Source organism: Psychrobacter piscatorii (assembly GCF_001444505.1).
Classification (GTDB): Bacteria; Pseudomonadota; Gammaproteobacteria; order Pseudomonadales; family Moraxellaceae; genus Psychrobacter; species Psychrobacter piscatorii_B.
On the sequence record NZ_LNDJ01000129.1, the window covers coordinates 1 to 57,671 of the forward strand.

The following is a 57,671-nucleotide window of genomic DNA, read 5'->3' on the forward strand; positions in this document are numbered from 1 at the left end:
TATATAGATTTACACTTGGCTGTCAAACGCTATTTTTCAATTTTTTAAATATTTTTCAATTTTATATCAAAATTTTTAGCAAGCATATGTTTTTATTGATTTTATATTTTCATAAAAAATCATTTTTTTAGACTCGATACTTACTTATTGGTTAATGCTTGCTCAATGTCTTCTTTGATGGCATCTGGCTTGGTCGTTGGCGCATAACGATCGATGACCTGCCCTTTGCTATCGATTAAAAACTTGGTGAAATTCCATTTGATGCCATCTGTCAGTAGGCCGCCTTTTTGGTCTTTAAGCCAGTCATAGATAGGATGAGCGTCTGCGCCATTGACATCAATTTTCGCCATCATAGGAAAGCTGACACCATAGTTTTTTTGACAAAACGCGCCGATCTCATCATTGCTACCGGGATCTTGGCTGCCAAATTGATTACAAGGAAAGCCGATAACGACTAGCCCTTGATCTTTGTATTGTTGATATAACGATTCTAACCCTTCGAACTGCGGAGTGAATCCACATTTGCTTGCCGTATTAACGATTAGCAATACTTTATCTTTATACTCGGAAAACGCTTGCGAGCTGCCGTCCATACGCTCAGCGGTGAAGTCATAAATAGTACTCATCATCTATCCTTAAATTGAGAATTTTATTATTTTGATTATTTGTTTCAATAACGCCGTTTTCTTTATCACATGAATATTAGAAACCCTTGAAAAGGAAGCACTCTGTACTTCCCCTCTCACACTTCTAAAATCAGATAAAGGACTTACTTCTCAGATTTATCTAAATCAATAGATACTGAGTTGATACAATAGCGCATACCTGTCGTCTCACGTGGACCATCAGGGAACACGTGCCCTAAATGTGCACCGCAGTTGCTACAGGTCACTTCGGTACGAATCATACCCAATGAGTTGTCAACATGCTCGTCTATCGCGCTGTTATCAATCCCTTGATCGAAACTTGGCCAACCACAACCCGCATCAAACTTGTTGCTTGAATCAAACAAACTGGCACCGCAGCCTTTACAGCGATAAACACCATCATCAGTTGCATCGTTATAAACACCTGTAAATGGACGCTCTGTACCCTTCTCACGCATCACATGATACTCGTCAGCGCTCAAACGCTCTTTCCAATCAGCTTCGGTCAATTGGCTAATTTCTTCTTTACTTAATTGATTGTCTTGCATAATTTTCCCTTATTCGATTATTTATTATCTAATCTCTATCACTATTTTATCGCCATATTATTATAAAAACGATGGGTTATATGTGAAGATTCACGACTCACTATTCAAGGCATGTTCAAAAAGAGGACTGCCAATGCTATGTGATTTTCAGTGCTTTGAGCAGCACCCTTCGAATAAAATACAGTCAATAATATTCACTTATCTATAGATATGAGCATCAAGGGGAAAAGACACAATATTGCAAGTTATTCTTGCATTTTATAAAAAGCGTTTCTATCTCTTGCAATATCTTTTGTAATGCAATAATATCTTGCACTGGTAAGTTATGAAAACAATATTCAATTTTGTATCATCTATACACGTTCACTGATTGATAAAGGCTCAAATAACAATGTCCGATAGCAATAGTAAAAGCACGCAAGCAGAGCGGCTAGTACAGCTACGCCGAGACAAAGGATTTACCGCAGAGCAGCTAGCACAAGCAATGACAGCCGCTGGTGCAAAGGTCAGTCGCGGAGCTATCTCCAACTGGGAGCGCGGCACTAACGGTATCGTCTCATCGAAGCTACCGACACTGGCTCGTATTTTAGGCTGTAGCGAAGGCTATCTCTTGCGCGGTGATCTTCAAAGTGAAGATACTAGTATGCTTTTATCCGAAGACAACTATTTATCTCAAAGTATGGATTTAGAGACAGCTCACGCTTCAACTAGCCCATCAGACAATGGGGCAGCTAAGACTCAGCTTGAGACTTTTCCCGACACCGATAAACATTCACAAACCTACCCGACAAAGGGTCACGCTATGAACACCATAAAAAAATCCAATAAATTACAAAACGTCTGCTACGACATTCGCGGCCCCCTACTCCAAACTGCCAATAAAATGGAAGCAGAGGGTAAGCGCATACTGAAGCTAAATGTAGGCAATCCAGCGCCGTTTGGTTTAGAAGCGCCACATGAAATCTTGCGTGACGTGGCGATGAATTTATCTGAGGCAACGGGTTATTCGGACTCACAAGGGATTTTTTCGGCGCGCAAAGCCATTTTGCAATATTACCAGTCTAAAGGCCTCTTATCAGCAGTTGATGTACGTGACGTCTATCTGGGTAATGGTGTGTCTGAGTTGATTGTGATGACCATGCAAGCGCTAATGAACGATGGCGATGAAGTCCTGATTCCGATGCCAGATTACCCACTTTGGACAGCAGCGGCTAACCTCGCTGGCGGCACCGCTGTGCATTATCGCTGTAATGAAGCAGACAACTGGCATCCTGATGTTGAGGATATTAAATCTAAAATCACTAGCAAAACAAAGGGCATCGTGGTTATCAACCCCAATAACCCGACAGGCTCCCTTTATAGCGATGAGTTATTAAAGCAAATTATCGAAGTCGCGAAAGAGCACAACTTAATCATCATGGCGGACGAGATTTACGATCGTATTCTCTATGATAATAATGTACATACACCGATGAGCACCTTGACCGATGAAGTACTGGTACTGTCGTATAATGGGTTATCAAAATCGCACCGTATTGCCGGATTTCGCTCAGGCTGGATGATGGTGTCTGGACGCAAACAGCACGCGACTGACTTTATTGAAGGCTTGGATATGCTGGCATCCATGCGCCTTTGCTCGAATGTTCAAGGACAGTATGCCATCCAAACAGCGATGGGCGGTCATCAGAGTATGCAAGACTTGACCTCCGAAACAGGTCGCCTATATAAACAGCGCGAAATGGCGGTTTCACGTCTCAATGCGATTAAAGGCATTTCTTGTACCATGCCGCAAGGTGCGTTTTACTGTTTTCCAAAAATGGATCCAGAGGTTTACCCTATCACGGATGATATGGACTTTATGATGGACTTACTCGTCGAAGAAAACGTGTTGATGGTGCAAGGCACAGGCTTCAACTGGGACAAACCCGATCATTTTCGTTTGGTCTTTTTGCCTAACTTGCTTGATTTAGAAAATGCGATGGATAGATTGGACCGATTTTTTGCAAAAAAACGCCAGCAGTTTGGCACTGAGTAAATATTCATATGACATTAAAAAACGCTTATCGGCATCATGCTGATAAGCGTTTTTTATGGCTCTAGAATAAGCTTTAGTGCAGAGCTCTAGCGCCTTAAGATTAAAAAATATTGCTCAATACAATATAGCTGATTGCTGATAGACCAGCAGCAACTGGCAAGGTGATGACCCATGCCAAACCGATTGGTTTCATGAGCGCCCAATTGGTATCTTTATTGACCATACCAATACCCAGTACAGCCCCAACCAAGGTATGCGTGCTTGATACAGGAAGACCCATCGTTGATGCGCCCATAACGACAGCAGCAGCGGCCAGCTCAGCTGAGAATCCAGAAGCTGGATGCATCTTCGCTAGATTGGTACCGACAGTTTGAATGACTTCTTTACCGATAAACCAAAGACCAACAATCAGTGCCACACCAAAAGTCAGCATAACAGCAGGTGGTACAGCCGCTTCGGTCGAGATGCTATTGGTACGAATGACATCCATAATCGCAGCAAAAGGACCAACCGCGTTGGCAATATCGTTTGAGCCGTGACTAAAAGCAAATGCTGACGCGGTAAAGACCTGCATCCAGCTAAACATAATAAAGGTGGCTTTGGTCAGATCCTCTTTGTGCTTGCCGCGGATACTCTTAGTATAAATATAAGTCGCAAGCCATACTAACGCTGCTATCATCCCCATGATTAAAAAGCCTTGCAGCGTCGTCATACCATTATTGACGTTTTTCAAACCTTTAAAGATAACCAAGGAGGCCATAACTGCACCGCCCGCAGCCGCAATAATAGGCACCCATTGCTTCAATGCTTTTAAGGTATCGAGGTTGCTGCGCTCGTTTTCAAGCTTATAAAGTTCTTTGTAATAATCCGTCTCTAAATCTTCAACCAAGCAATCATCATCTTTATAGATTTCTTGATCTCGTAGCATCGCTGACGTATAAGCCAACTGCTCTGACTCGGTTAGACCATCCAAAAACTCTTTATGGTTTTGCTTTAATACTTTTTTATTGGCTTTTAGCTCACCAATATGCGCTTCTGTTCTATCATTATATTCAATGATATTTTTCTTGATTTGGCCATATAGTAGATAAGACAAAACGCCGCCTAGTAACGGTGATAGAACCCAAGAGATAGCGATAGTGCCAATCTTGCCCCAATTTACCGTTGATAACGCCATTTCAGTACCACCTAACGTGATACCCAATACGATGGAGCTACCCACCACGCCGCCAATAATCGCATGGGTGGTCGACACTGGCAGACCTTTTTTGGTAGCAAATAACAACCAAAACGCAGCAGCAAACAACGCTGAGAGCATGACATAAATAAACTGGTTGGGCTCGACTGAGAGGCCATCTAAATCGACAATACCGCTTCGGATGGTATCGGTTACTTCACCACCTGCCAGTACGGCACCCGACACCTCAAATATCGCTGCGATACCCAATGCTTGCGGGATAGTCAGCGTTCCTGCACCCACTGAAGTACCAAAGGAGTTGGCGACATCGTTACCACCGATATTAAATGCCATAAAGACACCAAACGCGGTCGCTACAATAAATAGCGTCGTTTGCTGACGCATGGTGTAATCTAAACCCCACCACAAAAAGTAGATGGTCATCGCAATCAATAAAATGGCAAAAAATAGATTTACTTTCATAGAGCCGACTGATTGTGTTGGCCCTGTAGAACTGTTGCTAATACCCATACGTTAATACGTCCTGCGTAAGCTGATTGAAATTATATGCGATTAGTAACATTGCGCAGCCATACATGTGAGTTTTAAAACCACACACTAAAGTAGCATGATGATACATGCGCAACGTGCTTTTTAAACAATGAATACTAAACAATAATGTTTAGCGGATTTTGCTGCCGTACCTTAGAATCATTCATCTATGCTTGATTCAGGGTGCTGATACGCTTCTCTGTAAAAACGCATCACATATCAAAAAGCCGCAAGGTATATTGCCCAATCATTTGATTACAGCATCTTGCGGCTTATCTTTCTGGTGATGTTACGGTCTTTATCAGTACATTTTTTATCAATACAGTGTTTATCAATACAGTGTTTATCAATACAGTGTTTATCAATACTTAGATACGGCGATAATGTCTTTTAAATATCTGTACCCATCATAAGATATGCATCTGTCAGCACATTTTATGACAGGGTAAAGACAATTGCGGCCCTATTATATTAAATATAATCACATAATGCATAATGATATTGCAAGATTTGTAACTGTGAGCGTGTCCACAGAATTCATCCTTTATCAATGACAGATTAGATTTCGTATGTTTCCCTAAGCAAAATTGGGAAAAAATGGTTTTTCAAAAGTACAAGCAACCTGTAAATCTTAGTTATTTTGTGATAGCTATTTGCCATCAGATGCTTCCGATAACTGCTGTATCGCATGATCTAAGACGTCTAAACGCGCTTGTCGCTTTTCATTGGTCGCGATAATACACCATGGCGCTGTTTTTGTATCGGTGCGTGCCAGCATATCTGCTGCAGATTGCACGTAATCTGACCATTTATCACGATTGCGCCAATCATCATCAGTGAGTTTGAATTGCTTGTGCGGTGTATCTTGACGGGCTTCGAAGCGTTTTAGCTGCTCTTTTTTATCAATAGCTAACCAATATTTGATGACCAGTGTCCCAGCCTCCACTAAGTCTGATTCAAAACGATTGATTTCATCATAGGCACGCTGCCACTCCTCATCGGTGGCAAACCCTTCAATACGTTCAACCAGCACGCGCCCATACCAAGTGCGATCGAAGATAGCGATACGGCTAACATGATTCGTTTGCTCATTAGGTAATTTCGTCCAAAAGCGCCATAAATAAGGGTGTTGAGTCTCGTATAACATCGGTGCGCCGATATTGTAAATTTGATATTCACGTGGATCGAGTGCGGCAACTAGCCTTTTGATTGCGCCTCCTTTCCCAGCCGCATCCATGCCCTCAAAGGCAAAGACAACATGACGACCTTGACGCGCCCGTAGTAATTCAGCGAGACGTGTTTGCTTCTTTGCCAAAGCATCATTATATTCAGACTTACTAATCTTTGAATCATCAATATTGGTCAAGCTTTTCGGTATCTTTACCGGTTCAAACGGCGCCTGTTCAACTTTTGGTTTGGATTTTTTTGTCTTGGACGATGATTTTTTTTCTGTAGATTCAGTTGTACTGGTACGACTACTAACGAGCGCCATTTGCATCGCATGTAAGACTTCATGACAAAAATCATCAGCCGCTGCCGATTTATCATCACCATCGATGATGATCCAGTCATCTTGTTGCCGTAAGAGAGTGGCTGCAACCTCATTAAATTTTTCGATCACTGTTTTGCTGTTCCAGTCAATTTGATACAAAAACTGCGGATCAGCCTCACTATCTTGTAGACGGCTATGCAGTGTTTCCATATCCACATGGAACCAGCATTTCAGTAGCCTAGTGTGATTGGCTATAAGATCCTGCTCAAATGCTTTGAGCTCAGCTAACTGCTGCTGTAAATAGGCTTGCCATTTCGCAATAGGAAGCGCATTTTTATCGATATGCTTTTGATTTTTCGATTGCTTCTTTTTATCTTCATTATTTGATGTTGCTATGCGCATGACGTTGTATAACAAGTCAGCATACCAATTACCAAAATAAACCATCACATCGCCATGGCGCGGCATCGCGCCGGTATGAACTTGCCAAATAGGCTGATAGCTTAGCGGCGCATGGCCGACGGTTGCCTCAACTTTAAGCAATCTTGGATCGACCCATTGCCTCAATTGCTTAACAGCGGTACCCTTGCCTGCCTGCTCCATCCCATTAACGAGTACCAACAGCCCCGTTGGTTTATTGAGCGTTGGCGGTTTCTGTTGCCGGGTGGCTCTTAGCGCATACTGCGCCGTAACCAAGGCGAGCCTAAGGGCGTCCTTGTCCATAGAAAACTGACTCAAAGGATTGGGCGTTAGGCGCTCCTCGACGACTTGCTCACTAAACTGCGAACTGACCGCTTGTGGTGCCTCTGGTTCAGTAGTATCATTTTTTTGGGACATGATTGGACTCACTTTTATTGTTATTGAATGATATTGTTATTACACTGCTTTGCCATTGAACAATATTAGATACTCTCGCTCGGCAGACTCTTTTTGATACTGCGTTTTATGCTAGAGTAATTTCATAAAGCTATTTCATCATAGCATTGCGCCAATCGAGTAAATAATATTGCTATGTAACAGTTTGGCATTTGTATTCTCATTTATTTTCTTTTATGGTGAACACAATTTTTAATACTTGCTAAAATAGCTATTCAAAAGCCTATGCGGTTAAACAACCACAATAACGCTGCCTCAAATTTTCAATATTATCTATTTTTATTATAGGATTTACTGCCATGACCGCTCTAGCCGACTTGCAACAGCATTTGACACGTTTTTGGGCTCTGCCTCACCATGAAAATGACGTATTGAGAGCCAAGCTCAACGAAGTACAAACATGGCAACAAGTACGTATCCGTCACACCCATCGTGCACTATTTGAACAACCCAAAAACCAGCTAATGGCAGATTATTTTTTAACGAAGTTATATGGTGGTGATGAGTTCGAGATACTAGCAAAACAACTGGCCCGTATCCTGCCAAAAGCCAAAAAACTAGAACGTCTTGCCAAAGAGTCTGCATTAGAAGCTGGTAGCATGGGTATTCAAGCAGCAATTTTGGCCATTGAGCTGGATCTACATTTGGCTGAGTGGCTACTCGATCAAAACTTACCAGTGAACGCAGACAATATGCTAGCTGCCTACCGTGCGGTTGATGAGGAAGCTGAACGCCGAGTACAGATTGCCAACCTAAAAGACGTTTGTTACCGCACTGACAAACACTTAAATACTTTTATGCTCAAAAAGGCCTTTGCATTGGCAAAAGGTGCTGCTTATCGCAGCAATTACCAGCCACTTTATGATTTCATCGACGCAGGCTTCAAAGCTATGAAACCTTTAAGTAGCGTAAGCAGTTTTATTGAACCGTTTTGTGAACGTGAACTGCTAATTGTTGATGAAGTACATAATGGCGGTAAGCCAGTAGGGTTTGGTGTATCATAGAATCAATACGCTAAATAGCTAATTAATTCTTGGCATATCTCAGGCTGTACATAGCCTAATAAAAACAAACCTTAGGATAATGTGATGACCGACACATCAAGTAATAACAACGCTCATTTGCAGAACAAATTGGTAAAAGACAGTATCGATCACAACCAAGATATCAGCGCGCAAATATTACGCGCGCAGACAGCTGCATCTAATAAAGATAACAGCAATAATGACTTTACTAAAGTTCAAGACCTACCAACTGGAACGCCACAAGGCCAACAAACGACTATGCCAAATACCGAAAAACCAACCAGCACAGATACTTCAGTACGCACAGAAAGGCAAGCGCTTTTCAATCAGCGTGATGATATCAATAACCCACATACGCCTGAAACTGATGGCAATGAGCAAACCCACTTTGGCTATAAGACAGTCAACAAAGCCGAAAAACAAGCACGTGTGGCTGATGTATTCACCTCTGTCGCCAAAAAATACGACATCATGAATGATCTCATGTCATTTGGTATTCATCGTCTATGGAAGCGCTACGCCATTAGCCTATCAGGGGTTCGTGCCGGTCAGCATGTACTCGATATCGCGGGCGGTACAGGCGACTTAGCCAAAGTATTCAGCCGTGAAGTCGGTAGAAATGGCCATGTTGTATTATCTGATATCAATGCTGCCATGCTAGAAGTGGGCCGCGAGCGCTTAATCAATGCCGGCTGCAATAACGTTGATTTTGTATTGGCAAATGCTGAAACCTTGGCACCATTTGATGACAACAGCTTTGATTTGGTCACCATCAGCTTTGGTTTACGTAATGTCACCGACAAAGATGCAGCGCTGCGTGCGATGTACCGTGTCCTAAAGCCGGGTGGTCGCTTATTGATTTTAGAATTCTCAAAGCCCGTGTTTGAGCCATTATCTAAAGCATATGACTTGTATTCATTCACAGCGCTGCCAATGATGGGCAAACTGATTGCTAATGATTCTGAAAGCTATCAATACTTGGCGGAATCAATCCGTATGCACCCTGATCAGCAAACACTCAAACAGATGATGCAACAAGCAGGATTTGAGAACTGTGATTATCATAACCTGACTGCTGGCATTGTCGCTGTACATCGTGGTTTTAAAGCTTAAAATCAAAGTACAATTAGCAACACCATATTGAACCAAACATACTATGCGCTGACTCAAAGGCGCTCAATTAATGATGCGAGAGCCTTATGCTGACTGTTTTACTATTGGCTGGTGCCGAGAAGCTGATTAACATTGCTATTGCGAGTGACGAGATTACCAAGGCAGGGTTAGCGCCGCTTGCTGGTAAAGTACTGCGTCTCAACATGGGCATGCCTGACATTCATTTGGACGTGTTGTTCACTCATGAACGGTTGCGTTTTGAGCCAGTCACGACAGACAGTGTATTTGAGCCAAGTGGTCAGATGAATGAGCGCCAAAAAGCCAGTATGGAGCGTGCCCGTTTTGGTCATAGCCGTCCGGACTGTACCATCACAGTCGATAATCCAGCGCAGCTACTCAATCTGATGCGCGGCGCGGAGGGTAACTTACCAATCGCGGGCGATTACAAAGTACTGATGCAGCTCAAACAGCTAGTTGCTGGCTTCGATCCTGATTTGGCTGGGCAGCTTGAGCCATTAATCGGCAAACCAATGGCCAGTCAATTACATCTTCTTATCTCTCAGCTTAAAGGTAGCTGGCGTCATAGTGCCAAACGTGCATTTGATGATGTCAGCGATTGGGCCAATGATGTGGCAGGCAATAGCGCGCCTGACCCTATTGATGTCGCTGAAGTCAACGATCTCAAACAGCAGATTCTAAAGTTGCGTGCTGATATTGAACGTGAAGAGGCCAAGCTTGCGGCTATCAAAGAAGAGCAAGCACGTTTCCTCAATAACTCGTTTCACCAGTAGTTTGTTTTATTAGTAGCTCGTCTTATCAATGATGAGCACACGCTATTACTGATAGCATTGTCTATAATGACGCATAGCGCCTACCCTATTTTCGTTTTTGTCCAGAGTACCCAATCCCATGCTATTATCTCACCGCGCCCGTCTACTAGAGCTTTGGCGTATCGCCGCAACTTATCGCCTTGATACCCATTTATCTGTCGAAGAAGCGCCGCAACTGCAACCTTTAGCACGCTTAATTCGTACGCATCCAGCAGCATGGGGTAAAAAGCATCAGCCAAATGGAATCAAGTACGCGCTTGAAGAGATGGGTACACTGTTTCTCAAATTGGGTCAATTACTCTCAACGCGTCGCGACTTGGTACCGCCTGAGATCATCGCTCAGTTAGTACAGCTACAGGATAAAGTTAAACCTTTCGACGCTGATATTGCTGTCGCTCAAATTGAGCATCCAAAACATGGCCTCGGTCAGTCCATCGATATATTGTTTGCACGATTTGATATTAAACCACTAGCGGCAGCCTCTATCGCCCAAGTCCATACTGCAGCTCTGCATGATGGGCGTGAAGTGGTGGTTAAAGTCGTGCGTCCTGATATTCGTACTGTGATTGTCTCTGATTTTGAATTATTGCGAGAACTGGCAAGTTGGGCATCGGCTCGTATCGAAGCGGCGCGTGCCGTCCATATTATAGATATTGTCGAAGACTATCGACAAGTAATGCTCAATGAGCTGGATTTGACCCTTGAGGCGGACAACACTACCCAGATGCGCAATAACTTTTTGGGTTCAGCATTGATGTATGTGCCTGAAGTATATGATGCTGCCAAAAACGTGATGGTCATGGAGCGTATCCAAGGCGTTCCCATCTCACAAGTTGAGGTGTTTGATCAGTTGGGTTATGACCGTGCCGCGCTTGCAGAAAAAGGCTTGACGATATTTTTCACCCAAGTCTTCCGTGATAACTTTTTTCATGCTGATATGCATCCGGGCAATGTGTTTGTTGAGACGCCACCTGTCAAAACATTACATGCAGATATGGCAGCGGTTGATTTGGGTCATCAGCCACGCTATATCGGGCTTGATTGTGCCATCATGGGTACCCTGTCAAAAGATGATCAGCTTATCGTGGCACGTATGTTACTTGCAGTCATGAATAACAACTTTACCGCGGTCGTCGACATCGTTAGCCGTGCAGGTTGGATACCACCAAATGCTGATAAACATGCGCTGATGCGTGATATGAAGCGTACCGTAGGCCCCATGCTACAAAAATCAATCAACGATATCGATTTTGCTGGTGTGCTGATGCAGATTTTAGACATTGCTCGTCGCCATCATATGAGTATCCCACCGCAGCTGATGCTATTACTCAAAACCTTGGTACATGTAGAAGGGCTCGGTCGTGACCTCTATCCTGATCTTGATATCTGGTCACTTGCCAAACCAATCTTGAGTAGCTGGATTAAAGAGCAGTTAGACCCGATGCGTAACTTACAACAGCTGCGCCAACAGTTACCTGAGCTACTCTTGTCTACTACCGACATTCCAAAGCTACTGGATCAAGGGCTACAAAGCCTTGCCTCACAAGGCTCACGGCAAGACAGCCAACTGCGTGAAATACAACAAATACGCGCCGATATGCTCAACGACCGTCGCCGCGACTGGTTGGCATTGGCAGGATTCGGAATCAATATTGGCATTGCGACTCAAGTAGGCTGGTTTGCACCTTTCTTTTATTTGTTAGCTATTGTGGTGGTCATTTGGCGTATCCTAGCTTAATTACAATAGGAAAAATTCCTGTCAATGACACATATTAAATAGATATTGAATATGCTTTAATGCTAAATAGTCGCATTATCTATAGGATTCATCATGTCATCACTACCATTGTCACAGACTCATAATACTATCAAGCCAGACCATAGCTTGGCTATTACAGCCTTACAGGAACGTTTTGGCAAACAACTGAGTGTGAATTCGACAGTGCGTGAGCAGCATGGCCATACAATGACGTGGCTCACCAATCAGCCACCAGATGCAGTATTAACGGTACAGGACAAACAGGAAGTAGCAGCGGCGGTCGAGATTTGTAATCAGTATGAGATGCCAGTGATTGCTTTTGGTATCGGTTCATCTTTGGAAGGCCAGCTCAATGCACCTTATGGTGGGTTATGCATCGACATGCACGCAATGAATGCCATTTTGCAGGTTCATAATGAAGATTTGACCGTTACCGTTCAGCCTGGCGTGACGCGTGAGCAACTAAACCATTATCTGCGCGATGCAGGGCTGTTTTTTCCGATAGATCCCGGCGCCAATGCCAGTATCGGTGGTATGGTCGCCACTCGTGCGTCGGGCACCAATGCGGTACGCTACGGTACCATGAAAGATGTGGTACTCGCACTAGAAGTCGTGACCGCAAGTGGCGATATCGTAAGAACAGGCACACGAGCCAAAAAATCTGCCGCAGGCTATGATCTAACACGCTTGATGATCGGCTCGGAAGGGACACTGGGAATTGTCACTGAGATCACGCTGAAACTGTTTGGTATTAGCGAATGCATAGGTAGTGGCATTTGTCATTTTTCGAGCATCGAAGATGCTTGTCAAGCAGTGATGCTGACTATTCAGATGTGCTTACCTATTGCTCGTATTGAACTACTTGACGCGATGCAAATAAAAGCATGCAATCAATATGACAACCTCAGTCTAACTGAGACACCAACGTTATTTGTCGAATTCCATGGCACAGAAGCAGGTGTTGCTGAGCAAGCCAAGCTCTTTACCGATATCATCGAAGAATTTGGTGGTCGCGATTTTGCTTGGGATACCAATGAGGCTGAGCGCAAGCGCCTCTGGCAAGCGAGGCACAATGCGTATCATGCCAGTTCTGCCCTGAGGCCTGAAGCCAGCGCGTTATCGACTGATGCCTGCGTGCCTATCTCACGTCTAGCTGAGTGCGTCAGTGAGACGGCAAAAGATATCGAAGCATCGGGGATGATTGGACCGATTGTCGGTCACGTTGGCGATGGAAACTTTCATGTTCTGTTGCTGGTCGATACTAAAAATCTTGAAGAAGTCGCTACCGCTGAGGCAATTATCGGACGCCTAGCTACTCGCGCTATTGAGATGGATGGTACCTGTACGGGTGAACATGGTATTGGACAAGGGAAACAGAAATACATGCATCAAGAGCATGGTAACGCCCTAATCCTTATGCAAGCTGTCAAGTCAGCCCTTGATCCCAAGAATATATTGAACCCGGGGAAAATATGGCCTGAAGCGCTATCTATTTCTTAATAATCTGATAAAAATCAAAACACACATAGAGTCAAAGCAATAACCAAAAAAAAGCGCCTACTTTCAATCAAAAATAGGCGCTTTTTTAATATTTATCTTTATAGCATTTGATCAATTGCCATCTGTGTTAGCACCCGTCCACGAGCAGTACGCAATACATACCCTTGTTGAATAAGGTAAGGCTCAATCACGTCCTCAAGCGTACCTCTATCCTCAGCCATTGCCGCTGCCACGGCTTCGACCCCAGCAGGACCACCATCAAAGCGCTCGTGTAATATCTCTATATAGCGTCTATCCAGATGATCGAGTCCTCGTCTGTCCACTGCTAACATATCTAGCGCACTACCTGCAATCGCACCATTGATACTACCATCGCCTTTTACCTCAGCATAATCACGCACACGGCGTAGCAACCGGTTGGCAATCCTTGGTGTACCACGAGCGCGGCGAGCAATCTCTATAGCGCCATCCTCACTCATTGGTACACGCATCAAGCGTGCTGCTCGGCTCACAATTGTTGTGAGATCCGCAATATTATAGAACTCTAAACGCTGGACGATACCAAAACGATCACGCAGCGGTGAGGTCAATAGCCCTGCTCTGGTAGTTGCTGCCACCAATGTAAACGGTGGCAGGTCAAGTTTAATAGAACGTGCGGCAGGCCCTTCACCAATCATAATATCCAGCTGAAAATCTTCCATCGCTGGATAGAGTATCTCTTCAATGACCGAGCTCAAACGGTGGATCTCATCAATAAATAATACATCACCCGCTTCCAGATTGGTCAGCATAGCAGCCAAATCCCCTGGGCGCTCAAGTACAGGGCCTGAAGTAGAGCGCAGATTACCACCCATCTCGCGCGCAATAATATTGGCAAGGGTCGTTTTACCCAGCCCTGGTGGACCAAATATCAGCGTATGATCTAAGGCTTCATCACGGCCACGAGCCGCACCGATGAACACCTCCATTTGCTCACGCACCACTGGCTGACCAATATACTCAGCCAATAATGCTGGTCGGATATTGGCGTCAGGAGCGTCGTTCGCGCCTTCTAGCGGATTAATTAAACGATCTTGCATCATAGAATTTATCATTATATTAAAAAATTAGGTAATAAATAGCATAACCAAACGCTGCGTATAAGTCATGCAAAACCTCATTAAACAAGTGCTAAAACGAAAATAAGCGACACTCAATGTCGCTTATCTGTTAAATGCACTATTTTGTTATTATCGATAGATGACTTTGGAACGTGCTCTTAGAAACCAGACAACTGCTGTAAGGTCGCTTTTAACAAGCCCTGAGTATCTACAAAGGTGTCACCCTTACTTTTAGCCGCTTTGATGGCTAGCTGAGCTTCTTTTTCTTTGTAGCCCAAGCTAATTAGCGCCCCTTCTACTTCAGCAATGATACTGCCGTCTTGAGAAACAGCGGTTTGCTGAGGCATGAGCTCAAACGAACCGTTGTCCATTTCGATATTTTTTAACTTGTCTTTTAGCTCGATAAGTAAACGTTGCGCCGTTTTTTTACCAATACCGGGGATACGAGTTAGTGCCGTTTCCGACTCTTGCTCAACATGCATTTTTAGCTCAGCCGCTGACATTGCAGACAGCATTGCCAATGCCATTTTTGCCCCAACGCCATTGATCTTGATCAGTTGGCGAAAGACATCACGCTCTTTACGATCAATAAAACCATAAAGCAGCTGGGCATCTTCACGAACATGAAAATGCGTCCAAATACTCGCCTGCTCGTTAAGGTGCAATTGACAAAATGACGGCAATGGCAGCTCGATATCATAACCCACACCAGCGGTTGTCATGATACAAGCCGTTGGCGCCATTAAGTATTGCACCTGTCCGGTAATCAATCCAATCATCACTCACCTCTGTTGATTATTATAAAGTTAAGTCCGCTGCCATTCATTATGCAAGAACACCTTTCACTAGCATGGTCTATTGCTTATATACGCCTAGCCTTATTGGTAAAAATCGACCATGCCTTCGAGGCTAATTGGACGGATTTTATGCGCTTGACCAGCGGAACCAAACGCTTCAAAACGATTGGTGCAGATGTCTGACATCGCGACCATAGACGCTTTGAAGTATTTACGTGGATCGAATTCGCTTGGATTATTTGCCAAGAACTCACGGATAGCGCCTGTTGATGCTAGACGCAAATCAGTATCGATATTTACTTTACGCACACCATGCTTGATCGCTTCTACGATCTGCTCAACCGGTACACCATACGTTTCGCCAATATCACCGCCGTTTTCATTGATGATTTTTAGCCATTCTTGCGGCACTGATGAAGAGCCATGCATGACAAGATGCGTGTTAGGAATACGGGCATGAATCTCTTTTACACGCTCAATCGACAAAATATCGCCTGTCGGTGGACGCGTGAATTTGTAAGCACCGTGACTCGTACCGATAGCAATCGCTAGCGCGTCAACATTGGTGTCTTTTACAAATTGCTCAGCTTCATCAGCACTGGTCAAAAGCTGCTCGTGATCTAATACGCCTTCTGCGCCAGAGCCATCTTCTTCGCCTGCCATACCGGTCTCAAGGCTACCTAGGCAACCGATTTCGCCTTCTACAGAGACACCGCACGCATGTGCCATTTTGACCACTTCACGAGTGACGCTGGCATTGTAATCATAATCCATTGGCGTTTTGCCATCTTCACCGAGCGAGCCGTCCATCATAACTGATGAGAAACCAAGCTGAATCGAGCGCTGGCAGATAGATGGTGACATACCGTGATCTTGATGCATCACCACTGGAATGTGTGGCCATTCTTCGATAGCAGCAATAATCAAATGACGCAAAAATGCCGACCCTGCATAGTTACGTGCGCCCGCACTGGCTTGAACAATAACAGGTGAATCACAAGCATCCGCAGCCATCATGATTGCGCGCATTTGCTCTAAGTTATTGACGTTAAAGGCAGGAACACCGTAGTTGTGTTCAGCGGCATGATCTAGAAGTTGACGTAAGGAGATTAGGGCCATAAGATGCTCTCTGATTGGATTTTGAGTAGTATTTTAAATGCAGCTTTGTAACAATCATTCCGCTATCTGCTCGACCATACTGACTGTATATATATCAGTCAAAGTCTGACTCATTTGGGATATGATTATCACGCGGTGATTATAGCAAAAATTGTGCTGTCTTCGTAGCAGTTGCCTGACTATTTGTCAGTCTAATCAGTCTCTTTCTCTCATTGGTGTCTACGACAACTGAACCATTTTATCTATCATACTCATAGCACAGAACGCAAAAAGCCTTGGCAATCACCAAGGCTTTTCTAGTATTTCGAGGCTTATAGAGCAATGACTATGATAATGGATGACTTATAATAGTATCCAAAAAGTCAGTCATTTAATTGCTTAGTACTGTTGCTCTGCATCAACTGCAACATCGTTAGCACCATCAGCAACAGCATTGGCACCGTCAGCAACTGCTTCAGCAGTATTTTCAACTGCTGTGTTAGTACCTTCAGCGATAGCATCACCAGTGTTCTCTAGAGCGTCTGTTGCAGCTGCACCAGCAGTGTCTGCACTTTCAGCAACTTCAGCACCAGCGTTTTGAGCAGCAGCTTCAGCTTCAGCAGCAGCAGCGTCTGTTTCGGCAGCAGCGGCATCAGCGTTTGCAGCAGCATCATCGCCAGCTGATTCAACAGCAGCTTCAGTGTTCTCTTCTGTTTGTTGGCTACATGCAGTAACTGCAAAGGTACCAGCAAGTATGCTAGCAAGTAACAAATGACGTTTTAACATAATAAACCTCTCGTAAATAATGCATGTCAAGATACATGGTCGCGCTATTTTATAGAGTACGAATGAGACATGCAATAATAATTTTCAGTGTAGAAACAAATAATTACTGCTTAATAATCAATGACTATCAATTTTAGCTATACCAATATAAATAAGCCAAATGAAAGTCAAAATATTATTTTCACAGACTACCTTAGATGTTTACTATTAGTTGTACGTCTAGTGTTACGAAAATACTGAGTAACGTTAATTAGTTAAGCGTTAATTTGCAACGCAGCAACTGCTGGAAGCACTTTACCTTCTACAAATTCTAAAAATGCACCGCCGCCCGTTGACATATAACTGACGCCATCAGCGACTTGATATTTATCAATAGCCGCCAAGGTATCACCGCCACCCGCAATTGAAAAACCGTCACTGTCTCTTACAGCTGTTGCTAGTATTTGCGTCCCTTGACCAAAAGCATCAACTTCAAAAACACCGACTGGGCCATTCCACAAGATGGTTTTTGCATTGATAATAGCATCGGCAAGTTCCTTCGCGCTTTCTGGCGCGATATCCAATATCATGTCGTTATCACCAATAGCATCAACAGACTTGATTGTCGCAACTGCCTTTTGCAATGAACCAGTAAAGTCAGCAAAATCGATGTCGTCTTTATCAGCAACAACCACATACTCAGGTAGTAGTATCTCAGTCTTGGTCATGATATCGCGCGCAGTATCGATCAAGTCTGCTTCGTATAGCGACGCGCCCACACTATGCCCCTGCGCCGCTAAGAAAGTATTGGCAATACCGCCACCAACGATAATCTGTGTACAGACTTCAGCTAAGCTATGTAGCACTTCTAACTTGGTAGACACTTTTGAGCCGCCAACGATGGCAAGCATAGGCTGAGCTGGTGTTTCAAGCGCCAGGCTCAAGGCATCAAGCTCAGCTGCCAACAAAGGCCCTGCACAAACAGTTTTTTCTGCTTGACGCATCGCTTGCGTCACGCCTTCTGTTGATGCTTGCGCACGGTGCGCGGTACCAAAGGCATCCATAACAAAGACATCACATAAATCCGCGTACTTCTTCGCTAACGTCGCATCGTTTTTCTTTTCACCATCGTTAAAACGTACATTTTCTAGTAGTACGACTTCGCCAGGTTTTACAGCAGCGCCTTGAGTCAGGTAATCATTATTCAGGCGCACTGGTGACGCTAATTGCGAGCCCAATTTGTCTGTCAAATAATCAGCAACTGGTGCCAATGAATAAATAGACTCAGGATTGCCTTCTGTTGGGCGTCCCAGATGTGAACAAACAATAACAGCAGCACCCTTCTCTAGCGCCATCTCAATAGTAGGTAGACTTGCTTGTAAGCGAGCATCACTTGTGACTTTACCGTCTTTAATAGGGACATTTAAATCTTCTCGGATCAATACCACTTTATCGGTTAAGTTCAGCTCGCTCATACGCAAAAAATTCATTACCTGCTCCTATGCATCAATATATCTATTAATTTACGATTACTATCATGATTGATATGACTGATAATTTTTTAACTATCATTTACTATATCTGCTCTAACAATGAGCCTTATTAGACTGCACACTTGCTATCTTTATATGTCTTCATCACTGAGTCTTTATACTAACTATCACACCAAGTTACTGGAACAGATAAGTGAGTAGAAATCAGTGGCGGTGTATTCTATCAGTTTTCTATGAGATGCTCACAAGCAAACTTTCACGATTTTTAAAAACATGAAAATATTGAGTGAGTAATTTTACTCCAGCATTGATAGGAAACGGCTGTAACTGCTAGCTTTGAACTCATTCAATAAACAGTAACATTTCGTGGTGGTACTCAGCAGTCAGGCTCTTTATGATAGAAGCGTTGACAATAACAATAACTTTTTAGGAGAACACAATGAGTATCGACTTAGACACTGCAAAGCAAAATCTATTAAAACTAAAAGATGAGTACGAGTCTCGCATTGACAAAATCGAAGATCATATCCAAAACCCACAAGATGATCTCAATGAGCACTGGGAAGATCAGGCTATATCCTATCGTCAAAATGATATGCGCAAAAATTTAATGAGCGAGGCGCGTCAGAGCCTAATCTATGTCGAAAATGCCTTAAGTCGTATAGAAAATGGTACTTATGGCGAGTGCGAGGTTTGCGGTGAACCGATTGAAGAGCAACGTTTAGAAGCGCTGCCCTACGCTACTTTGTGTATGGAACATGCTGAATAGCTAATAAATTTCATCTAGAACACATTTTATACAGCAGGTGTTTTCCATTTAGAAATTGCCTGCTGCCATTGATAGCAACGCTCGGCGATTTTTTCTACAGGCAAATCCATAATATCGCCTACTACCGCCACAAGCGCAATTGGTATGCCTGCCAGCTCTGAAATATTTTCTGCAGTTAATCCGCCTATCACACATATGGGTATGTCTTGTTGACAGCCTTCAATCAACTTCTGACGTGAGATAATATCAGCATTCGGTTTTGTGGTAGAATTAAATATGGCACCCATCGCAGCGTAGCTTGCACCATCATCCTTTGCCTCTTTGACTAATTCAATATTCCCATGGCAAGTTCGACCAATTATTTGAGTCGATTCAAGAGACTGCAAAGCATCACCAATTTTGCCATCTCCTTGCCCAAGGTGTACACCAATACCAAGCTTAGCTGCTATTGCAATATCATCATTCATAACGACTGGAACGTCATGTGCTTTGGCCAGCTTAACAATCTGTTTGGCTTCTTCATAAAGCGTTATATGACCATCTGGTAGACTAAGTGTTTGCTTGCGCCGAATCTGCAACAATACGATTAGCCCTGTTGATAAGGCGGCATCTAACTTTTGATACAACAATTCAAATTCATCATCATTGGTCAGCAAATATAGCTTGGGTATCGCAGATGAGGTTGATGACTGATTCATAGGGCAGATCCTTAATCTTAAACTCAACACAATAAAAAGGCTGTTATATGATATAACAGCCTTTTTTACATATTTAAAACAGCGCGTCTATACGGTACGACGTGTCGCCAAACTGTTTAGAATGTTTTTAGCATCGCCCCAACGTGTTGCTGAGCTGTTTGCCCCTAGGATGACGATAATTGCAGGGCGATTATTGACTCGCGTTTCCATCACAACACAGCGCCCAGCTTCGTTAATAAAACCTGTTTTTGAGATACCGATTGGGTAATAACCTGCACGAACCAAGCTACTAGTGTTGTTGGCTTTATAAGTGCGATTACCACTTGAGTAGTTTGAAACAAAGAAGTCATAGCTCTTGGTGGTAGAGAAGCGACGAATCACATCGTAGTTGCCAGCAGCACGAACCATTTTTACCAAATCATTCGATGAAGCAACGTTACGCTTATCAAGACCCGTTGGATCACCGAAAAACGCAGTAGTCATACCTAGATCTTGTGCTTTTCTGTTCATCGCACGGATAAAGGCATTGTAGCCGCCTGGATAGTTACGTGCCAAGCTTTTTGCGGCTGGGTTTTCAGACTTCATCAAAGCCATCAATAGCATCTCGGCACGGTTTAAACGATCGCCTGATTTTAGGCGTGAGCTGGCGCGCTTAGGCCCTACAAAGTCTTCTGGGTCAAGCGTGATTTCTTCACGCATATCGAGACCTGCATCTAGCACAACCATGGCTGTCATTATTTTAGTAATACTGGCCATAGGACGCGCGATGTCAGCGTCTTTTTCGTAGATAGATTCGCCCGTTTCAGCATCAATCACCGCGACACTGCGCGAGTCTGTACTGATTGGGATCATATCACTGCTACCAAATGCGCCGCGATAAGTCGTATTGTATCGAGCGGTATTGTTACTGCTAGCAAAACTGCTGCTATTTGTGATATTGGTCGTACCATAGCCGTTGTCGACTTTTTTGATAGCAGAGCCATTAGACTTGTACATGATGTTACGCGCTTCAGACAAGCTATCAGCACCGCCCCAACTCAAGCGTGCACTAGAAGCTGTCTCAGTGCTACCATTAATTGTAAGTGCGGCTTGTGCAACACTGCCCAAACTCAATGAAATCATAGCAGCGATCAATTGCTGTTTGGTTAATAGTAGTTGCTTCATTATGCCTCCTGCTGTCGCTATCACGCCAGTTACATACTGCCTGACGCCAAGAACGTACGTAGCGTTTATAGATGTGTTTGTAAGTACTCACATAGAGCTTTTGTATTTTTAGTGTATCATGGTTTACATTTAAGTTTAATCTATCAAACTGATTTAACGGTTTTTTTTAGCTTCATTCAAACTTTGATACAACTGATTTATATTTTAGAAACACTGATTAACAATACAGCAATATAACTTAACTTAGAATGTTATGATTCTTTGTACTTTATTATATTAAATGAAGATATTGATACAGCATATTAGCCGTATCCTATGTATTTAAAAGAAAAAACTGTATTTAGAATCAAAAAACGGCTTATGTTAACTTTGTTTTTTCTGTTATTTAATCCTTGTAAAAACATTCATTCTGACAAACGATAAAGAGTATGGTTATGATTAAAGTGTTGGTGGTCGATGATCATGATTTAGTACGGATGGGTATTAGCCGTATGTTGTCAGACAGCCCCGATATCGAAGTAGTGGGCGAAGCAGATAGCGGTGATATGGCAATCAAGCAGGCCAAGCAGTTACGTCCTGACGTGGTCTTGCTAGATGTCAACATGCCCAATATTGGTGGCCTTGAAGCGACCAAACGCTTGATTCAGCTCGATATGGGTATCAAGATTTTAGCTGTTAGTAGTATGTCTGCACAGCCCTACCCCTCAATGCTCATCAAAGCTGGTGTAAACGGTTATATCACAAAAGGTACGCCACTTGATGAGATGATACGCGCTGTCAAAAAAATCTATCAAGGTGGTCGTTATTTTAGCCAAGACGTTGCTGAGCAATTGGCGGACGTCTTATTGTCTGATAATGCCAGCTCGCCTTTTGATTTGTTAAGTGATAGAGAAAAGCAAGTGGCTATGATGGTGGTCAATTGCCAAAGCCCGCAGCAGATTGCTGACCAATTATTTGTCAGCGTCAAAACCATCAATACGTATCGCTATCGTATTTATGAAAAAGTTGGCGTTGATAGTGATGTAAAATTAACGCATTTGGCCATTCGCCATGGTTTGATTCAACCATAAGTTGCTTAGTATCTCCTTTGTCATCATGGTCAATTTATGAAACCTGCCACCACCATCATTTCTGCCATCAGTCGCTATTTACACCACGATGATACACTTCCTTTGCCGCAGCTGCGCAGACTAGGCATTATTTATAGCAGTTATCGTTTTGTCGTCAGTATATTTTCTATGCTGATGGTATATATATCTGCACGCGCCGGTGATAGCGCCTTTCTCCCCAGTTTTTTACAGCAAACAGCCCTGAGCTTTTATGTGATGCTGAGCTTGATTTTGCTCGGGCTGTTTTACGTTGTCACAAAGCAGATGCGCCGACAGTTAGCCTTTGGGCTCGTATTAGACGTTATTATATTAAGCTTATTGCTGTATACAGCAGGTGAGCCGGACTTACAACTGACTATGCTCTATATGGTCGTTGTCGCCGCTAGCTTTATGCTATTGCATGGTTCACAAGCGCTAGTTATCACTTTGTTGGCTATTATTTTTGTTATCTATCAGCAGTTTTTTTATGCCATTGCCAATAGTATGAATTTGGCCAATTTGGGTGATGCTTTGCTGATGTCGGCAAGCTTCTTGGCAGTAGGTGGTTTGAGTTGGTCTATCTCACAACGCTTGGTACAGCTTGAGAAAGTAGCACAAAGTCATGCCAAAGAGGTTGAACGACTCAATGTCATCAATCAAGAAGTCATTACACAAATGGTCAATGGTGTGATTGTCATCGATAAACAGAATATCGTCCTTGCAAATCTTGCGGCCCACCAACTGCTCAGTATCACACAAGATTCATCATTGCCTGCATCTAGCACTTCAACCGATATAAAAGAAATGAGAGGCGATACGCCTCATGCCATTCTATCTAACTTTAAACAACAACTTAGCAAACAGCATTCTCAGCTACTCCAAGCTTGCTTGTCAGTGGCAACAGGACAATCGCGTACGTTTACGTACGATGTGCCTGAGGTGGCAAACGCTTCGATATTTGGTAAGCTACGCGTACAAATCATCCCGCTAAAAGATGATAGCAAATTAATCCTATTGGAAGACTTACGCCGTGAGCAGGCCAGCGCCCAACAATTAAAACTGGCGTCGTTAGGACAACTCACTGCCAGTATTGCTCATGAAATTAGAAATCCTCTAGCCGCCATCTCACAAGCCAGCCAACTACTGATGGAAGACTTGACCGAAATTGAGGAAAATGCATCAAATGTCAACATGACAGCCAATCATGAGCTCTATGAAATGATATTTTCACAAACCAAACGCGTCAACCGTATTATTGAAGATATTTTAAAACTGTCTCGCCAGCAAGCGGCCTCTCAGCAAGCCATTGTTTTGGCTGAGTGGATGCCAGTATTTTTGGATAACTATTTTCAAGGGCACGACATTTTTCTGCATGTAAAAACCCAACCAACCATATCATTTGATCCTCACCAGTTAGAACAAATTTTGATTAATTTGATCAACAATGGCTTGCGTTATAGCAGCTATAGCCATCCTCACGCTTACGTAGAAATCGAGATTTACTGTGCAGACAGCGATGTTATAATTGACATATTGGATGATGGTGATGGTATTAAGACTGAGGATTTAAAACATTTGTTTAATCCATTTTTTACGACAGACAAAGCTGGCACGGGCTTGGGACTATATTTATCGCAAGCCTTTTGTGAAGCCAATCAGGCACGTTTGCTCTATATTCCTGAACATGAAAAAACGTGCTTTCGTTTTATTTCGCCTGCTATTGACTCTGAAAATATCTTTCAAGCCGTGGAAGAAAATCTTTATTAATCCCAGTCATAAATCAAAATACTACTTAATCACAAATGTTTGAACATTACATATTGGTAGCTAATAGCCACCGTACATGATTGATTTACAATTTTTTTTGTAAAAGAAGTTTACCCCTATTTAGACCTAGCTATTAATACTTTGCAGCCATTGAATTTGACGAGATAATGTATGACAACAAGCGCGCTAGTCGTTGATGACGAAGTGGATCTATGCCGATTGATGCAAATTACTTTGACTAAAATGGGCATCAAAAGTGATGTAGCCTATACTTTGGCGCAAGCAAGATCATACTGGCAAGACAATACTTATGATTTTTGCCTCACTGACTTGAAACTACCTGACGGCTCAGGGTTGGAGCTGGTCAAAGAAATCAGCAACAGCTCGAATACACCGATAGCCGTCATCACGGCTCATGGAAGCATGGACCTTGCTATTGAAGCACTGAAGCTTGGTGCTTTTGATTTTGTCAATAAACCACTTGAGCTACCAAGATTACGTCAATTGGTAGAAAACGCTCTAAAGGTTATTCATCAGGATAATGGGGCACAAGCCACGCCTGAATCCTCACCTGAGCAAAAGATGCTGGACGCTAGACTAATCGGTGATTCTGCGATCATGCACCCTCTTAAAAACACCATATTAAAATTGGCACGCTCACAAGCGCCTGTTTTTTTATCTGGTGCGTCTGGTACAGGTAAAGAGGTCGTCGCTAGACTGATTCATGATTTAAGCCCGCGACGAGATGGCAGCTTTGTACCAGTGAACTGCGGTGCAATACCTTCTGAGCTGATGGAGTCAGAGTTTTTTGGTCATAAAAAAGGCAGTTTTACAGGGGCTGTGGCTGACAAGCAGGGATTGTTTCAGCAAGCCAATGGCGGTACTTTATTTTTAGATGAGGTGGCAGACTTACCATTAGCGATGCAGGTGAAGCTGTTGCGTGCTATTCAAGAAAAGACCGTGAGGGCCATTGGTGACACCAAAGAAGTACCAGTAGACATCCGCATTTTATCCGCTACTCATAAAGATTTGAGCCGCTTGGTACAGGATGGCGCATTTCGACAAGATTTGTATTATCGTATCAATGTGATTGAGCTTAAGCTACCGACATTGAATGATCGACGTGATGACATCCCTGTATTAGCAGAGCATTTTTTAGCCATGATTTCTGCTGAGTGGCAGTTAGACGTGCCACCGTCTCTCACGCGTGAAGCCAGCGAACGTTTGCAGCGTCATGACTTTGCCGGTAACGTTCGTGAACTACGTAATTTACTTGAGCGTGCAGTGACGTTGGCGGAAACTTCGGACATTGATATCAGTCATTTAGGCCTACCTGATGTTAGTCACGACCTTAAAGATACGCAAGCTCACAGCAATGCGCAACAATCTAACCATTACGCAAATGAGCAAAACCAATCTCAACCAACTACCCAAACAATGTCTAAAGCAATAGAAAACCGTGAACAGACTCTTCAATCTGACAGTGAGATAACGGCTGTAAAGCACAAGAAAGAAACAACCAACTTGCACCCTTATCGTACTAATACCCAACACTACCCTTCAATGATACAGCGCTCAGTGCCTAATAATACAGAACCATCAACCAGCTCAAGTGATACGAATGAGAAAGTACCCCTCCATCGTCCTATTCAACCAAAAGAGAATGAGACTACAAGCCTGCAAGAACCGCTTGATGGTCAATTGCCAGCCCAAGGGTTGGAGCATTATCTACAGGAACAAGAAAAGCAATTAATCATCACAGCCCTCAAACAAACTGGCTGGAACAAAACCCAAGCAGCAGAACTACTTGGGACGACTTTTCGCTCATTACGTTATCGTATGAAAAAGTTAGAAATTGCAGAAGATCAATCTGAGTAAGTCTTCTATCGGGCCATTGGATTTTTATTTCAGAGATTCAATGGCTGCCTGACGGTATATTGTTAAATCTATCAACAATATACTAATTTGCAGTAGTCTTTCGAATGAAGCGGATGCCAGAATCGAGCGCGCGGGGTTTTAATAAATCCAGCGCCTGCTGCTCCCATGAGCTCTCACTTCCTGACAAAGTAATGTCAGGCTCAACGCCGATGACATCGATCTGCCTGCCTGAGGCTGTCATATAGTTAGCTACTGTCAACTTGACTGCTTGTTCGTCATTGAGTGGTATGACTGACTGTACTGAGCCTTTACCATAGCTTACTTCACCGATGATAGTAGCGCGTTTTTGTGCCTGTAAACTACTGGCCAAAACCTCTGCCGCTGATGCCGAGTAGCGATTTTGTAGAACAACCATAGGTAGAGGCTTAAGTATCGCATCCCCTTGGGTGGTTAGTACGCGCGATTTGTCTTGACGTGCTTGTACTTGTACCACATCGGTATCATTCATAAATAAACTGGCAACGCTCACCGCCGATGTAAGAACACCGCCCGGATTGTCACGCAAATCAAGTAAAATACCTGAGATAGGTGCATCTAAATTAATCAAACCTTCCAACAGCTTTTCACGGCTATTGTTCTGGAATGCAGGTAGTTTAACAATCGCAATGCCATCGACGAGTTTTGTCTCGACAATTTGAGGGTGACTATTATTCCGCTGCAATGTCGTCGTGTGCTTGCGGCGACCCGCTTTAGAAGTGATGATATCTACTTGGGTACCAGCAATCCCTGTTAATAGCTGCTCAACGTCATTACTTTGCCGATTTTCGTCAAGTTTGAATTCACCAACTTGGTGTAAATAATCGCCCACTGCGATGCCTTTTTTATCTGCAGGCGAATCATCAATAACTTCTGTGATGACCCAATAGCCCACCTCTGGCTGATAAGTAACTTGGATACCGATATCACCTACGTCCCCTTCGGTAAAAGCGCGTAGGTTTTCATAGGCCTCCGCATCCAAAAACTCAGCATGGCTATCGAGCTTAGTTAACATACCGCTCATTGCATTATTAAATAACTCCTCATCATTGACCGCGTCAACATACTGACGGCGCACTAAATCAACAACAGCAACAAAGGTCTTTAATGTCTCAGGAGAAATTGCATTCAATGATACTTGCGCAACCTCTGATGGAATACTAGTATCGATATTATCATCATCGTCCATTACCGCACTTTCGTCTGGCATACTGTCTATTGAGTCATCTGATTCGTCGGCAGCATTCAGCATCTCAGTATCATCTTCAGCCACTATATCATCGGCATTCAAACTGATAAGCTGTAGGCTTGATGTCGGACTAGCATCACCGAATGAGGTCACTGCTGCTTGCGCGTCCATACTGACAACACACAATCCAAGCAAACCTATTGCTAGACTGGGCTTAAAGCCTATAAACTTGAAGTATACGGGTTTGGACATAATGGTCGCTAGCGACGACTTCATCACTCGTTGGTCTAATTGTTTAGACAAAGATGCGCACACAAAAGAGATAGGATGCATAAAAAACTCATTTAAATAATAGAATGTATAAAGTTATTGTTATGTATTACCGTATAAGTTAACACCAAAGGCCTCTCTCAAACTAGGGCAGTTTTGCAAATCATCAAGCAAAATCCATCATAAAAAAAGGGAAAGGTAATAGCTACCCCTCCCTTTTCTAGTTTATATCATTCATCCAACGAGCCATGTCTTTACAGATTATCCGATGTACGGATAATCTGAGACAACTGGCTTAAGATGCTGAAACCAATAAACTCTCACCAGTCATTTCGGTGGGTGCATCAACATTCATTAGTGCCAAAATAGTCGGTGCCACATCACTAAGCTTACCGCCACGACGTACCTGTAGTTTTTGTGCGCCTACGTAAATCAGCGGTACATGCTCTGTCGTATGCTGAGTATGTACTTGACCACTTTCGTAGTCTTGCATTTGCTCACAGTTACCGTGATCAGCCGTAATAAGCATGTCACCGCCAGCCGCTTTTACTGCCGACTCGACACGGCCCACACAGACATCCAACGCTTCGACCGCCTTTACCGCAGCATCGAAAACCCCTGTATGACCTACCATATCTCCATTGGCATAATTGACAACGAGCACATCATATTGGCCAGATTCAATCGCTTCTACTAATTTATCCGTGACTTCGGGTGCGCTCATCTCAGGCTTCAAATCATAAGTCGCGACATCTGGAGAGGGTACCAAAATACGCGTCTCGCCATCATACTCTTCTTCACGGCCACCACTAAAGAAAAACGTCACATGCGCATACTTCTCAGTTTCTGCGATACGTAGCTGTGTTTTACCTTGATCCTGCAGATACTCTCCCAAGGTGTTGGCCAAAGACGTTGGATAGTAAGCAATGCTGGTTTTTGCATTGTCCGCCAAAACGTCTGAGTACTTGGTCAACATCACAAAGGCGGCAAGTTTTGGCTGCTTTTGACGGGCAAAACCTGAAAACTCATGATCAGGTAAAACAAAGGCTTGGGCAAGCTCGCGAGCACGGTCGGCACGGAAGTTCATAAATATCAGCGCATCATTGTCTTCGACGGTATAAGGCACCTCATCACGTCCGATGACAGTCGTCGGGCTGATAAATTCGTCAGTCTCACGTGCCTTATAAGCCGCTTGTACAGCACCGTCCGCACGTGTCGACAAGCGATCTGCCTTACCTTCAGTGATCAGCTCATAAGCTTTTTGTACACGATCCCAGCGGTTGTCGCGATCCATTGCATAGTAGCGACCGATGATGCTAGCAATCTGTACGCGCCCGCCTTCATAATGAGCATTAAGCTTATCAATGTAATCACGTAGACGATTGATATATTTATCCGCAGATTTAGGCGGGGTATCACGGCCGTCTAAGAAGCAATGGATAAAGACGTTTTTGGCACCATGAACCAACGCTGAATGGCACATACCCTCGATATGGTCTTGATGTGAGTGAACACCGCCATCAGAGAGCAGACCCATAATATGTACGTTGCCGCCAAGCTCATTGGCCGCTTTTACTGCGTCAACCAATGCTTCGTTTTTGTAGAATTCGCGATTGGCAAGTTCATTTGAGATGCGAGTCGAGTCTTGATAAAGAACACGGCCAGCACCCAAGTTCATGTGGCCAACTTCTGAGTTACCAAACTGACCATCTGGCAGACCCACATCTTCTCCTGAAGCAGAAATCAGTCCATGAGGGTATTTTTGGTAAATTCTATCTAGATTTGGCATATTTGCCGCAGCAATGGCGTTATCTTTATCTTCTTCACGATAACCAAAGCCGTCTAATATCATTAAGACATGCGGCGTTTTTTTATTCTGTGCGCCGTCTTCTTGCTTACTGCTGAGCTGCTGCGCCTGATTGTCGCCAATAGATTCTGATGCTTGCTGGGTACTGGTCATATATTACCGCTCCTCGAGTGAATGAACGCCTTCAATGCTATGTTAGGGTATGGAAAGCCCTATATATTAACACATATCTTAAAATAGCTGAAAAACTGACAATTTTTCACTAAAAAATGATGAGTTTGTATCGTTATCAAAAGCCCAAAACCTACCACAGATACTAGGTAACAATACTGCGTATCAATCTGTAAATCCTACTTGCAATCATTCATCTCATTGGTTAAGATGAATCTATTCTGAAGTGTTGGCTAGTAGATGTTTATTCCCTGAGCCGATAATGCTTTACCAGGATGTGGTACCTATCGTCTCATTGTGTATGCCTGCACCGCTTGCGGTGTATCAGGAAACCTGCAGAGAGGATGACGCATCCGCCCTGAACTTCACGGTTCATGGGTCACCATCTTACAGCGGCACTTCGGTTGTTTCATTCGGTTTGTAAATATGTTCTTTATAATTGATGTATTTACTGCCACCAAAAAGCCCCTTTCGTTAATGACGGGAGGGGCTTTTTCTATGCCTAATGAATGACTAAATCATCGTTACTCATCATTAGCAGATTTGGTAATTTTTTTCACATCTTTAGGGATGTTTTTGGCCGTACCATCAACAGTCGTATGCTGTTTGAATACGTCCCCAAACGGATTTTGCTGTTGTTGACCAAATGGATTTTGGTTATTCATACCGCCTGCGCCACCGAATGGGTTTTGGCCACCCATACCACCAAACGGATTTTGGCCGCCACCCATTTGACCACCCATCTGTTTTGCCATCATTTCCATCATTTTTTGCTGATTGTTCATGACATAGTTATTGGCAAAGTCTTTGAGTTTCTTTTGTACTGGTGGCAAGATCACGAGTAGCGCGAGCACATCACTCAGCACACCTGGAATAAGTAGCAAAATACCAGCGACTGCCATGGCAATGCTCTTAATCATGGTGGACTCTGGTGGACGCATTGCAGGATTCATCATACCACCTGCTTTCATCTGCTGAGCCATCGGATTCAAAGAAGCCATACCTTTGCGTATAAGAGAAATACCGATCACTGCTGCGACAATAAACCACATGAATACCCACCAGCCGCTCATAAACTGAGCAAGCAAATACCACAGTAGCATCTCGATAATAAACCAAACGATGGCTATACCAACTATCTGACCCATAAAGTGTCGTCCTATAAAATAAAAACCAATAAATTGAGCGCCATGCAAATTAAAATGGCTAACATATGATGTATATGGGGATTGGTTGCTATACTATCAAACTTACGGCTGATTTTTAAGCCATAAAACAAAATGTAAGCAAGACGGAATACTATGGCAATTATTATCGGGATCGACCCAGGGTCACGCATGACGGGTTATGGAATAGTCCAGCAGACGGGTGATAAGCTCACTTATATCGATGCAGGCACGATTCGCACAGATACCAAAGAGATGCCTGAACGCCTCAAGCGTATTTTTAATGGATTGACCCGCATTACGCAGCATCACTTAAAATACGCTGACGAGCCTCTCTATACGGCGATTGAACAAGTCTTTATGGCAGAAAACCCTGATTCTGCACTCAAGCTTGGGCAAGCACGAGGCGCGGCTATTGCAGCGATGGTCGCCTTGGATTTAGAAGTATCAGAGTATACTGCTCGGCAGATCAAACAAGCGGTGTGCGGCTATGGTGCTGCTGCTAAAGAGCAAGTGCAGGAGATGGTTTGCCGCATACTACAGTTAGAAGTCGTACCACAGCAGGATGCAGCCGATGGTCTTGCCTGTGCTATTTGTCATGCGCACTCAAGCCATTCTATGAATAAAATACTACTTAATAGCTCTATGCGAGGACGCGGTGGCTCTAAGAAAAAGGGTCGTTGGCGTTTGACCGAAGAAGATTTGGGTAACTTGCGTTAAAGATAGGCGTTAAAGCAGACAAGCTTCAAAACCAATAGGCATTAAAATAGTGAGACAATAAAAAAACACGCTATTGGATGCGTGTTTTTTTATGAGTACCAGCACTGTCACTTTATCATTTGCAGGACGAAATTATAGCGGACTACTCTACGACTGCACTTTCAATGACAGCATCGAGTACATATGCATACTTTTCATCATCATTATCATTTTCTGTTGTCTCATCTGACTCTATTAATTCGTTAGTCTCTAATCGGTAGCGCTGCAATCGTAATACTTCTTCGTGCATACCCTCATGATGGTAGCCATCTATTTCTCCCGCAAATACTCTCCACTTCCCTTCACGAACTTTGACACCTTGATCGTTGTAAGTGACGGGCCTAACTTGGAGACACTGCTTTTCACCATTCATATCACAATTGACTTCTTTGGCATTCACTGCCCAAAATACCGTCTCACCTTTGCTATTGTATTTCGCTTGTGGTGTGAGTCTGCCATTCCATACCAAAGTGACATTATCGTTGGTAAATTGAGTCAATACTGGGCTGTCACTTTGCTCTATTTTTAACTCACTATTTCCTAGCATCAAGGCATTCAATTTATTTTCTGCCATATCGAGTTCGTTACAGGAGATTTTGGTGCTCATTCCTTCCTCGATACTCAATGTATGTCCTTGCAGCTGATAAGCAGCGCTTATTGTATTACAACCGACACTATAGATAAGTGTTTCTGGATTAAATACCAGAGTCCCCTGACCATCGATATCTGTAAGCTCACTTATAGGCTGCTCATTGGCATCCGTTGCACTAACTAAGCTCCAACGATGACGAGACAAAGTATTCATCAGCTTTTCTTTGGGAGTAAATGTCGTCGAGCCAGATTCAGTAGTTGCTGAGTTGGTATCTGAGGCCCTATCCTCAATCGCTAGTGAGTCTACTTTTTCACCAGTATTGGAGATACCTGATCCTTCATTGTCGTGAGCCGTGTTTTCTTTTTGACAAGCGCCTAGTATGAGGCTCACCGCCACAATACTTGGCAATAAAAACGTTGTCAGTGCTGATTTTTTGGCTCTACCTACCATATTACGAACCTCTTAGTAAGCGTATATCAATTTTCTCGATTACTTATTTCTATATACTTGCTGGTCTTGCATCTTTTGAAGAAACATTTAATTAACTGTTCTGGAATATCGTTATTATAATCACGTTAAATTAACCACTATAGACCGAGCATTATTAGCTTATGTAATAAAATGTTGATTTTTATTATGTTTGAAATTCTTTTATTACTCTGCTATCTAATGTCGTTAATTTCATGGACAAAAAAAGGATAGCTAATACATATTAGCTATCCCCGATATTATCTTTAATGAGCAAGCATCTAAAAACAATAGAACTTGCGATGTATCTCTTTATCTAATCATTGATTTCCGCAGGCTTAGCTTTAGCCATGTTTTTGATACTAAAGCGCTCATTCATCATTTGATAAAAACGGGCTAAGTTTTTGCCTTGCTCATTCGGATCAACTTTGAGCACTTTACCAAAATCTAAGCCCAAATATAGCACGATATCTGCAAAGCTCAATTGCTCACCCACCAGATACTCACGACCTTCTAGGATTGTCTCAAAATACCCCATGGCTTTGACAGCACGGGCAATTGATGGCGCAACAAATTCTGGCACTTGTTCAACACGCTGGGCTTTAGACGGATGACTGTGCTGAAACGCTAGCATTAAATTATACATCACCTCAAACTCAGCAATACGGCGCATCGAGCACACTTGGGCACGCTGTATCACGTCATTGCCCATAACAGAACGCTCACCATAGACGCGATCCAGATATTCGCAGACTGCTTGTGAGTCATTGAGCACGGTGCCATCGTCTAATGTTAAGACAGGCACTGTCTGCATCGGATTTATTTTGGTAAATTCGTCTGACATCTGCTCATTTTTGGCAAAATCAATATCAATCACATCAATGTCATCCATATCATCAACATCAATCCCTTTTGATGCCAATAAGATAAGGGCTTTGCGCGGGTTGGGCGCTGTACGGGTGACGTATAATTTTTTCATGATGAACTCCTTGTAAGAATGATTGAATAGAAATTTAGCGCTGATACGCTTTATTATGATGGTGGCACTAATGAGCACCTATCTATTGATACTCCATACCATAGTTATAGCCTACTCTGACCGTCATGGCAAAGGCTTATTACTCATGAGGTAAAAATAGCAAAAGCCCCATAACTTTAAGTCACGGGGCTTTATTTAATCATATTTATGCAACCAGTCCAGTTATTTATTAGGGGCTGGTGTCGTACGTAGGTACGGCTTGATTTCTTTGTGACCTTTTGGATATTTGGCAGCAATGTCTTCGTTTTTGACACTTGGTGGAATGATCACGTCATCACCATCTTTCCAGTCTACAGGTGTCGCGATGTTATACTCATCTGACAATTGTAGCGCATCAATAACACGGATGATTTCATCAAAGTTACGACCACAACTGGCCGGATACGTCAGCGTTAGACGCACCTTTTTATTTGGATCAATGATAAAAACGCTGCGTACCGTATGCGTGCTATCTGCATTAGGATGCATCATGTCATATAATTCAGCCACTTCTTTGTTAGGATCAGCGATGATTGGAAAGTTCATCTCTGTCCCTTGCGTCTCACCGATATCACTCGCCCACGCTTTATGGTCCTCTAAGCTATCGACAGAGATACAAATCGGTTTTACATTGCGCTTTTGAAACTCGCCATTGAGTGCTGCTGCACGACCAAGCTCAGTGGTACATACTGGGGTAAAGTCTGATGGATGTGAGAAAAAAACCACCCAATGATCGCCTGCCCACTCGTGGAAATTAATATCGCCTTCTGTGGTCGCAGCGTCAAAGTTTGGTGCGGTATCGCCTAAACGTAAATGTGCCATGCTTTATTCCTTAGCTATGTTGATGAACGCTTGTATCGACCCGTTGGCCGCGCGCTCTATTATTATCATCGATGTGCTCGCCATAAAAATGCAAAGCACATCCGTAAAAACTGACTTTATAGTAACAAACTGGTTATGAATGTCTTGTGACGGATTGTAATGCGGTTATTCCATTTAACCCTAAGTAGATATATCAATTATTTATTAAACCACCATCCCTGCATCCCATAAGCAAAACTCACCAAACTTGCCTTTTTTACTCACGCCACCAGCCACACGCCCAGCATCAGTCAATACTAGCTCACCATCTTGAGATTGTAGGTAACCCGCTGCAAGCAACTTATCATTTAACTCTTGGGTCTTGAGACCTAATTCTTTAGCAAGCTTGGCGGTGGTCAGTTTAGAATAACTAGGTGCGGCGTCTGTTGTAGATGTGACGATTGCGTTGGTAGGAGCGCTCATTGTTTTGGTGCTAGGTTCAGGCTGGTTCTCAGTTTCAGTGACTTTTTCAAGAGACATCCTAACTTCATCACTGATACGAATAATGCGTTGCGCTTCTTCATAAGTATCAGCATAAAGCTTAGCATCGTCATTACGATAAATCAGTACGCCCATCTCATTATTATTGACTTGGCTAAATTCGTACAGGTTCAAACTGGTAATAATGCACTCGTTTTCATTCAGGTAGCATTTCGCATGCAAGTTTTTGCAAAAGCTGGTACGAATAAACGTTAAGTTTTTTAACCAGTTTATTTCTTCTGGATGTAAGTCATTTTTGCCATAGACAATGCGAATATCGATTTTTAGACGGTTGCGATCTTCTAGCAGCTCTTTAATGCGTTCATTCAGCTTTAAATATGGGCTAATAATAATCAACCGATCAGACGCATTTTTAATCAACTCTTCTAAATGATAAGTCGTCCCACTGCTATTCAAAAATTTTGCCATGCTCACTTCCTTAGATATAACTGTCAAAAACTTCATAATTATTCACAAAAAAGCCCATCCCTAGCGTACTAGAAATGGGCTTGCTTGCAAACTACTATTGTTTAGTATTGTTTCAAAACATCATTTTAGCAATGACATTTTTAGAGACGGGGCCAACAGAGATTACGCGGGCTTGTAGCTATCGCGCAAGCTAACGATTTGGTTAAAGACTGGCTTATCCGTGCTGTGATCTTCGCTATCGGTGATAAAGTACCCTTCACGCTCAAACTGGAAACGCGTGCCAGCATCAGCATGGGCTAAAGATGGCTCAACGACAGCATACAGCTCAGTGAGCGAGTCAGGGTTTAGTGCTTGATGGACATCAGCGACGCCACTTGGGTCCTCAGCACTGAATAGTTGCTCGTACATGCGCACGGTCGCTGGCACACCTTGACTGGCTGATACCCAATGAATCACCCCTTTAACCTTGCGGCCTTCAGGATTGTTGCCCAGCGTAGCAGGATCAATTGTCGCTTTTAGCTCAACAACATTGCCATTTTCATCAGTGATATGCTCAGTGACGGCTAGCACGTAAGTGTTACGCAGACGAATCTCTGGCTTTTCTGGTGATAGGCGCTTGTAGCCTGCTGGAGGTTCAATCTCGTAATCACCTTGATCGATATATAAAGTCTCGGTAAACGGAATCTCACGCTCACCCATATCGACGTTAGGATGGTTCGGCTGCGTCAACCAAAGCGTCTGCGTCGCATCGTCAAAACGTGCATTAACGCTATCGGCTTTTTGCGTCTCCCAACTGCTGACGGCATCAGAGAAGTTAGTGATGGTCACCTTTAATGGCTTTAGTACCGCCATGCCGCGACCAGTAGTCGTCTCTAACGATTGACGAACGCTAAACTCTAGTAAACGAAAATCAACCACGCTATCGGCTTTGGTCACGCCCACACGCTCACAAAAGTCACGCAAGCCCTCTGGCGTATAACCACGGCGGCGCATACCAGCGACGGTCGGCATACGTGGATCGTCCCAACCACTCACGATGCCTTCATCAACGAGCTGCTTAAGCTTACGCTTACTGGTCAATGTATGATCCACATTTAAGCGGCTAAACTCATATTGATGCGGCGGCACGTCAAAGCCGATCTTGGCGATGACCCAATCATAGAATGGACGATGGTCTTCAAACTCAAGCGTACATAGTGAATGGGTAATACCTTCGAGCGCATCAGAGAGTGGATGCGCAAAGTCATACATCGGATAAATGCACCATTTATCACCAGTCTGATGATGAGATTGATGCATCACGCGGTAAATGACAGGGTCACGCAGGTTCATATTTGGGCTTGCCATATCGATCTTGGCGCGCAATACCGCCTTACCTTCAGCGTACTTACCGTCTTTCATATCATTAAAAAGGGCTAGGTTTTCCTCAACACTGGCATCACGCTGCGGAGATGGCGTTCCCGCTTCATTAAATGAACCACGGTTATCGCGAATCTGCTCAGGCGTTTGCAAATCGACATAGGCATCGCCTTGCTCGATTAACTGTATTGCCCATGCATGTAGCTGATCAAAATAACTTGACGCGTGATACGCCTCGCCTGCCCACTCAAAACCGAGCCATTTCACATCATTTTCAATATTATCGATATAATCTTGTTTTTCTGCAGTTGGGTTGGTGTCATCAAAACGCAGGTTACACACACCGCCGAACTCTTTGGCCACACCAAAGTTTAGGCAGATAGATTTTACGTGACCTAAGTGCAAGTAGCCATTTGGCTCAGGCGGAAAACGTGTGACAATTTGCTGGTATCTTTGCGCATTGACATCGTCACGAATGATATTACGAATAAAGTCGTTTTTTACTTCGTCTTTTTGTGCATTGTTGCTTGAGTGCTCACTCATCGGATATTGCTCCTAACGCAAATTGTCAATTTGTGATACGTGCCATCACGCATTACAAAACGTTCAAAATAAATTATTAAAATAAATTGGGATATAAAAACTCAGATAACGCGTCCGCATTATCACAATTTATCAAAGCTGATCAAAAATGGCTAAAGTTGCGTTATTCTATCAGCTTTTGCAAACGCATTAACAGCCTGATACATGACACGGGATAAAAAAGCCGTTAGACTACCCGTAACTTTTTAACAACCAACTTTTAACCACCACTTGACAGCATCATTTAAGGCGCTGCAATCAAAAAGGAATATCCCATGGTAGACATGCCACCAGTAGTAGAACTTGACACCAATATGGGTGCGATCGTTATCGAACTCAACGAAGAAAAAGCACCAAAAACCGTAGAAAACTTTTTGAACTACGTAAAATCTGGTCAGTATGACGGTACGATTTTCCATCGCATTATTGATGGTTTCATGATTCAAGGCGGCGGAATGGACGCTGAGATGAATGAAAAACCAACCAACGCGCCTATCGAAAATGAAGCGGACAATGGTTTGAAAAACGACAAAGGTACTATCGCAATGGCGCGTACCCAAGATCCACATTCAGCAACTAGCCAATTCTTCATCAACGTAAAAGACAATGATTTCCTAAACCACTCTGGCAAAAACATGCAAGGTTGGGGTTACACGGTGTTTGGTAAAGTCACCAGCGGTATGGATGTAATCGAAAAAATGAAAGGCGTACCAACTGGTCGTTTCGGCATGCATGCTGATGTGCCAAAAGAGCCAGTTGTTATCAACTCAGCAACCATCATTACTCAGTAATAGTCATTCAATAGCAGCTAGTCAGTAATAGTTACTTAGCGATAGCTGTGAATGAGCGAGCATTTTCTAGTAGAACTTACTAAGTAATGCTCGCCATACGATAAGTCACGAGGATCAAGATAAATGCAACGTTTTAATCACTTAATCACGACCCGCCCTCATCAAGTGCGGCAAGTATTGATTAGCGATTTGCATTTATCGCCTCAGGAGCCTGCCTTAGTGCAGGCTTTTTTGGCGCTGCTCGATGACTGTCTTGCTCTGCCCGCGCTCAAACGCCTCTTTATATTGGGCGACTGGTTTGAGGTGTGGCTAGGTGATGATATGTATTTATCCCTATTAAAAGAAGAAAGGTTAGAGGACGAACAAATAACGCACTGGCTAACGCCGCTTATCGCCAAACTCAAGCAGCTACGTATCAATGGCTGTGAAATATTAGTCATGCATGGCAACCGTGATTTTTTGTTAGGACAGCCGTTTTGCAATCTGTTCGGTGGGGAGCTGATAAGCGAGCCGTATACTTTGACTGTTGGTCAACAGAGTTATCGTTTAGAGCACGGTGACGCACTCTGTACCGATGACAAGAAATATCAACTCTTTCGTAAAATTATGCGCAACCGCCTAACTCAGTGGTATCTGCTTAATAAGTCGTTAGAGAAACGCTTAGCCATCGCAGACAACATGCGCAAAAAAAGCCAGCAGAACAATGCTACTAAAGCGGCTTATATCATGGATGTGAATGATGAGGCCGTACGTCAGGCCATTACTGACAGCGATGCTTTATTGCACGGACATACGCATCGTCCAGATATTCATCAGGCGACTGCTGATAAAAAACGCTACGTGCTTGGTGATTGGCGCTTGCTAGATAAAGACACTCGCCAGCCGAAAGTAAGCGCTGTGATTGGTGCAGTGACAGATGACCAGCATTCAAATGACCGTTTGAATAGTAATAATTTAAGCAGTGATGATGCTGAGTTTGAGTTATATGAGTTTGAATGTCTTATTCGCTAAAATGCGTTTAATGGCGCTTTAAACTTAATGGCGTTTTAAACAACGCATCTAAACAATATTTCTTCGATATAAAAAGGGTCTGTTGATAGTTCAACAGACCCTTTTTACGTTTACTACAATCTTGAACTGCTTATCGCTCGCTATCTAATCCATCAATTTAAAGAAATGCTGACGATAATGCTTTAGCTCACGAATAGAGTCGCGAATATCATCCAATGCTAAATGACTGCCCCCTTTTTCAAAGTTCTTTAGAATGTCAGGACGCCAGCGGAAACACAGCTCTTTAATTGACGATACATCAAGGTTACGATAATGAAAGAAGCGCTCAAGCTCTGGCATTTGGCGCGCCATAAAGCGGCGATCTTGACAGATAGAGTTGCCGCACATTGGTGACTTGCCACTATCGACCCATTTACTCAGAAACTTGATGGTTTCAGCTTCCGCTTCCGCCAATGTCACCGTGCTACGACGCACACGGTCGACCAATCCTGACTGACCATGTTGCTTGGTATTCCAGTCATCCATCTTATTTAAGACTTGATCCGATACTTTGATCGCAAACACAGGCCCTTCAGCAAGCACATTCAAATCTTCGTCAGTCACGACAGTGGCAATCTCGATAATCTCATCGTTTAAGGTATCAAGTCCGGTCATTTCTAAATCAATCCACACCAGCCCTTTTTTGCCTTGATTTTTGATCTTAATCTTATTGGGATGGTCACCGGTAGCCATAAAATATCCTATCATTCATAATTTTGAAAAAACAACTTTAAAAAAAAACAACTTTAGAAAAACAATTGAAAAAACGTATTACACGTAGACACCCGTGCTCAGACAGTATTGCAACACGCTACTTGGTTTAGAAAACCTATAGAGTCGTACAATATTACAAAACCACTGTCTGCCGCAGACGCTTTAGGCTGTATGTTAGCAAATTTTCACGCTACACTTAGCAATATTTTTATAATAGGTCAAAACCCATGGCATTAATCCGGCAACGCAAACTGACCAAACAACAGATTCGTCGTATCGACAAGCAGCAATTGTTAAGTCAAGACAGCATCGATGACAGCTTGATGGATGGCGTGGTCATGGCGCACTATGGTAAACAACTAGAAGTACAGGTAACAAGTCTACCTGCAGTGATACCTGAGCAGCCAGAGATTGCGCCTGATGATCCAGAGCCATTTTGGCAAGCGCTTGCGCTCGGCGACATCTGGCGCTGCCATGTACGCACTAACTTGCCGATGCTAGCCGCTGGTGACCAAGTGCGCTGGAGTGCCGACTCCAACACAGGCTTTGGCCGTATCGAAGCCGTCAAACCGCGTACCTCATTGGTCTCTCGCCCTGACCGTTATCATAAGCTCAAACCTGTTGCCGCCAATGTTGATATTCTGGCCATCGTCTTTGCGCCATTGCCTGCCGCCGCTCCTACTTTGATCGATCGCTATCTGGTCGTCTGCCATCACGCGGGCGTCAAACCACTGCTCGTCCTCAACAAAGCCGATCTGTTGGCACAAGAAAACGGCGTCGATACGAGTGAATTATTGGCACAGTATGCCGCACTCGGTTATGAAAGTGTTCTGACTTCGGTCGATTGCCCTGAAAATATCGCCGAGAGTGACGAGCAAGAAGGTCTCGATGAGCTAAAACGCTACATAGACAAGAAGTTGGTCATTTTTGCAGGGCAGTCTGGTGTTGGCAAAAGCAGCCTTATTAACGCCCTACTTCCTGAGTCTGGTCAAAGCGTCAATATCATCTCGCAAAATTCCAAGCTTGGTCAACATACCACGACGACCAGTCGACTACTGCCATTTAATCCAGACGATCTGACCCAAGGCGGCATCGTTGATACACCAGGTATTCGTGAATATGGTATCTGGCATCTGACGCCTGACGATATCATCTCAGGCTTCGTTGAGCTGGCGCCATTGGCTGGCGATTGCCAGTTCCGTGACTGTCGCCACACCCATAACAGCAAAGGCTGTGCACTATGGGAAGCCGTGGCTGACGGTACCGTATTACAGCGCCGCGTTGAAAATCTCGTGACGCTACGAGAGGAAGCTGATACTAAGCTTTATTAAGCCCAATTAACGTCATTTCAAAGGCAAAATGACGGCTCAATTATTGACCGTGTCATCGCCCGTTTACTATAGATGACCTTATCGGTATAATAGCGCCTTGTTCAATATCATTGGGCTGGCTTCTCAGCTCAATAGAACACCTATTTTTTTGGAGGTATGGTTTGGATCGTGCGCTGGAATTTGTGGGCAACCACCCGTTTTTATTTGGTATATTAGCCGTACTTGCTATCCTGTTTTTTACCATTGAAAACAAACGTAGCGGTAGAAAAATATCGCCCAACACCCTTGGCATGATGGTCAACTCTCAAAACGCGCAGCTGATCGATATTCGCGCCAAGAAGAAGTTTGAATCAGGTTATATTCAAGGCAGCCGCAACATACCGTTCACTGACCTCAAAGAGCGCTTAGCAGAGATTCGTGCGATTGAGCAGCCAGTGATTATCATCTGCGACATGGGCGTACAAGCAGGCGCAGCCATTCAGATGATTGGTAAAGACAGTGTCTATCGCTTAGAGGGCGGTATTGGCGGCTGGCAAGGCGCTGGTATGCCATTGGTTGGTGTAAAAGACGCTAAATCAAAAAACAAAGCTAAGACCAAGCCTAGTTTAAGCAAATAGTAGATTGGCTAAAATATAGCTTCTGACTAAAGAAAGCATCCGATTAACGATAGCAAAATAAAAAGACACCTTAGCAATAGGTGTCTTTTTTTATATCCTGTTTATACTGCTACTGAGGGTTTTAAACTAAGACGGCTTGAATTTGTCATGCTCATCCCCACTTTAGTATGAGCAGAATCGAATACATTTGCCTTTACTCATTGATAACAGATTCTATCAATACTTAGACTATGATAATTTATCAGGCTATCTATAATAAGTTTGTTATCTCATAAATTTATAAATAAGGATTTACCATGACTGTATCTGTTAAAGTTTATACGACCCCTATCTGCCCATACTGCTCAAATGCAAAGCAGCTACTAAAAACCAAAGGCGTTGATTACGAAGAAATCAGCATGCATGACATGAGTAGTGAAGATCGTCAAGCGCTGATGAAAAAAACCAATAACTATCGCACTGTGCCACAAATTTTCGTTGGTGAAACCTTTGTCGGCGGCTTTGATGAGCTGAATCAAATGAACCAGCAAGGCAAACTTGACGAGCTATTAGCGGGTTAATCTGCTACCTTGCTTTACTGTCTGTTTTTATTTATGTAAAGATAGAATTTATGTAAAGATAGACAGTGGCAAGCTTGGAAACCGTAATAAAAAGTAAGGTTAAAAAAATATCGAGCTACACGCTTAGTTTATATTACAATGACTTTTTATTAATATGACCGTTTGCCCCATTATTTGATTTAATTTTAGAGGATTTATCATGGCTGAAGAACAAGCACAACCACAATTGGCACTAGAGCGTATCTATGTAAAAGATATGTCACTTGAAGTACCAGGCGCAAGCGTATTCACCAAAGAGTGGAACCCAGAGCTTGATATCAATTTGTCTAGCAATGCTGAAAAATTAGATGACGATCATTACCAAATCGTCCTAACCGTTAGCGTCACGGCAAAAAATGCTGAAGAAGCGGCATTTATCGCTGAAGTACATCAAGCAGGTATCTTCTTGTTAAAAGACATCCCAGAAGATCAAATCGGTCAAATCTTGGGTGCATACTGCCCTAACGTGCTGTTCCCATATGCCCGTGAAGTCATCAGCGACATCGTGACGCGTGGTAGCTTCCCGCAGCTATTGCTTGCACCTGTGAACTTTGACCAAGCTTATGCACAAAGCCAGCAGCAAGCACAAGTTGATGCTCAAGGTAATGCTTAAGCGCTAACCAAAAATATATGAGCTCTACGAGTCGTATATTTGATAAAAGGCCGTTTACTTATAATGAGTAAGCGGTTTTTTTGTGGGTGATTTTCAATCATGAGTCAGCAATATGCTGAATGCTTTTTATAGAAGATAAAATTATCCAATATATAAATATTAGCCATAAAAAAGACCCTGCTATTAAACAGGGTCTTCAACGACCACATCGACTGGTTAAATTAATTAGCTAAAATCGAACATTAGCCTTTTAACGCAGACAAAATCTGCTGCTTAACCTCTTCGATATCTTGCGTGCCATCAAACTTATCGTAGTTTGGTGAATCTGCGCCTTGGGCGGCTTTTTCTTGATAAAAACCAACCAATGCAGATGTTTGCTCATGGTAAGTCGACAGACGGTCGCGAATGGTCGCTTCTTGATCGTCTTCACGCTGGATAAGCGCTTCGCCCGTTACGTCATCGATGCCCTCAACCTTTGGTGGGTTGTGCTGCACGTGATATACACGGCCTGAACCTGGATGTTGACGACGGCCAGACAGACGATTAACGATCTCATCATCAGGCACACTAATCTCTACCACGTGATCGATGGCAACATCAGCATCGGCAAGGGCTTGCGCTTGAGGAATCGTACGTGGAAAACCATCAAAGATACACCCGTTGGCACAATCAGGCTTTGCAATACGCTCTTTTACGAGATTGATAATGAGGTCATCAGAAACCAGACCACCAGCATTCATGATATCTTTGGCTTTTTTGCCAAGCTCGCTGCCTTCTTTGATAGCAGCACGTAGCATATCACCCGTCGATATCTGCGGAATATCATATTCCTGAGAAATAAACTGGGCTTGAGTACCTTTACCGGCGCCTGGTGGACCTAGCAAAATAATACGCATCATTACACGACTCTCCTGAATTCAATGGGATTTTGGGATTACTACAACTTAGGGATTAATTGATTGCCAAGACACCTTACCTTGTGACCTGACAAACCTCAAGTTTTTTTCTAATTAGGGTCATGAGTTGCCATGACTTATCTTTCCATATAACACTGTTAAGCCTTTTGTGGTCAACAGCATTTATATGAAAAATACTCACAATAACCAACCCTAATACTAGGGGATTTGTTGATCGATTTCTACATTGGCCTGATTTTGGTCGGCACGAATCACAACAGGATTACCTGATAAGTCTCCTGACTCTGCGATAGCTGTGCCGCTGTGACTAATACGCGCAATAACAGCCAACTCAACCTTATCAGAACGGGCTGATCTTAGCGTACGCTCTGGCATCATCGCATCAATATCGCTTAGGCTAATAGTAGCCTCGCCCTGCTTAATCGCACTAATTGGCAAACGCTTGGCAGCAAATGGCGGGCCACCATTCACATCACGAATCGCCACAAACAACACGTCATCGGCTTTGACCAATGGCAGTAGGCTTGAGTTGATCTTAACGGTCACCTCAATGCCCTCAGACGCTTGCTGCTGCTGCATAGTCACATTGGCACTGAGCTCATCTAGACTCGATAATGCTTGCGTATGGTCGCCTGGTTTGGCTGAGATACTGTCACGCAAGCGCTTGATCCAACCTTGTGCTTGATCAAAGTTATTTGCTCGCGCCTCACCCATTGCCATGAGCATTTGCGCGCCTTCATGCTCAGGATTTGTGGCCAATACAGTTTCTAGCACTCGGCGACTATTTTCGTCTAGCTGACCCTTATTAGCAAAGAAATTAATCTGCGCGTAAGTAATCGCAATCTCTTCATTATCAGGTGACAAACGATAAGCACGTGATAAGGCCTCTAGTGCTGAATCGGTCGCCTCTAATGATAAGAACAACTCTGATAGGCGCATCCAACGATTGTAATCGTACGCATGGCGATAGACGTTGGTCTGCATGGCACTAATCAGCTGATTGCCATCTTCAATCGCCCAAGCAGGTGGCTGGTCAATCTTGCCAGTTAATAAGTCATCCGCCACTTGACCTACTTTGTCTTCGCTTGCCCAAAGCTCGAATACAGGCGTGCGATCTCCGACCATCAAGTACGCCATGGCAGACAGCACAGGTACCCAAAAGACAATGATCAATCGGCTTTTGATACCAGGGATCACCATCGGTGTCACTTCACGCTGGGCATCCAAAAGCTGACGTTCAAGCTCAAGCTTTTGGTTTTGATAGTGATGTTCATCAATGATACCACTGTCTTTATCTGTTTTCAGCTCTGCTAAGCGCTCACGAAATACGGCAACGTTGATACCTAATAGCTGATTGTCCAAAGGCTTACTATGCGTACGCGGTGCTCTCAACCATGGTTTGATAGCTATAACAGCAAGCAATAAGGCGGTCAGTAGGCTCAGCGCAATAAATAAGCCAACCGTAGAAAATATGGTCATTTTTTGCCCCCAAGGCTTGTAATATCGTGAACGTCTTTATTATCAGCACGTGACAATAAGCGCTCAAGCTCCGCTTTTTCGGCAACAGATAGCGCCTCAGCGGTATTATCTGCTGTCATGCCGCTTGCACCACTGGCAACAAGCTGACGTCGTTTACTTTGCCAAAACCAACCTACTAACAAGATGATGAGCAATAATGGTGGGAAAAACCATAAGATCCACGTTGAAGGACGCACTGGTGGCTTATAGCTGATAAAGTCGCCATAACGTTCCTGCATATAGGCGCGAATCTCACCATCGCTACGACCATCTTTGACCAAATCGTAGGTTTTTTGCTTTAAGTCTTGGGCAATTGGGGCGTCAGAGCCTGCAAGGTTTTGGTTCTGGCATTTTGGACAGCGCAGCTCTTCGATAAGACCACGATACTGGGCTTCTTGCTGAACAGAATCAAAATCATAGACATCAATAGCAGCAAAACTGGCCATACTGAATAGACAAGCGATAAGCAAGCTTGCTAACTTTATCGTAACGGATTTCATGTGACAGGCTATCATTGACACGCCTCCTCAACCTGACTTGGCTCTAAACTGACGCCATTATTATTGGCGTCATTAAGCACCATCAAGCAAGGCGCAATACGGCTTTGCCAGTTGCTCTCATTGACCTCACCGATAATATGCTGACGAATAATCCCTTCGCCATCGACGACAAAAGTCTCAGGCGCGCCTGTCAGTCCCAAATCTAAAGCAAACTGCCCTGATAAATCCTGAATAGACATCGAAAACGGGTCGCCGCCTTTATTCAAATATCCTAAGGCATCCCCAATATCATCTTTATAGTTGACACCTACCAAATTGACACCGCGCTCCTCCAATTTCATTAAGAAAGGATGCTCGATGATGCAAGTAGGACACCATGATCCCCAGATATTCATCAAGAACGGCTCATCAGGCAGGTTATCATTGGTCATGATACGACTGGTATCTGACAATAGCGGCAACTCAAAAGCCGGTACTGGGCGCTCAAGCGCCGTATTGGTCACGATATCGGTCGGTTTGCCCAAGCGCATATACAGCATGGCAACCAGACCAATAAAAATCACCAGCGGAATCAAAAAACCTAATTTAAGCGACTTTTTGCGTTTGGTATTCTTATTGCTTTGCTGAGTCTGTTTATCAGGTGCATTGTTTGAGGTCGTCATATTACTGATCCCCTGTCTTGATAGCTTGCGATTCCAAATCTGCCACCGTAGCAAAGCCTGATTTTTTGGCGGCGATTTGCGCAGGTGTTCTGGTTTTCTTAATACGATAACGATTGTCTAGCATACTGAGCAATGCACCAAACGCCATAATAAGCGCACCTAGCCATATCCAGCGAATGAGCGGTTTGACATAGATACGAAATGCCCATTCGTTGCTGTCCTCAGCAATTGGCTCACCAAGTGCGACATACACATCACGCATAAGACTGGCATCAATCGCCGCCTCGGTCATTGGCATCATACTGATAATATAGTTACGTTTTTCAGGATGTAGCGTCGTCACCGTTTGACCGTTTTTACTGACCGTAACCTCGGCTTGCGTGGCGTCAAAGTTACTGCCTTTTACTTCGCTAAAACCTTTTACGGTAAAGTCATAACCTTGGACATTGACACTATCATTTGGTCCAAGCGCCACGTCACGCTCAATACTGAGCGTACTGGTAAATGCCACCCCAATAACTGCAACGATGACCCCAATATGGGCGATTTGTTGACCCCAATAGCTCAAACGCAGCTGACGTAATCCGTTTAATCGACTCGGTGCATTTTTGGTTTTATCTTTAAAATCGATCACCATCCATAATAGCACCCAGAAACTCACTGCCAACGTGACGCCAATATTTAGCATCGCTGATGGACTCGTAAAATAGGCAATAATCGCCGCCAACACCAGACTGCTCACAGCGATAACCATGCCAGCACCCAATAGTGGACGGCTGTCTTGTTTCCAGCGAATATTAGAGCCCATACCCATCGCCACGAGCAAAAGCCACGTTAAGGGTACAAATAGCGCGTTGAAATAGGGAGGGCCAACAGATACCTGTCCTAAATTGAAAGAATCGGCAATAATAGGATATAGCGTGCCAAGCAACACCACCAAAGTCGAAATCAAAATAATGACGTTATTGATCACCAAGAATGATTCGCGTGAGATCAGTCGATATTGACTCTCAACCGTCAAGCGCCAACCACGCACTGCAAACATCAGCAGACCACCGCCGATAATCACGCCAAGAATAGCTAGAATAACAAGACCACGCGTCGGGTCAGCAGCAAATGAATGGACTGAAGTGATCACCCCTGAACGTACAAGGAATGTGCCTAGCAAACTAAGTGCAAAGGCAAAGATCGCTAGCATGATCGTCCATGCTTTGAACACACCGCGTTTTTCAGTGACCGCAAGCGAATGTAGCAATGCCGTACCTGCCAGCCATGGCATCAGTGAGGCGTTCTCTACTGGATCCCAAAACCACCAGCCGCCCCAGCCAAGCTCATAATAAGCCCACCAAGAGCCAAGTGCGATACCAACCGTTAAAAAACCCCAAGCCGCCAGCGCCCACGGACGCGACCAGCGTGTCCACACCGCATCCAAACGCCCTTCCCACAACGCTGCCATGCAAAAAGCAAATGGCACGACCATACCCACATAACCCATGTAGAGCATCGGCGGATGAATAATCAAACCAAAATCTTGCAAGACAGGGTTTAGATCCGCGCCATCAACTGGCAAATTGGGCAAGGTACGATCAAATGGCGATGAGGTAAAGATCAGCATCGCTAGCATCATCATCTGCACGCCTGCCAATATCACAAGGACACGCGCACGCATGGACAGCGGTAATCCGCGGCTAAAATAAGACACCAGCGCACACCAAGTGGCCATAATGGTCATCCACAGTAGCAATGACCCTTCATGCCCGCCCCACGTTGCAGACAGCTTGTAATACCAAGGCAGCAACGTATTGGAGTGCTGAGTGACGTAGACAAGGCTAAAGTCGTTGTAATAAAAGCCTGCCATCAGTGCAGCAAATGATGTGACCATGGCCGCAAATTGCGCCCATGCAAGACTTGGTGCTAGACGTTGCCAAGCGACGTGATCGCGCATGACACCAATGGTTGGTAGTACCACCTGCAAAATCGCCAGTATAAAAGCGGCCAGCAAGGCAAAATAACCCAATTCTGTGATTAACATACGGTCTAACCTTGTTTACCTTGGATACCACTAAGGGTTCACCGATGGCATTGTAAGCCACTGGCAAACGCTAAATAGTCCTTTATGCGGTCATAGTTTACGGTTAAAAACTGAGGTTTCAATAGCTATAGAAGCACCTAAAACCCGCTACTATCATTGTGACGTATCAATCTGAATGGTTGATACAAAATGCTTAATTGTGGTTTATTTTATATTCTTTTATTTGTGCAAACTTTATTAGATATTGTTGCTTGTTACCATTTAAAAATACTTATCACTGTTTTATTACTCAAGATATCAGTATTACTGCATCGAAGGAAAGAACACCAGCACAAGATGCAGCCACCCTGCCAAAAACCCAGTCAGACCACCCAGGATAATCAGCGTCATCTCATCCTCACGAAAAGCAGGACGCAGCAAATTCTGAAACTCACTGGGCGTCAGCGCCCTTATTCTATCGCGAAACAGACCGAAAATCTTACTGGCGCGACTCTCATTTAGCTCAGGATCTCGCAGTGGCACCATAGTCGCCACAATCGATTTGTCAATAATAGTGTTTTTCAGCTGTCCATAATCGCGGCGACCCAGCCCCACACGCAATGTCGTACTAATAACTGGTGACTCAAGCACCGTATATAGATGCGACTTCATCAGCTCACGAGTTTGCGCTGAGCGATCACCATACATCATCTCGTTCATGATGTTCTCAAGGGTAACCAAGTCTTTTACCACTATCTCAGCAAAAACTTCAGACACTTCCTCTTGGCGCTTCATAAAGCCACCTTGCAGACGATACCTTGCGATATGAGGCATCACCGGCTTAATAAAAGGAAAGCGACCCTGTACCGCAAAAAGCTTCAAATACGGGATAAAATGCGGCTCTACTGGGTTAAATACCATCCAAATGGCAATCCAATTGGTCAGGAACCCCCAAATCGCGGCAAAGAACGGTACAGTCCAGTGCTGCGGCACCACCAAAAATATAAACATCTGGATAATACCAAATACCAAGCCAATCAAAGCACTGATGTGCCAGATAAAATTGATCTCTTTTTGCCCAACCTTCAAGAACATATTGACCATCAGACGACGATCGTTCTCCATCGTATTGACGATCATCTTGCGCATATCGACCAGATCTTCGACATGATAAGTCAAATCTGTCACCAGCGACTGCATGATACTAGGCAGCTCTTTATGGGCTTGGGCATAGACACGGCGCTTTAGGGCATAAGGCAAGTTGCCCCACAGTGCTGGCGAATGATCCAGCATAATCTCATCAATCAATGGCTCAAGGTTTTTGTCCACCGTATCAGTGACAAATAACGCCATTTGCTCCGGTTCCATCGCTTTGAAAAACTCATCCAGCGAACCGAGCTTTGACAATGTCTGATCAACGATAACCCCTGATATTTTGCCTGCCTTGCGTGGGACGATACCTTGCCAACCGATACCTGGCAACCCAAAAAATGGAAAGTTTGGAATACGAATACCCCAAAACTTAATGGGATAAAACAGCATCTTGAGCGCCATCCATACATGCACCCACGTAACAAATGCCGTCACTGGTGGAATAGTTAGCATGGCAAAAAACTCTGGGTGCTCAGTTATCGTCTGCCACAATGAATTTATGTCCATGACTTTTCTAGTTCCTGACAGGTTGATTGTCGTTGCTAATATGGTCGCGACTGATAACAAGCCGCTAGCAAAATTGAAACGTCCCAAAAAGACGCTCTGTCTCTAACCACTACTATAAAACACTACTATAAAATAAATCGCCTGATTTTAGCATACTTGCCATTTTTTAGCACATGGACACCCTTGGCAAGTTGTGACTAAAGATAACATCTTTTAAATCCTATATTGAGCAATAAATATACTGAGATAGCGCATCGCTTATGCAATATATGACCACAACAAAATAAGCATCTGAGTACTGCGCCTTCTCATTTGTTCTGTTATAATTTGTAGTCAAACGATAGACACCATCTACGTACAAATCAATGCGCGTTGATTTTAGATCATATAGCGCTATGTGATTGAAATCCTTTGTATTATCCTTTAGACTCACCGCACTTTAGTTAACTAACCTGCCCTTTTACCTCTTTATTACTGACTCACTGACCGATTGGGCTCTGATTTTCTATGAATAAACCGCTAACTCCCAATACCGAACAGGTCAACAGTACCTTTACCAACCGTATTATTATCTTTGGAATTTTAATATTGCTGGGTTTGGGTGGTTTGATAACCCGTTATGGTTATTTGCAAGTCTATGCCCATGATAAGTACACCACGCAGGCAGACAATAACCGCATTAAACTGATATCTGCACCGCCTAGCCGCGGTTATATTTATGATCGTAACGGGATAATTTTGGCGGATAACCAGCCAGTCTTTACTGCGATGTTGAGTCCTGACGAGATTGACAACCCTGAGCGCACCTTAAACTTGTTAGCTCCTATCTTTGATCTGACAGAAGAAGACATCACAGATATTTTGGCGCGCTTGAGCAAAAACAAAAACGACCCTGTGACCATCAAAATCGACTTAACAGAGGCACAGCTGGCTCAGTTTAGTGAGCGTAAGCCGTTCTTTCGCGGTGTTTCTATCCAAAGTAAGCTGACGCGTGATTATCCTTATGATGAGCTATTTGCTCATGTGATCGGTTACGTTGGTCGTATTAACGATAAAGAGTCTAAGCGTATTGATAAGGACCGCTATGCAGGTACTGATCTGATCGGTAAGATTGGTATTGAAGACTATTACGAAGATATTTTGCTTGGGCAACCAGGCTATCAGTCGGTAGAAACAGATGCTCATGGCAACGTTTTGCGTCAATTGGACACCAAACCGCCTACCTCTGGTAACGATATCACGTTGAGCTTAGATTATGGGCTGCAAAAAATCGCCCAACAACAACTAGATGGACGCCGCGGTGCTATCGTCGCAATAGATCCCAAAAATGGCGATGTGCTGGCATTTGTCAGTAACCCAAGCTATGACCCAAATCCTTTCATATCAGGTATCTCTTTCAAAGACTATGATGCGCTGCGGGAAGACCTTGATCAGCCGCTATATAATCGTGCGCTCCAAGGGACCTATCCACCTGGCTCGACCATCAAACCATTTGAGGGTTTAGGCGGTATTCACTACGGCTTGCGAGATTGGAACAGTACTATTTATGATCCTGGCTATTTTAGCTTGCCAGGAGACAGCCATCGTTTCCGTGATTGGAAGCGCGGGGGTCATGGTACGGTTGATTTAAAGAAATCTATCCAAATGTCGGTTGATACTTACTATTATAAACTGGCCTATGAGATGGGTATTCAGCGTCTACACGACTGGATGGTGCGCTTTGGTTTTGGGGACAAGACAGGCATTGATCTCCCTAATGAAAAATCAGGCATTATGCCATCACCGAAATGGAAAAAAGACACGTATGATAAAGACTGGCTACCGGGTGAAACCATCTCTGTCAGTATTGGACAAGGCTATTTCTTGGCAACGCCACTACAGATTGCCAACGCCACAGCCATGACCGCAAATAAAGGAAATCATATTACCCCGCATTTGCTAAAAAGCAGCGACGGCGCGGCAGAGGTAAAAGTGATCACCAAACCAGATGGCAAAATTGAATACAACGGTCAGCCTTCTGACTGGCTACGTATGCATGCTGCGATGGAAAGCGTGGTAGAAAACGGCACAGGTCGCGGCATCTATACCCCGCGTTATCGTATCGCTGGCAAAACCGGCACCGCACAGGTCAAGTCTATTGCTCAAGGCAAACGCTATGATAAATCGGCAATCGATAAGCGTCATTGGGATCATGCGTGGTTCAATGGCTTTGCGCCCGTAGAAGATCCACAGATTGCACTTGCCGTATTGGTCGAAAACGGTGGCGGTGGTAGTACGACTGCCGCGCCTATTGGCCGTGCTCTATTTGACTACTGGATGCTACAACGCAAAACTGATCCGATATTGCCGCCGTCCGCTGATGAGCTAAAAATCATCAAGCGCCAAAAGGCTTTTGAAAAAGCCATGAAAGACGCATTGCGTGAAAAAGAGGCAAAGGCGTTAGCAGAACAGGAAGCAGCAGAAGCAGAGGCGCAAACAGCAGCAGCCACCTCTGAATAGCGACATTTTGATAGACATCTCTAACCATTACCCGCCATGTCTAATAAGTAGAGATGCCTCAAAAAAAAGATAATAAAAGAGACTCTAGCATGAAAAAACCCACGAGCGGGCGCACAGCAAAAAAGAACCCTAAAGCAAAAAGTGCCGCAGCCGGTGATGTGCGTATCATTGGTGGGCAGTTCAAGCGCCGTATTGTCAGCTTTATCGATGCAGATGGCTTACGCCCAACGCCCGACCGCCTGCGAGAGACATTATTTAACTGGTTATTGGCCGATATTCACGGTGCACGCGTACTCGATAGCTGTGCAGGCAGTGGCGTATTAGGGTTTGAGGCGTTGTCCCGCGGCGCAGCTCACACCACTTTTATTGAAGTTAATACGGCACAAAGCAACATGCTACGTCAAAGTGCTGAGCAATTACGCCTTGATACCGCAGCTTACACGGTTATCACTGGCACGGCTGAGCAAGTACTGAGTCAACACCAGCCGATTGAGCACCCGTTTGATATCGTATTCATCGATCCCCCTTATGCTCAGGATCTATGGCAGCCTATTTTGACCACGCTCATCACACATGATTTGATCGATACGAAAACGCTTATTTATTTAGAAGCGGATAAAGATTTAACACCTCAGCTTGAGCAACTAGAAGAGCAGCTTAATGAAAATCGCGACGCCCAACTAGAGACAATTCAGCAAACGATATGCTTTGAATGCTTGAAACAAACCAAAGTTGGACAAGTTGTCGCTGGACTTTATCGGCTGTCACCGTCATAATTACACCCTAATTGCTAAGCGCATCATTGGTAATTATCTTTTAAGCAATATCTAGTAAACCCTTCAATACCTGTAAAAATGTTTAAAACCGCTTAAAAACTGGCCAAACGCTGCAGTTTAATGTACAAAGGCGAAAATAAACCCCAATGCAGCTTGCAAGCGTAGGCGCTACTGCTTATAATGTGCAGTCTGTTTTTTGAGAGCCCCGTTCCCAGCTAAACTCTCAACGAATTCTAATTTTAAGGTTTTATCATGAAAACACTTAGTGCAAAACCAGCTGAAGTGACCCATGACTGGTATGTCGTAGATGCTGACGGCAAAACCCTTGGTCGCTTAGCCACTCAAATCGCAACTCGCTTACGTGGCAAGCACAAGCCTTCTTATACTCCGCACGTAGATACTGGTGACTTCATTGTTGTCATCAACGCAGAAAAAATCGCGGTAACGGGTAAGAAAGCGCAAGACAAAAAGTACTATCGTCACAGTGGCTACCCAGGTGGTATTAAAGAAACCAACTTCACAAAGCTGATTGCACATAAGCCTGAAGATGTTCTACACAAAGCAGTTAAGGGTATGCTTCCAAAGGGCCCTCTTGGCTATGCGATGATCAAGAAGCTGAAACTATATGCGGGTACTGAACATCCACATACTGCACAGCAACCTAAAGAACTAGACATCTAAGGATATACTTATGGAACGCAATTACGGAACTGGTCGCCGCAAGACGTCTACTGCTCGTGTCTTTTTATCAAAAGGTACTGGTAGCATTGTTGTTAACGGTAAGCCACTAGACGAATACTTCAGCCGTGAAACTTCACGCATGGTTGTTCGTCAGCCATTAGAACTACTAGACTCTGCTAACCAATATGACTTATATGTCACTGTTGCAGGCGGTGGTATCAGTGGCCAAGCTGGCGCAATCCGCCACGGCATCACACGTGCATTGATCGAAGCTGACGAAACTTTGAAGCCTGCCCTAAAAGCAGCTGGTTTTGTTACTCGTGATTCACGTCAAGTTGAACGTAAGAAACTGGGTCTACGTAAAGCACGTAAACGTCCACAGTTCTCAAAACGTTAATCAAAGCCCGCTCTTATCTTTTTGTTTGCTACTGTTGTCTTTTTCTCGGAGCGATGGTAGCAAACTCAAATAAGAGAAGCGTTTTGCAAAGCCTTATAAGCTGGTCACAGCTTATAAGGCTTTTTTATGCCTGCTGATTGGCCTATAGGTAGTGTGGCTATAGTAGAACCTCAATAAAATTGATACAGCATAGGAAACGCGCTCGATTAAACGCTACTTTTCTTGCTTGCTGTGACTGCGTCTCCAGAGGCTGCGAAAAATAGCGTTTAATCTTGCTATACCATTTTTATAATGGTTTCACTATATCTCTCATTGCAATAGCTATCGATATACGTACTTTATATTAGCACTGCAAATTAAGAACCTTATAAACATTCTCACTTGCAAAGCATTTGAGCCTACCCCATCATATCAATAACTTTTCATCATTAGCTGCAATGTGATACACGGTGCGGCAGAAGGATATTATGAAAGCGCCAGAACAATACGATCCCAGCAAACCATCAAATAATAATAGCGTACCGCCTAGCATGAAAAAGTCGGCTAATTCGCCTGCTATACCTGCTGGTACCCCAACGATTACGCAGAACCATAAACGTACCGCGCAAGCAGAAAACAAGCCCTTTCAATGGCAGTTTTTATTGCCAAAGTATTGGGGTATTTGGTTGTTGTTTTTGGTGATGTTACCCCTGATATATTTGCCACTGCGTTGGCAGTTTTGGCTAGGTCGTAAGCTCGGCATATTGATTTATAAAGCTGCAGGCTCACGTAGGCGTGACACTCTGATTAATCTAAAGCTGGCGTTTCCAGAAAAGCCAGAAGCTGAGCGTGAATTGATGGCAAAGCAAGTCTTTGTCAATCAAGGTATTGGGGTGTTTGAAACCCTATGTGCTTGGTTCCGTCCAAATATTTTCACCAGAACGGTATCTATTTCGGGATTACAGCACATCGTTAATGCGCAAAACGAGCAGCGTCCAGTTATTTTGTTAGGTGCGCATTACACGATGCTCGATTTGGGCGGCTTACTGTGTGCGCAGTTCTTCCCTGTCGATTGTATGTACCGTACGCAAAATAACCCTTTACTGGACTGGTTTATTTATAATGGTCGTACCAATATATTCGGTAAGCAAATCTCCAGCCGCGATATGCGAAGCCTAGTCACCTCTATCAAAGCGGGGCATGTGATTTGGTATTCCCCCGATCAGGACTATGGTCTAAAACAAGGGGTCATGGCGCCATTTTTTGGGGTGCCGGCAGCAACGATTACCGCATCACGCCGTATGGCAAAATTAGGCAGCAAAACGCATCCACCCGCCGTGATGGCGCTACATACTTATCGGCAAACCCCAGATAATCTACCACGTGGTAAGCGACCTCATTATCACTTGACCATCACCCCAGAGCTTGACAACTATCCAAGTCGTGATGAAGTCGCTGATGCCACGCGAGTCAATGAAATACTAGAGAGTCTCATTCGTATCGACCCTACTCAGTGGATGTGGTTCCATCGCCGCTTTAAGCATGGGCCAAATGGTCGTACGGATATCTATAAGTAGGCCTTTATTTTCAAAAGGTCTGATAAAATTTGCTATACTTTGTGACTGCTATTTTGCACTTTTAGTCACGCATTATAATAATTTGACAAACAAAACAACGGATTTTTCATGAGCGACAATCACAGTTCTGGACAAGCAGCCCCACATAAACGCATTTTGACAGGAATCAAACCGACGGGCATTCCGCACCTTGGTAACTACGTTGGTGCAATTCGTCCTGCCATCCAGTCTATTCAAAACAGCGATAGCGACGCTTTTTTCTTCTTAGCGGATTATCACAGTATTATTGGTTGCCATGATCCTGCGATCATTCACGAGTCAACCAAAGCCATTGCCGCGACATGGCTCGCCTGTGGTCTCGATCCTGAGCGCGTGACTTTTTATCGTCAGTCAGATGTGCCTGAAATTCTAGAATTGTCATGGATTTTGAGCTCCTCATGTGCCAAAGGCCTCATGAACCGCGCTCATGCTTACAAAGCAGCGGTCGATGCCAATATGGAAAAAGAAGACGTTGATGCTGATCAAGGGATTAACATGGGTTTGTTTGGCTACCCTGTATTGATGGCCGCTGATATTTTGATGTTTAATGCCACGCATGTGCCTGTTGGCCGCGACCAAATCCAGCACATTGAAATGGCGCGTGATATAGCAGGTACATTTAATCATCGTTACAAGCCATTGTTCACTGAGCCTGAGGCCCTGGTCGACGACAATACGCCGCTACTCACAGGTCTCGATGGTCGCAAAATGAGCAAAAGCTATAACAACGTGATTCCGTTGTTTGGCGAGTTTAATAGCCAAGCCGATCCTGAAAAAATGATGCGTAAGGCCATCATGCGTATTGTGACCAACTCACAATTGCCAGAAGAGCCAAAAGATCCTGACGCGTCAGCAATTTTTGAGATTTATAAAGCGTTTGCTACGCCTGAAGAAATTGCTAATTTGCGTGCGCAGTATGAATCAGGTATTGGCTGGGGAGACGCCAAAGAGCAGTTGTTCCAACAAATCAATAACGAGATCGCCCCTTTCCGCGCGCGCTATCAAGAATTGATGGCAAATCCAAAAGAGCTGGAAGAAATCTTGCAAATGGGCGCAGATAAAGCCCGTCGTCATAGCCGTAAGCAGCTGGATAAAGCCCGCCGTGCCATTGGTATTCGCCCACTAGCGAAGCTTAAATAAATGACTTCTGATCGTTTATAATGCCGACATTTAATCCAAGCCATTTTTTATCTTACTGCCAGTCTTTATACAAAGCTGACAGTACGTATGATTCTAAGCAAGTAGACAGACTCAATCGTCACCGCCATGTAGAACCAGATTCTGCTGAATTTTTGGCCAATATTGCTACGATAACCAAGCCAAATACAGTATTAGAGATCGGTACTTCAACGGGTTTTTCGACGTTATGGCTGGCTTATGGTC

At 43.9% G+C, this 57,671-nt stretch carries 50 protein-coding genes and 1 other RNA gene (1 of these 51 running past the window's edge); 25 read left to right on the forward strand and 26 right to left on the reverse strand.

The annotated features are described in order from the left end of the window. Positions 1-140 precede the first annotated feature (140 nt). Positions 141-626, reverse strand: a complete 486-nt coding sequence (locus AS194_RS12820) for a glutathione peroxidase (protein WP_058025888.1) — start codon at positions 624-626, stop codon at positions 141-143. Between the two features lie 143 nt (positions 627-769). Continuing rightward, positions 770-1,195: a peptide-methionine (R)-S-oxide reductase MsrB gene (msrB, locus tag AS194_RS12825; protein ID WP_058025889.1), complete on the reverse strand. Its 426-nt coding sequence runs from the start codon at positions 1,193-1,195 to the stop codon at positions 770-772. A gap of 391 nt (positions 1,196-1,586) precedes the next feature. On the opposite strand from msrB, the gene AS194_RS12830 reads away from it, so the two are divergent. Next, positions 1,587-3,230, forward strand: coding sequence for an aminotransferase class I/II-fold pyridoxal phosphate-dependent enzyme (locus AS194_RS12830; protein ID WP_058025890.1), 1,644 nt, complete (start codon positions 1,587-1,589; stop codon positions 3,228-3,230). Between the two features lie 100 nt (positions 3,231-3,330). On the opposite strand, the gene AS194_RS12835 is transcribed toward AS194_RS12830, so the two are convergent. Together AS194_RS12835 and AS194_RS12840 are read right to left on the reverse strand one after the other, a co-directional pair. Continuing rightward, the gene (locus AS194_RS12835) at positions 3,331-4,938 is read right to left on the reverse strand and encodes an inorganic phosphate transporter (RefSeq protein WP_058025891.1); all 1,608 of its coding nucleotides are present in this window, start codon (positions 4,936-4,938) and stop codon (positions 3,331-3,333) included. A 670-nt stretch (positions 4,939-5,608) separates the two neighbouring features. After that, a complete protein-coding gene (locus AS194_RS12840; protein WP_058025892.1) occupies positions 5,609-7,288 on the reverse strand; it encodes an ATPase in 1,680 nt (559 codons plus the stop codon). A gap of 338 nt (positions 7,289-7,626) precedes the next feature. Between AS194_RS12840 and AS194_RS12845 the strand changes: the two genes are divergently transcribed. The 5 genes from AS194_RS12845 to AS194_RS12865 all read left to right on the forward strand — a co-directional run bounded on the left by AS194_RS12845 (position 7,627) and on the right by AS194_RS12865 (position 13,554). Further along, entirely contained in the window at positions 7,627-8,331 is a 705-nt protein-coding gene (locus AS194_RS12845) for an FFLEELY motif protein (protein ID WP_058025893.1), read from the forward strand. 84 nt (positions 8,332-8,415) lie between these two features. Beyond that, positions 8,416-9,465, forward strand: coding sequence for a bifunctional demethylmenaquinone methyltransferase/2-methoxy-6-polyprenyl-1,4-benzoquinol methylase UbiE (ubiE, locus tag AS194_RS12850; protein WP_058025894.1), 1,050 nt, complete (start codon positions 8,416-8,418; stop codon positions 9,463-9,465). A gap of 86 nt (positions 9,466-9,551) precedes the next feature. Further along, positions 9,552-10,256 carry an SCP2 domain-containing protein gene (locus AS194_RS12855; RefSeq protein WP_058025895.1) on the forward strand — a complete coding sequence of 235 codons (705 nt, stop codon included), beginning with the start codon at positions 9,552-9,554 and terminating at the stop codon, positions 10,254-10,256. A 118-nt stretch (positions 10,257-10,374) separates the two neighbouring features. Next, positions 10,375-12,033, forward strand: a complete 1,659-nt coding sequence (locus tag AS194_RS12860) for an ABC1 kinase family protein (RefSeq protein ID WP_058025896.1) — start codon at positions 10,375-10,377, stop codon at positions 12,031-12,033. Between the two features lie 93 nt (positions 12,034-12,126). Beyond that, positions 12,127-13,554 (forward strand): FAD-binding oxidoreductase, encoded by a 1,428-nt coding sequence (locus AS194_RS12865; protein ID WP_058025897.1) that lies wholly within the window; start codon positions 12,127-12,129, stop codon positions 13,552-13,554. 98 nt (positions 13,555-13,652) lie between these two features. Here the strand turns inward: AS194_RS12865 and ruvB are convergent, their stop codons facing one another. The 5 genes from ruvB to AS194_RS12890 form a co-directional block, all read right to left on the reverse strand. Beyond that, positions 13,653-14,633, reverse strand: a complete 981-nt coding sequence (gene ruvB, locus AS194_RS12870) for a Holliday junction branch migration DNA helicase RuvB (protein WP_058025939.1) — start codon at positions 14,631-14,633, stop codon at positions 13,653-13,655. A 179-nt stretch (positions 14,634-14,812) separates the two neighbouring features. After that, positions 14,813-15,433: a Holliday junction branch migration protein RuvA gene (gene ruvA, locus AS194_RS12875; RefSeq protein ID WP_058025898.1), complete on the reverse strand. Its 621-nt coding sequence runs from the start codon at positions 15,431-15,433 to the stop codon at positions 14,813-14,815. Positions 15,434-15,532: 99 nt separating this feature from the next. Further along, positions 15,533-16,570: a class II fructose-bisphosphate aldolase gene (gene fba / locus AS194_RS12880; protein ID WP_058025899.1), complete on the reverse strand. Its 1,038-nt coding sequence runs from the start codon at positions 16,568-16,570 to the stop codon at positions 15,533-15,535. 378 nt (positions 16,571-16,948) lie between these two features. Further along, positions 16,949-17,335, reverse strand: coding sequence for a hypothetical protein (locus AS194_RS12885; RefSeq protein WP_058025900.1), 387 nt, complete (start codon positions 17,333-17,335; stop codon positions 16,949-16,951). Positions 17,336-17,589: 254 nt separating this feature from the next. After that, positions 17,590-18,804 (reverse strand): phosphoglycerate kinase, encoded by a 1,215-nt coding sequence (locus tag AS194_RS12890; protein WP_058025901.1) that lies wholly within the window; start codon positions 18,802-18,804, stop codon positions 17,590-17,592. A 442-nt stretch (positions 18,805-19,246) separates the two neighbouring features. Between AS194_RS12890 and AS194_RS12895 the strand changes: the two genes are divergently transcribed. After that, entirely contained in the window at positions 19,247-19,576 is a 330-nt protein-coding gene (locus AS194_RS12895; protein ID WP_058025902.1) for a TraR/DksA family transcriptional regulator, read from the forward strand. A 26-nt stretch (positions 19,577-19,602) separates the two neighbouring features. Here the strand turns inward: AS194_RS12895 and AS194_RS12900 are convergent, their stop codons facing one another. Next, complete coding sequence (locus AS194_RS12900) at positions 19,603-20,274, reverse strand: thiamine phosphate synthase (RefSeq protein WP_058025903.1); 672 nt, start codon at positions 20,272-20,274, stop codon at positions 19,603-19,605. 87 nt (positions 20,275-20,361) lie between these two features. Then, positions 20,362-21,438 carry a serine hydrolase gene (locus AS194_RS12905; protein ID WP_058025904.1) on the reverse strand — a complete coding sequence of 359 codons (1,077 nt, stop codon included), beginning with the start codon at positions 21,436-21,438 and terminating at the stop codon, positions 20,362-20,364. A gap of 434 nt (positions 21,439-21,872) precedes the next feature. Between AS194_RS12905 and AS194_RS12910 the strand changes: the two genes are divergently transcribed. The 3 genes from AS194_RS12910 to AS194_RS12920 all read left to right on the forward strand — a co-directional run bounded on the left by AS194_RS12910 (position 21,873) and on the right by AS194_RS12920 (position 26,171). Beyond that, positions 21,873-22,508 (forward strand): response regulator, encoded by a 636-nt coding sequence (locus tag AS194_RS12910; RefSeq protein ID WP_058025905.1) that lies wholly within the window; start codon positions 21,873-21,875, stop codon positions 22,506-22,508. A 36-nt stretch (positions 22,509-22,544) separates the two neighbouring features. Beyond that, positions 22,545-24,293, forward strand: a complete 1,749-nt coding sequence (locus tag AS194_RS12915) for a sensor histidine kinase (protein ID WP_058025906.1) — start codon at positions 22,545-22,547, stop codon at positions 24,291-24,293. Positions 24,294-24,464: 171 nt separating this feature from the next. Continuing rightward, positions 24,465-26,171, forward strand: a complete 1,707-nt coding sequence (locus AS194_RS12920) for a sigma-54-dependent transcriptional regulator (RefSeq protein ID WP_058025907.1) — start codon at positions 24,465-24,467, stop codon at positions 26,169-26,171. 82 nt (positions 26,172-26,253) lie between these two features. On the opposite strand, the gene AS194_RS12925 is transcribed toward AS194_RS12920, so the two are convergent. Next, on the reverse strand, positions 26,254-27,648 hold the full coding sequence (locus AS194_RS12925) for a S41 family peptidase (RefSeq protein ID WP_227511660.1): 1,395 nt from the start codon (positions 27,646-27,648) through the stop codon (positions 26,254-26,256). A 313-nt stretch (positions 27,649-27,961) separates the two neighbouring features. Next, a complete protein-coding gene (gene gpmI, locus AS194_RS12930) occupies positions 27,962-29,626 on the reverse strand; it encodes a 2,3-bisphosphoglycerate-independent phosphoglycerate mutase (protein WP_083499704.1) in 1,665 nt (554 codons plus the stop codon). Positions 29,627-29,859: 233 nt separating this feature from the next. Here gpmI and ssrS point away from each other — a divergent pair. Next, a non-coding RNA gene (gene ssrS, locus AS194_RS13410) (6S RNA) lies at positions 29,860-30,055 on the forward strand. Between the two features lie 113 nt (positions 30,056-30,168). On the opposite strand, the gene AS194_RS12935 is transcribed toward ssrS, so the two are convergent. Beyond that, on the reverse strand, positions 30,169-30,792 hold the full coding sequence (locus AS194_RS12935) for an FxsA family protein (RefSeq protein WP_058025908.1): 624 nt from the start codon (positions 30,790-30,792) through the stop codon (positions 30,169-30,171). Positions 30,793-30,945: 153 nt separating this feature from the next. On the opposite strand from AS194_RS12935, the gene ruvC reads away from it, so the two are divergent. Continuing rightward, positions 30,946-31,530 carry a crossover junction endodeoxyribonuclease RuvC gene (gene ruvC / locus AS194_RS12940; protein WP_058025909.1) on the forward strand — a complete coding sequence of 195 codons (585 nt, stop codon included), beginning with the start codon at positions 30,946-30,948 and terminating at the stop codon, positions 31,528-31,530. Positions 31,531-31,672: 142 nt separating this feature from the next. Here ruvC and AS194_RS12945 read toward each other — a convergent pair whose 3' ends face one another. The 5 genes from AS194_RS12945 to AS194_RS12965 form a co-directional block, all read right to left on the reverse strand. After that, on the reverse strand, positions 31,673-32,611 hold the full coding sequence (locus AS194_RS12945; protein WP_058025910.1) for an META domain-containing protein: 939 nt from the start codon (positions 32,609-32,611) through the stop codon (positions 31,673-31,675). Between the two features lie 334 nt (positions 32,612-32,945). Further along, positions 32,946-33,608, reverse strand: a complete 663-nt coding sequence (locus AS194_RS12950; protein WP_058025911.1) for a glutathione S-transferase family protein — start codon at positions 33,606-33,608, stop codon at positions 32,946-32,948. Between the two features lie 222 nt (positions 33,609-33,830). Next, on the reverse strand, positions 33,831-34,469 hold the full coding sequence (locus AS194_RS12955; protein ID WP_058025912.1) for a peroxiredoxin: 639 nt from the start codon (positions 34,467-34,469) through the stop codon (positions 33,831-33,833). Between the two features lie 204 nt (positions 34,470-34,673). Beyond that, complete coding sequence (locus AS194_RS12960; RefSeq protein ID WP_058025913.1) at positions 34,674-35,417, reverse strand: phospholipase D family protein; 744 nt, start codon at positions 35,415-35,417, stop codon at positions 34,674-34,676. 162 nt (positions 35,418-35,579) lie between these two features. Further along, positions 35,580-37,319, reverse strand: coding sequence for a glutamine--tRNA ligase/YqeY domain fusion protein (locus AS194_RS12965; protein ID WP_058025914.1), 1,740 nt, complete (start codon positions 37,317-37,319; stop codon positions 35,580-35,582). Positions 37,320-37,633: 314 nt separating this feature from the next. Here AS194_RS12965 and AS194_RS12970 point away from each other — a divergent pair, with 314 nt between their 5' ends. Both AS194_RS12970 and AS194_RS12975 read left to right on the forward strand, forming a co-directional pair. After that, positions 37,634-38,149 carry a peptidylprolyl isomerase gene (locus tag AS194_RS12970; RefSeq protein ID WP_058025915.1) on the forward strand — a complete coding sequence of 172 codons (516 nt, stop codon included), beginning with the start codon at positions 37,634-37,636 and terminating at the stop codon, positions 38,147-38,149. Between the two features lie 123 nt (positions 38,150-38,272). After that, positions 38,273-39,160 carry a UDP-2,3-diacylglucosamine diphosphatase gene (locus tag AS194_RS12975; RefSeq protein ID WP_058025916.1) on the forward strand — a complete coding sequence of 296 codons (888 nt, stop codon included), beginning with the start codon at positions 38,273-38,275 and terminating at the stop codon, positions 39,158-39,160. 144 nt (positions 39,161-39,304) lie between these two features. On the opposite strand, the gene orn is transcribed toward AS194_RS12975, so the two are convergent. Continuing rightward, positions 39,305-39,892 (reverse strand): oligoribonuclease, encoded by a 588-nt coding sequence (gene orn, locus AS194_RS12980; RefSeq protein ID WP_058025917.1) that lies wholly within the window; start codon positions 39,890-39,892, stop codon positions 39,305-39,307. A 248-nt stretch (positions 39,893-40,140) separates the two neighbouring features. Between orn and rsgA the strand changes: the two genes are divergently transcribed. The 4 genes from rsgA (at position 40,141) to secB (ending at position 43,073) form a co-directional block, all read left to right on the forward strand. Beyond that, positions 40,141-41,244: a ribosome small subunit-dependent GTPase A gene (gene rsgA, locus AS194_RS12985; RefSeq protein ID WP_058025918.1), complete on the forward strand. Its 1,104-nt coding sequence runs from the start codon at positions 40,141-40,143 to the stop codon at positions 41,242-41,244. A gap of 161 nt (positions 41,245-41,405) precedes the next feature. Then, positions 41,406-41,861, forward strand: a complete 456-nt coding sequence (locus tag AS194_RS12990; RefSeq protein ID WP_058025919.1) for a rhodanese-like domain-containing protein — start codon at positions 41,406-41,408, stop codon at positions 41,859-41,861. 296 nt (positions 41,862-42,157) lie between these two features. Further along, on the forward strand, positions 42,158-42,421 hold the full coding sequence (gene grxC, locus AS194_RS12995) for a glutaredoxin 3 (RefSeq protein ID WP_058025920.1): 264 nt from the start codon (positions 42,158-42,160) through the stop codon (positions 42,419-42,421). Positions 42,422-42,620: 199 nt separating this feature from the next. Continuing rightward, the gene (secB, locus tag AS194_RS13000; RefSeq protein ID WP_058025921.1) at positions 42,621-43,073 is read left to right on the forward strand and encodes a protein-export chaperone SecB; all 453 of its coding nucleotides are present in this window, start codon (positions 42,621-42,623) and stop codon (positions 43,071-43,073) included. Positions 43,074-43,315: 242 nt separating this feature from the next. Here the strand turns inward: secB and adk are convergent, their stop codons facing one another. From adk to AS194_RS13030, 6 genes are all read right to left on the reverse strand, one after another. Beyond that, the gene (gene adk / locus AS194_RS13005) at positions 43,316-43,972 is read right to left on the reverse strand and encodes an adenylate kinase (protein ID WP_058025922.1); all 657 of its coding nucleotides are present in this window, start codon (positions 43,970-43,972) and stop codon (positions 43,316-43,318) included. A gap of 216 nt (positions 43,973-44,188) precedes the next feature. Then, the gene (ccmI, locus tag AS194_RS13010) at positions 44,189-45,469 is read right to left on the reverse strand and encodes a c-type cytochrome biogenesis protein CcmI (protein WP_058025923.1); all 1,281 of its coding nucleotides are present in this window, start codon (positions 45,467-45,469) and stop codon (positions 44,189-44,191) included. Then, positions 45,466-45,954, reverse strand: a complete 489-nt coding sequence (locus AS194_RS13015) for a cytochrome c-type biogenesis protein (RefSeq protein WP_379542903.1) — start codon at positions 45,952-45,954, stop codon at positions 45,466-45,468. Before AS194_RS13015 ends, ccmI begins: the two co-directional genes overlap by 4 nt. Before the next feature lie 65 nt (positions 45,955-46,019). Further along, complete coding sequence (locus AS194_RS13020) at positions 46,020-46,670, reverse strand: DsbE family thiol:disulfide interchange protein (protein ID WP_083499706.1); 651 nt, start codon at positions 46,668-46,670, stop codon at positions 46,020-46,022. 1 nt (position 46,671) lies between these two features. Next, a complete protein-coding gene (locus tag AS194_RS13025; protein WP_058025924.1) occupies positions 46,672-48,702 on the reverse strand; it encodes a heme lyase CcmF/NrfE family subunit in 2,031 nt (676 codons plus the stop codon). 303 nt (positions 48,703-49,005) lie between these two features. Continuing rightward, entirely contained in the window at positions 49,006-50,340 is a 1,335-nt protein-coding gene (locus tag AS194_RS13030; RefSeq protein WP_058025925.1) for a hypothetical protein, read from the reverse strand. A 507-nt stretch (positions 50,341-50,847) separates the two neighbouring features. On the opposite strand from AS194_RS13030, the gene mrdA reads away from it, so the two are divergent. From mrdA to AS194_RS13065, 7 genes are all read left to right on the forward strand, one after another. Then, the gene (gene mrdA, locus AS194_RS13035) at positions 50,848-52,839 is read left to right on the forward strand and encodes a penicillin-binding protein 2 (RefSeq protein WP_058025926.1); all 1,992 of its coding nucleotides are present in this window, start codon (positions 50,848-50,850) and stop codon (positions 52,837-52,839) included. A gap of 89 nt (positions 52,840-52,928) precedes the next feature. Then, positions 52,929-53,615: a 16S rRNA (guanine(966)-N(2))-methyltransferase RsmD gene (gene rsmD, locus AS194_RS13040; RefSeq protein WP_058025927.1), complete on the forward strand. Its 687-nt coding sequence runs from the start codon at positions 52,929-52,931 to the stop codon at positions 53,613-53,615. Between the two features lie 252 nt (positions 53,616-53,867). Then, entirely contained in the window at positions 53,868-54,296 is a 429-nt protein-coding gene (gene rplM, locus AS194_RS13045; RefSeq protein ID WP_058025928.1) for a 50S ribosomal protein L13, read from the forward strand. Positions 54,297-54,306: 10 nt separating this feature from the next. Then, positions 54,307-54,693, forward strand: coding sequence for a 30S ribosomal protein S9 (gene rpsI, locus AS194_RS13050; RefSeq protein ID WP_058025929.1), 387 nt, complete (start codon positions 54,307-54,309; stop codon positions 54,691-54,693). Between the two features lie 467 nt (positions 54,694-55,160). Continuing rightward, positions 55,161-56,249, forward strand: coding sequence for a lipid A biosynthesis acyltransferase (locus AS194_RS13055; protein WP_058025930.1), 1,089 nt, complete (start codon positions 55,161-55,163; stop codon positions 56,247-56,249). Between the two features lie 108 nt (positions 56,250-56,357). Beyond that, entirely contained in the window at positions 56,358-57,428 is a 1,071-nt protein-coding gene (locus AS194_RS13060) for a tryptophan--tRNA ligase (RefSeq protein WP_058025931.1), read from the forward strand. Positions 57,429-57,448: 20 nt separating this feature from the next. Further along, positions 57,449-57,671: the beginning of an O-methyltransferase gene (locus tag AS194_RS13065; RefSeq protein ID WP_058025932.1), read on the forward strand. It continues 380 nt past the right edge of the window; the window shows 223 of its 603 coding nt (coding positions 1-223); it begins with the start codon at positions 57,449-57,451; its stop codon lies off the right edge, out of view.

What these genes read in the sequence shown, in the direction of transcription:
- AS194_RS12820 (WP_058025888.1), bottom strand. Translation starts at nt 626, where the DNA reads ATGAGTACTATTTATGACTTCACCGCTGAGCGTATGGACGGCAGCTCG.
- msrB (WP_058025889.1), bottom strand. Translation starts at nt 1,195, where the DNA reads ATGCAAGACAATCAATTAAGTAAAGAAGAAATTAGCCAATTGACCGAA.
- AS194_RS12830 (WP_058025890.1), top strand. Translation starts at nt 1,587, where the DNA reads ATGTCCGATAGCAATAGTAAAAGCACGCAAGCAGAGCGGCTAGTACAG.
- AS194_RS12835 (WP_058025891.1), bottom strand. Translation starts at nt 4,938, where the DNA reads ATGGGTATTAGCAACAGTTCTACAGGGCCAACACAATCAGTCGGCTCT.
- AS194_RS12840 (WP_058025892.1), bottom strand. Translation starts at nt 7,288, where the DNA reads ATGTCCCAAAAAAATGATACTACTGAACCAGAGGCACCACAAGCGGTC.
- AS194_RS12845 (WP_058025893.1), top strand. Translation starts at nt 7,627, where the DNA reads ATGACCGCTCTAGCCGACTTGCAACAGCATTTGACACGTTTTTGGGCT.
- ubiE (WP_058025894.1), top strand. Translation starts at nt 8,416, where the DNA reads ATGACCGACACATCAAGTAATAACAACGCTCATTTGCAGAACAAATTG.
- AS194_RS12855 (WP_058025895.1), top strand. Translation starts at nt 9,552, where the DNA reads ATGCTGACTGTTTTACTATTGGCTGGTGCCGAGAAGCTGATTAACATT.
- AS194_RS12860 (WP_058025896.1), top strand. Translation starts at nt 10,375, where the DNA reads ATGCTATTATCTCACCGCGCCCGTCTACTAGAGCTTTGGCGTATCGCC.
- AS194_RS12865 (WP_058025897.1), top strand. Translation starts at nt 12,127, where the DNA reads ATGTCATCACTACCATTGTCACAGACTCATAATACTATCAAGCCAGAC.
- ruvB (WP_058025939.1), bottom strand. Translation starts at nt 14,633, where the DNA reads ATGCAAGATCGTTTAATTAATCCGCTAGAAGGCGCGAACGACGCTCCT.
- ruvA (WP_058025898.1), bottom strand. Translation starts at nt 15,433, where the DNA reads ATGATTGGATTGATTACCGGACAGGTGCAATACTTAATGGCGCCAACG.
- fba (WP_058025899.1), bottom strand. Translation starts at nt 16,570, where the DNA reads ATGGCCCTAATCTCCTTACGTCAACTTCTAGATCATGCCGCTGAACAC.
- AS194_RS12885 (WP_058025900.1), bottom strand. Translation starts at nt 17,335, where the DNA reads ATGTTAAAACGTCATTTGTTACTTGCTAGCATACTTGCTGGTACCTTT.
- AS194_RS12890 (WP_058025901.1), bottom strand. Translation starts at nt 18,804, where the DNA reads ATGAATTTTTTGCGTATGAGCGAGCTGAACTTAACCGATAAAGTGGTA.
- AS194_RS12895 (WP_058025902.1), top strand. Translation starts at nt 19,247, where the DNA reads ATGAGTATCGACTTAGACACTGCAAAGCAAAATCTATTAAAACTAAAA.
- AS194_RS12900 (WP_058025903.1), bottom strand. Translation starts at nt 20,274, where the DNA reads ATGAATCAGTCATCAACCTCATCTGCGATACCCAAGCTATATTTGCTG.
- AS194_RS12905 (WP_058025904.1), bottom strand. Translation starts at nt 21,438, where the DNA reads ATGAAGCAACTACTATTAACCAAACAGCAATTGATCGCTGCTATGATT.
- AS194_RS12910 (WP_058025905.1), top strand. Translation starts at nt 21,873, where the DNA reads ATGATTAAAGTGTTGGTGGTCGATGATCATGATTTAGTACGGATGGGT.
- AS194_RS12915 (WP_058025906.1), top strand. Translation starts at nt 22,545, where the DNA reads ATGAAACCTGCCACCACCATCATTTCTGCCATCAGTCGCTATTTACAC.
- AS194_RS12920 (WP_058025907.1), top strand. Translation starts at nt 24,465, where the DNA reads ATGACAACAAGCGCGCTAGTCGTTGATGACGAAGTGGATCTATGCCGA.
- AS194_RS12925 (WP_227511660.1), bottom strand. Translation starts at nt 27,648, where the DNA reads ATGTCCAAACCCGTATACTTCAAGTTTATAGGCTTTAAGCCCAGTCTA.
- gpmI (WP_083499704.1), bottom strand. Translation starts at nt 29,626, where the DNA reads ATGACCAGTACCCAGCAAGCATCAGAATCTATTGGCGACAATCAGGCG.
- AS194_RS12935 (WP_058025908.1), bottom strand. Translation starts at nt 30,792, where the DNA reads ATGGGTCAGATAGTTGGTATAGCCATCGTTTGGTTTATTATCGAGATG.
- ruvC (WP_058025909.1), top strand. Translation starts at nt 30,946, where the DNA reads ATGGCAATTATTATCGGGATCGACCCAGGGTCACGCATGACGGGTTAT.
- AS194_RS12945 (WP_058025910.1), bottom strand. Translation starts at nt 32,611, where the DNA reads ATGGTAGGTAGAGCCAAAAAATCAGCACTGACAACGTTTTTATTGCCA.
- AS194_RS12950 (WP_058025911.1), bottom strand. Translation starts at nt 33,608, where the DNA reads ATGAAAAAATTATACGTCACCCGTACAGCGCCCAACCCGCGCAAAGCC.
- AS194_RS12955 (WP_058025912.1), bottom strand. Translation starts at nt 34,469, where the DNA reads ATGGCACATTTACGTTTAGGCGATACCGCACCAAACTTTGACGCTGCG.
- AS194_RS12960 (WP_058025913.1), bottom strand. Translation starts at nt 35,417, where the DNA reads ATGGCAAAATTTTTGAATAGCAGTGGGACGACTTATCATTTAGAAGAG.
- AS194_RS12965 (WP_058025914.1), bottom strand. Translation starts at nt 37,319, where the DNA reads ATGAGTGAGCACTCAAGCAACAATGCACAAAAAGACGAAGTAAAAAAC.
- AS194_RS12970 (WP_058025915.1), top strand. Translation starts at nt 37,634, where the DNA reads ATGGTAGACATGCCACCAGTAGTAGAACTTGACACCAATATGGGTGCG.
- AS194_RS12975 (WP_058025916.1), top strand. Translation starts at nt 38,273, where the DNA reads ATGCAACGTTTTAATCACTTAATCACGACCCGCCCTCATCAAGTGCGG.
- orn (WP_058025917.1), bottom strand. Translation starts at nt 39,892, where the DNA reads ATGGCTACCGGTGACCATCCCAATAAGATTAAGATCAAAAATCAAGGC.
- rsgA (WP_058025918.1), top strand. Translation starts at nt 40,141, where the DNA reads ATGGCATTAATCCGGCAACGCAAACTGACCAAACAACAGATTCGTCGT.
- grxC (WP_058025920.1), top strand. Translation starts at nt 42,158, where the DNA reads ATGACTGTATCTGTTAAAGTTTATACGACCCCTATCTGCCCATACTGC.
- secB (WP_058025921.1), top strand. Translation starts at nt 42,621, where the DNA reads ATGGCTGAAGAACAAGCACAACCACAATTGGCACTAGAGCGTATCTAT.
- adk (WP_058025922.1), bottom strand. Translation starts at nt 43,972, where the DNA reads ATGATGCGTATTATTTTGCTAGGTCCACCAGGCGCCGGTAAAGGTACT.
- ccmI (WP_058025923.1), bottom strand. Translation starts at nt 45,469, where the DNA reads ATGACCATATTTTCTACGGTTGGCTTATTTATTGCGCTGAGCCTACTG.
- AS194_RS13015 (WP_379542903.1), bottom strand. Translation starts at nt 45,954, where the DNA reads ATGGCCAGTTTTGCTGCTATTGATGTCTATGATTTTGATTCTGTTCAG.
- AS194_RS13020 (WP_083499706.1), bottom strand. Translation starts at nt 46,670, where the DNA reads ATGACGACCTCAAACAATGCACCTGATAAACAGACTCAGCAAAGCAAT.
- AS194_RS13025 (WP_058025924.1), bottom strand. Translation starts at nt 48,702, where the DNA reads ATGTTAATCACAGAATTGGGTTATTTTGCCTTGCTGGCCGCTTTTATA.
- AS194_RS13030 (WP_058025925.1), bottom strand. Translation starts at nt 50,340, where the DNA reads ATGGACATAAATTCATTGTGGCAGACGATAACTGAGCACCCAGAGTTT.
- mrdA (WP_058025926.1), top strand. Translation starts at nt 50,848, where the DNA reads ATGAATAAACCGCTAACTCCCAATACCGAACAGGTCAACAGTACCTTT.
- rsmD (WP_058025927.1), top strand. Translation starts at nt 52,929, where the DNA reads ATGAAAAAACCCACGAGCGGGCGCACAGCAAAAAAGAACCCTAAAGCA.
- rplM (WP_058025928.1), top strand. Translation starts at nt 53,868, where the DNA reads ATGAAAACACTTAGTGCAAAACCAGCTGAAGTGACCCATGACTGGTAT.
- rpsI (WP_058025929.1), top strand. Translation starts at nt 54,307, where the DNA reads ATGGAACGCAATTACGGAACTGGTCGCCGCAAGACGTCTACTGCTCGT.
- AS194_RS13055 (WP_058025930.1), top strand. Translation starts at nt 55,161, where the DNA reads ATGAAAGCGCCAGAACAATACGATCCCAGCAAACCATCAAATAATAAT.
- AS194_RS13060 (WP_058025931.1), top strand. Translation starts at nt 56,358, where the DNA reads ATGAGCGACAATCACAGTTCTGGACAAGCAGCCCCACATAAACGCATT.